The organism is Streptomyces sp. MUM 203J (genome assembly GCF_022414595.1).
Taxonomy (GTDB): Bacteria; Actinomycetota; Actinomycetes; order Streptomycetales; family Streptomycetaceae; genus Streptomyces.
In genome coordinates this window covers 56,175-113,065 of sequence record NZ_JADWYO010000006.1, presented here as the reverse complement: position 1 = coordinate 113,065, position 56,891 = coordinate 56,175, and the positions used below count along the sequence as shown (strand labels likewise).

The 56,891-nt window shown below is 71.3% G+C and carries 48 protein-coding genes (2 of these 48 cut by a window edge); 27 read left to right on the top strand and 21 right to left on the bottom strand.

What is annotated here, in order from left to right:
- The 4 genes from I3F58_RS05970 to I3F58_RS05955 all read right to left on the bottom strand — a co-directional run.
- On the bottom strand, positions 1 to 378 hold the beginning of the coding sequence (locus I3F58_RS05970; RefSeq protein WP_240107161.1) for a glycoside hydrolase family 13 protein. The gene continues 1,278 nt to the left of window position 1, outside the view; the window shows 378 of its 1,656 coding nt (coding positions 1–378); it begins with the start codon at positions 376 to 378; its stop codon lies off the left edge, out of view.
- Between the two features lie 124 nt (positions 379 to 502).
- Positions 503 to 1,432, bottom strand: a complete 930-nt coding sequence (locus I3F58_RS05965; RefSeq protein ID WP_240107160.1) for a sugar ABC transporter permease — start codon at positions 1,430 to 1,432, stop codon at positions 503 to 505.
- The gene (locus I3F58_RS05960) at positions 1,429 to 2,415 is read right to left on the bottom strand and encodes a carbohydrate ABC transporter permease (RefSeq protein WP_240107159.1); all 987 of its coding nucleotides are present in this window, start codon (positions 2,413 to 2,415) and stop codon (positions 1,429 to 1,431) included. The genes I3F58_RS05965 and I3F58_RS05960 overlap by 4 nt, the downstream gene beginning before the upstream one ends.
- A 205-nt stretch (positions 2,416 to 2,620) precedes the next feature.
- The gene (locus I3F58_RS05955) at positions 2,621 to 3,907 is read right to left on the bottom strand and encodes an extracellular solute-binding protein (protein WP_240107158.1); all 1,287 of its coding nucleotides are present in this window, start codon (positions 3,905 to 3,907) and stop codon (positions 2,621 to 2,623) included.
- Positions 3,908 to 4,319: 412 nt separating this feature from the next.
- Here I3F58_RS05955 and I3F58_RS05950 point away from each other — a divergent pair, with 412 nt between their 5' ends.
- The gene (locus I3F58_RS05950) at positions 4,320 to 5,390 is read left to right on the top strand and encodes a LacI family DNA-binding transcriptional regulator (RefSeq protein ID WP_240107157.1); all 1,071 of its coding nucleotides are present in this window, start codon (positions 4,320 to 4,322) and stop codon (positions 5,388 to 5,390) included.
- A 36-nt stretch (positions 5,391 to 5,426) separates the two neighbouring features.
- The gene (locus tag I3F58_RS05945; protein ID WP_240107156.1) at positions 5,427 to 6,323 is read left to right on the top strand and encodes a phosphatase PAP2 family protein; all 897 of its coding nucleotides are present in this window, start codon (positions 5,427 to 5,429) and stop codon (positions 6,321 to 6,323) included.
- A 69-nt stretch (positions 6,324 to 6,392) separates the two neighbouring features.
- Here I3F58_RS05945 and I3F58_RS05940 read toward each other — a convergent pair whose 3' ends face one another.
- Entirely contained in the window at positions 6,393 to 9,386 is a 2,994-nt protein-coding gene (locus tag I3F58_RS05940) for a bifunctional [glutamine synthetase] adenylyltransferase/[glutamine synthetase]-adenylyl-L-tyrosine phosphorylase (RefSeq protein ID WP_240107212.1), read from the bottom strand.
- Between the two features lie 84 nt (positions 9,387 to 9,470).
- Positions 9,471 to 9,839 carry a transcriptional regulator gene (locus tag I3F58_RS05935; RefSeq protein ID WP_240107155.1) on the bottom strand — a complete coding sequence of 123 codons (369 nt, stop codon included), beginning with the start codon at positions 9,837 to 9,839 and terminating at the stop codon, positions 9,471 to 9,473.
- A gap of 458 nt (positions 9,840 to 10,297) precedes the next feature.
- On the opposite strand from I3F58_RS05935, the gene I3F58_RS05930 reads away from it, so the two are divergent.
- The 3 genes from I3F58_RS05930 to I3F58_RS05920 all read left to right on the top strand — a co-directional run bounded on the left by I3F58_RS05930 (position 10,298) and on the right by I3F58_RS05920 (position 22,295).
- Complete coding sequence (locus I3F58_RS05930; RefSeq protein WP_240107154.1) at positions 10,298 to 10,915, top strand: BMP family ABC transporter substrate-binding protein; 618 nt, start codon at positions 10,298 to 10,300, stop codon at positions 10,913 to 10,915.
- A gap of 257 nt (positions 10,916 to 11,172) precedes the next feature.
- Positions 11,173 to 21,792, top strand: a complete 10,620-nt coding sequence (locus tag I3F58_RS05925; RefSeq protein ID WP_240107153.1) for a LamG-like jellyroll fold domain-containing protein — start codon at positions 11,173 to 11,175, stop codon at positions 21,790 to 21,792.
- Positions 21,789 to 22,295, top strand: coding sequence for a hypothetical protein (locus tag I3F58_RS05920; RefSeq protein WP_240107152.1), 507 nt, complete (start codon positions 21,789 to 21,791; stop codon positions 22,293 to 22,295). Before I3F58_RS05925 ends, I3F58_RS05920 begins: the two co-directional genes overlap by 4 nt.
- A 255-nt stretch (positions 22,296 to 22,550) precedes the next feature.
- Here I3F58_RS05920 and I3F58_RS05915 read toward each other — a convergent pair whose 3' ends face one another.
- Positions 22,551 to 23,009: a hypothetical protein gene (locus I3F58_RS05915; RefSeq protein WP_240107151.1), complete on the bottom strand. Its 459-nt coding sequence runs from the start codon at positions 23,007 to 23,009 to the stop codon at positions 22,551 to 22,553.
- Entirely contained in the window at positions 23,006 to 23,428 is a 423-nt protein-coding gene (locus I3F58_RS05910) for an ATP-binding protein (protein ID WP_240107150.1), read from the bottom strand. The genes I3F58_RS05915 and I3F58_RS05910 overlap by 4 nt, the downstream gene beginning before the upstream one ends.
- 362 nt (positions 23,429 to 23,790) lie before the next feature.
- Between I3F58_RS05910 and I3F58_RS05905 the strand changes: the two genes are divergently transcribed.
- The 3 genes from I3F58_RS05905 to I3F58_RS05895 all read left to right on the top strand — a co-directional run bounded on the left by I3F58_RS05905 (position 23,791) and on the right by I3F58_RS05895 (position 25,796).
- Positions 23,791 to 25,176 (top strand): tetratricopeptide repeat protein, encoded by a 1,386-nt coding sequence (locus I3F58_RS05905; RefSeq protein ID WP_240107149.1) that lies wholly within the window; start codon positions 23,791 to 23,793, stop codon positions 25,174 to 25,176.
- Positions 25,177 to 25,196: 20 nt separating this feature from the next.
- Positions 25,197 to 25,565, top strand: coding sequence for an ASCH domain-containing protein (locus I3F58_RS05900; protein WP_240107148.1), 369 nt, complete (start codon positions 25,197 to 25,199; stop codon positions 25,563 to 25,565).
- Positions 25,566 to 25,646: 81 nt separating this feature from the next.
- Positions 25,647 to 25,796, top strand: coding sequence for a hypothetical protein (locus tag I3F58_RS05895; protein WP_240107147.1), 150 nt, complete (start codon positions 25,647 to 25,649; stop codon positions 25,794 to 25,796).
- A gap of 147 nt (positions 25,797 to 25,943) precedes the next feature.
- Here I3F58_RS05895 and I3F58_RS05890 read toward each other — a convergent pair whose 3' ends face one another.
- Positions 25,944 to 26,324: a helix-turn-helix domain-containing protein gene (locus I3F58_RS05890; RefSeq protein ID WP_240107146.1), complete on the bottom strand. Its 381-nt coding sequence runs from the start codon at positions 26,322 to 26,324 to the stop codon at positions 25,944 to 25,946.
- 96 nt (positions 26,325 to 26,420) lie between these two features.
- On the opposite strand from I3F58_RS05890, the gene I3F58_RS05885 reads away from it, so the two are divergent.
- Complete coding sequence (locus I3F58_RS05885) at positions 26,421 to 26,828, top strand: RidA family protein (protein WP_240107145.1); 408 nt, start codon at positions 26,421 to 26,423, stop codon at positions 26,826 to 26,828.
- 293 nt (positions 26,829 to 27,121) lie between these two features.
- Here I3F58_RS05885 and I3F58_RS05880 read toward each other — a convergent pair whose 3' ends face one another.
- A complete protein-coding gene (locus tag I3F58_RS05880) occupies positions 27,122 to 28,483 on the bottom strand; it encodes a glutamine synthetase family protein (protein ID WP_240107144.1) in 1,362 nt (453 codons plus the stop codon).
- A 152-nt stretch (positions 28,484 to 28,635) separates the two neighbouring features.
- Here I3F58_RS05880 and I3F58_RS05875 point away from each other — a divergent pair, with 152 nt between their 5' ends.
- From I3F58_RS05875 to I3F58_RS05855, 5 genes are all read left to right on the top strand, one after another.
- On the top strand, positions 28,636 to 29,706 hold the full coding sequence (locus tag I3F58_RS05875; protein ID WP_240107143.1) for a PP2C family protein-serine/threonine phosphatase: 1,071 nt from the start codon (positions 28,636 to 28,638) through the stop codon (positions 29,704 to 29,706).
- Positions 29,707 to 29,729: 23 nt separating this feature from the next.
- Positions 29,730 to 30,191 (top strand): hypothetical protein, encoded by a 462-nt coding sequence (locus I3F58_RS05870; protein ID WP_240107142.1) that lies wholly within the window; start codon positions 29,730 to 29,732, stop codon positions 30,189 to 30,191.
- Between the two features lie 65 nt (positions 30,192 to 30,256).
- Positions 30,257 to 30,910 (top strand): DUF3105 domain-containing protein, encoded by a 654-nt coding sequence (locus I3F58_RS05865; RefSeq protein WP_240107141.1) that lies wholly within the window; start codon positions 30,257 to 30,259, stop codon positions 30,908 to 30,910.
- An 8-nt stretch (positions 30,911 to 30,918) separates the two neighbouring features.
- Positions 30,919 to 31,599 carry a DUF305 domain-containing protein gene (locus tag I3F58_RS05860; protein ID WP_240107140.1) on the top strand — a complete coding sequence of 227 codons (681 nt, stop codon included), beginning with the start codon at positions 30,919 to 30,921 and terminating at the stop codon, positions 31,597 to 31,599.
- Between the two features lie 178 nt (positions 31,600 to 31,777).
- Positions 31,778 to 32,197, top strand: a complete 420-nt coding sequence (locus tag I3F58_RS05855; protein ID WP_240107139.1) for a CBS domain-containing protein — start codon at positions 31,778 to 31,780, stop codon at positions 32,195 to 32,197.
- A gap of 12 nt (positions 32,198 to 32,209) precedes the next feature.
- Here the strand turns inward: I3F58_RS05855 and I3F58_RS05850 are convergent, their stop codons facing one another.
- Entirely contained in the window at positions 32,210 to 33,070 is an 861-nt protein-coding gene (locus tag I3F58_RS05850; protein WP_240107138.1) for an alpha/beta fold hydrolase, read from the bottom strand.
- Positions 33,067 to 33,825: a DUF998 domain-containing protein gene (locus I3F58_RS05845; protein WP_240107137.1), complete on the bottom strand. Its 759-nt coding sequence runs from the start codon at positions 33,823 to 33,825 to the stop codon at positions 33,067 to 33,069. Before I3F58_RS05845 ends, I3F58_RS05850 begins: the two co-directional genes overlap by 4 nt.
- Before the next feature lie 522 nt (positions 33,826 to 34,347).
- On the opposite strand from I3F58_RS05845, the gene I3F58_RS05840 reads away from it, so the two are divergent.
- The 3 genes from I3F58_RS05840 (at position 34,348) to I3F58_RS05830 (ending at position 38,805) form a co-directional block, all read left to right on the top strand.
- The gene (locus I3F58_RS05840; RefSeq protein ID WP_275678180.1) at positions 34,348 to 35,961 is read left to right on the top strand and encodes a multicopper oxidase family protein; all 1,614 of its coding nucleotides are present in this window, start codon (positions 34,348 to 34,350) and stop codon (positions 35,959 to 35,961) included.
- An 81-nt stretch (positions 35,962 to 36,042) separates the two neighbouring features.
- Positions 36,043 to 36,948: a DUF4190 domain-containing protein gene (locus tag I3F58_RS05835; RefSeq protein ID WP_240107136.1), complete on the top strand. Its 906-nt coding sequence runs from the start codon at positions 36,043 to 36,045 to the stop codon at positions 36,946 to 36,948.
- Positions 36,949 to 37,041: 93 nt separating this feature from the next.
- Positions 37,042 to 38,805, top strand: coding sequence for an NAD+ synthase (locus I3F58_RS05830; protein WP_240107135.1), 1,764 nt, complete (start codon positions 37,042 to 37,044; stop codon positions 38,803 to 38,805).
- Between the two features lie 96 nt (positions 38,806 to 38,901).
- Here I3F58_RS05830 and I3F58_RS05825 read toward each other — a convergent pair whose 3' ends face one another.
- Both I3F58_RS05825 and I3F58_RS05820 read right to left on the bottom strand, forming a co-directional pair.
- Positions 38,902 to 39,948 carry an endonuclease/exonuclease/phosphatase family protein gene (locus I3F58_RS05825; RefSeq protein ID WP_240107134.1) on the bottom strand — a complete coding sequence of 349 codons (1,047 nt, stop codon included), beginning with the start codon at positions 39,946 to 39,948 and terminating at the stop codon, positions 38,902 to 38,904.
- Positions 39,949 to 40,136: 188 nt separating this feature from the next.
- On the bottom strand, positions 40,137 to 41,762 hold the full coding sequence (locus tag I3F58_RS05820; protein ID WP_240107133.1) for an MFS transporter: 1,626 nt from the start codon (positions 41,760 to 41,762) through the stop codon (positions 40,137 to 40,139).
- Positions 41,763 to 41,967: 205 nt separating this feature from the next.
- On the opposite strand from I3F58_RS05820, the gene panB reads away from it, so the two are divergent.
- Together panB and I3F58_RS05810 are read left to right on the top strand one after the other, a co-directional pair.
- Positions 41,968 to 42,852, top strand: a complete 885-nt coding sequence (gene panB, locus I3F58_RS05815) for a 3-methyl-2-oxobutanoate hydroxymethyltransferase (RefSeq protein WP_240107132.1) — start codon at positions 41,968 to 41,970, stop codon at positions 42,850 to 42,852.
- 161 nt (positions 42,853 to 43,013) lie between these two features.
- Positions 43,014 to 43,844 (top strand): site-2 protease family protein, encoded by an 831-nt coding sequence (locus I3F58_RS05810; protein ID WP_240107131.1) that lies wholly within the window; start codon positions 43,014 to 43,016, stop codon positions 43,842 to 43,844.
- On the opposite strand, the gene I3F58_RS05805 is transcribed toward I3F58_RS05810, so the two are convergent.
- Both I3F58_RS05805 and npdG read right to left on the bottom strand, forming a co-directional pair.
- Positions 43,834 to 44,007 (bottom strand): hypothetical protein, encoded by a 174-nt coding sequence (locus I3F58_RS05805; protein ID WP_240107130.1) that lies wholly within the window; start codon positions 44,005 to 44,007, stop codon positions 43,834 to 43,836. The two genes, I3F58_RS05810 and I3F58_RS05805, sit on opposite strands and share 11 nt — an antisense overlap.
- A gap of 83 nt (positions 44,008 to 44,090) precedes the next feature.
- On the bottom strand, positions 44,091 to 44,801 hold the full coding sequence (gene npdG / locus I3F58_RS05800) for an NADPH-dependent F420 reductase (RefSeq protein WP_240107129.1): 711 nt from the start codon (positions 44,799 to 44,801) through the stop codon (positions 44,091 to 44,093).
- Between the two features lie 91 nt (positions 44,802 to 44,892).
- On the opposite strand from npdG, the gene I3F58_RS05795 reads away from it, so the two are divergent.
- Together I3F58_RS05795 and I3F58_RS05790 are read left to right on the top strand one after the other, a co-directional pair.
- Positions 44,893 to 45,501: a hypothetical protein gene (locus tag I3F58_RS05795; protein WP_240107128.1), complete on the top strand. Its 609-nt coding sequence runs from the start codon at positions 44,893 to 44,895 to the stop codon at positions 45,499 to 45,501.
- Between the two features lie 59 nt (positions 45,502 to 45,560).
- The gene (locus tag I3F58_RS05790; RefSeq protein ID WP_240107127.1) at positions 45,561 to 46,826 is read left to right on the top strand and encodes an MFS transporter; all 1,266 of its coding nucleotides are present in this window, start codon (positions 45,561 to 45,563) and stop codon (positions 46,824 to 46,826) included.
- Positions 46,827 to 46,890: 64 nt separating this feature from the next.
- On the opposite strand, the gene I3F58_RS05785 is transcribed toward I3F58_RS05790, so the two are convergent.
- Positions 46,891 to 47,136 carry a hypothetical protein gene (locus tag I3F58_RS05785; protein WP_240107126.1) on the bottom strand — a complete coding sequence of 82 codons (246 nt, stop codon included), beginning with the start codon at positions 47,134 to 47,136 and terminating at the stop codon, positions 46,891 to 46,893.
- Between the two features lie 58 nt (positions 47,137 to 47,194).
- On the opposite strand from I3F58_RS05785, the gene map reads away from it, so the two are divergent.
- Positions 47,195 to 48,058, top strand: coding sequence for a type I methionyl aminopeptidase (gene map / locus I3F58_RS05780; protein WP_240107125.1), 864 nt, complete (start codon positions 47,195 to 47,197; stop codon positions 48,056 to 48,058).
- A gap of 135 nt (positions 48,059 to 48,193) precedes the next feature.
- Positions 48,194 to 48,862 carry a heme oxygenase (biliverdin-producing) gene (locus I3F58_RS05775; RefSeq protein WP_240107124.1) on the top strand — a complete coding sequence of 223 codons (669 nt, stop codon included), beginning with the start codon at positions 48,194 to 48,196 and terminating at the stop codon, positions 48,860 to 48,862.
- Between the two features lie 6 nt (positions 48,863 to 48,868).
- On the opposite strand, the gene I3F58_RS05770 is transcribed toward I3F58_RS05775, so the two are convergent.
- A complete protein-coding gene (locus I3F58_RS05770) occupies positions 48,869 to 49,543 on the bottom strand; it encodes a PhzF family phenazine biosynthesis protein (RefSeq protein ID WP_240107123.1) in 675 nt (224 codons plus the stop codon).
- Positions 49,544 to 49,642: 99 nt separating this feature from the next.
- On the opposite strand from I3F58_RS05770, the gene I3F58_RS05765 reads away from it, so the two are divergent.
- A complete protein-coding gene (locus I3F58_RS05765; protein ID WP_240107121.1) occupies positions 49,643 to 50,638 on the top strand; it encodes a hypothetical protein in 996 nt (331 codons plus the stop codon).
- A gap of 57 nt (positions 50,639 to 50,695) precedes the next feature.
- Here I3F58_RS05765 and I3F58_RS05760 read toward each other — a convergent pair whose 3' ends face one another.
- Entirely contained in the window at positions 50,696 to 51,442 is a 747-nt protein-coding gene (locus tag I3F58_RS05760) for a bifunctional DNA primase/polymerase (RefSeq protein WP_240107119.1), read from the bottom strand.
- A gap of 328 nt (positions 51,443 to 51,770) precedes the next feature.
- Here I3F58_RS05760 and ddaH point away from each other — a divergent pair, with 328 nt between their 5' ends.
- A complete protein-coding gene (gene ddaH / locus I3F58_RS05755) occupies positions 51,771 to 52,586 on the top strand; it encodes a dimethylargininase (RefSeq protein ID WP_240107117.1) in 816 nt (271 codons plus the stop codon).
- A 433-nt stretch (positions 52,587 to 53,019) separates the two neighbouring features.
- Here the strand turns inward: ddaH and I3F58_RS05750 are convergent, their stop codons facing one another.
- Entirely contained in the window at positions 53,020 to 54,000 is a 981-nt protein-coding gene (locus tag I3F58_RS05750) for a small ribosomal subunit Rsm22 family protein (RefSeq protein WP_240107116.1), read from the bottom strand.
- Positions 53,997 to 55,310: a Bcr/CflA family multidrug efflux MFS transporter gene (locus tag I3F58_RS05745; RefSeq protein ID WP_240107114.1), complete on the bottom strand. Its 1,314-nt coding sequence runs from the start codon at positions 55,308 to 55,310 to the stop codon at positions 53,997 to 53,999. The genes I3F58_RS05750 and I3F58_RS05745 overlap by 4 nt, the downstream gene beginning before the upstream one ends.
- A gap of 173 nt (positions 55,311 to 55,483) precedes the next feature.
- Between I3F58_RS05745 and I3F58_RS05740 the strand changes: the two genes are divergently transcribed.
- Together I3F58_RS05740 and I3F58_RS05735 are read left to right on the top strand one after the other, a co-directional pair.
- Positions 55,484 to 56,233: an SDR family oxidoreductase gene (locus tag I3F58_RS05740; protein ID WP_240107112.1), complete on the top strand. Its 750-nt coding sequence runs from the start codon at positions 55,484 to 55,486 to the stop codon at positions 56,231 to 56,233.
- A gap of 90 nt (positions 56,234 to 56,323) precedes the next feature.
- Positions 56,324 to 56,891, top strand: partial view of a PhzF family phenazine biosynthesis protein gene (locus I3F58_RS05735; protein WP_240107110.1) — the 5' portion only. 383 nt of this gene lie beyond the right edge of the window; 568 of the gene's 951 nt are visible here — the first part of the coding sequence; it begins with the start codon at positions 56,324 to 56,326; its stop codon lies beyond the right edge, outside the window.

Below are 56,891 nucleotides of genomic sequence, written 5' to 3'. Positions count from 1 at the left end.
GAACCACTCGTGCCGGTCGGAGGAGTGGTTCGGCACCAGGTCGACGATGATCCGCAGGCCCAGCTCGTGGGCCTCGCGCACGAGCGCGTCGGCGTCGAGCAAGGTGCCGAACATCGGGTCGATGGCCCGGTAGTCGGCCACGTCGTAACCGGCGTCGGCCTGCGGGGAGGCGTAGAAGGGGCTGAGCCAGACGGCGTCGACACCCAGGTCCTTCAGGTAGGGGAGGCGGCCGCGGATGCCCTCCAGGTCGCCCATGCCGTCGCCGTTGCCGTCGGCGAAGCTGCGCGGGTACACCTGGTAGATCACCGCGTCTCTCCACCAGCCGGTGTCCGTGCCGGTGGTCGGGGCGGCGGGGGCGGCGGCAAGGTGCTGGGTCATGTCTTCCCTGGAGTGGATGGAGGGATGGGGGCGGTGCCGGGCCCCTGTGGAGCCCTGGAGACCGGCACCGTCGTCGTGTTCGCGGACGGCCGGGGCTTCGCGCGAAAGCCCGAGGTCCGGGCGGTCAGCCCTTGGTGCCGCCCGCCGTGAGTCCGGCGACGAGGTTCCGCTGGACCAGCAGGAACACCAGGCCGGCCGGAATCGTGATGATCACCGCGCAGGCGGTGAGGTAGCCCCACTCGGCCTTGTGCTGGCCGATGAAGCTCTGGAGGCCGACGGACAGGGTGAGCATCGAGTCGGTGGACAGGAAGGCGCGGGCGAAGGCGACCTCGCTCCACGCGGTGAGGAAGGAGTAGAAGGCGGTCACCGCGAGGCCGGGCTTGGCCAGCGGCAGGATCAGCCGGAAGAAGGTGCCGAACGGGGTGAGCCCGTCCACCCGGCCCGCCTCGTCGATCTCGTGCGGGATGGTGTCGAAGTAGCCCTTCATCATCCACGCGCAGAACGGCACGGACACCGAGCAGTAGGTGAGGATCAGACCGAGGTACGAGTCGAGCAGGCCCAGCCCGCCGAGGATGTTGTAGAGGGCGACGATCAGCACCGCCACCGGGAACATCTGGGTGATGAGCAGCACCCACATCAGCGACCTGTGGCCGGGGAACCGCATGCGGGAGATCGCGTAGCCGGTGGAGGCGGCGACGAACACGCCGAACACGGTCGTACCGCCGGCGACGATCACCGAGTTGGCGAACCAGCGCGGGAACTCCGTCTCCGTCAGGACGTACGCGTAGTTGCTGATCTCCAGTCCGCCCTCGACGCTGGTCGGCGCGGTCCAGCCGTCCCGGCCGCGGAGCGAGATGAAGATCATGTACGCGATCGGGAAGACCGCGACGAGGCTCGCCGCGACCAGCGCGGCGTGCAGGCCGGCGGAGGCGAGCGGGGAGCGCTCCTCGCGGCCGCGGGGGCGGCGGGGGCGGGTGGCGCTGTGCCTGCCGGTGCCGCCGGAGGCGGAGGAGGACGGCGCGGGCTGCTTCAGGGGTTCGGTCACCGTGCTCATCGGGCGGCCTCCTGACGGTTGAGCATCCGGCGGTAGAAGACGGCGAAGACGAGGAGCATGGAGAGGATGATGATCCCGTAGGTGGCGGCGCCCGCGTAGTCGCGGACGGAGCCGAAGGCCAGCCGGTAGGCGTAGGTCACGAGGATCTCGCTGTGCAGGGCGTTGGCCTCACCGAGCATCAGATAGATGATCGGGAACATGTTGAACGTCCAGATGGTGCCGAGCAGGATCACCGTGGCGCTGACCGGGCGCAGCCCCGGGAGGGTGACGTGCCGGAACCGCTGCCAGGGGGTGGCACCGTCCATCTCGGCGGCCTCGTACTGCTCGCTGGAGATGGACTGGAGGCCGCCGAGGATCGCGACCATCATGAAGGGGACGCCGAGCCAGACGTTGACGCCGATGACGGCGACCTTCTGCGTGAAGGTGTCACCGAGCCAGTCGACCGGGCCGAAACCCAGCGTGCCGAGCAGGGCGTTGAAGATGCCCGACTCGGAGTTGTACATCATGCGCCAGATGTACGTGGCGACGAACGCGGGTACCGCCCACGGCAGGATGAGCAGCACGCGGTAGAGGGAGCGGCCCTTCACCTTGCGGTTGAGGAGCAGGGCCAGACCGAGGCCGATCGTGTAGTGGAAGAACACGCAGGACGCGGTCCACATGACGGTCCACAGCAGCTTGGGGTAGAACTCGCCGTCGGCGCCGGACAGGACCCGCCAGTAGTTGTCGAGTCCGACGAACTCGTAGGTGGCGGGGATCTGGATCGCGCCGAGCTGCTTGGCGACGTTGGACTCGTCGGCGTCGGTGAACGACAGGTAGACGCCCTGGCCCAGGGGGTAGGCGATGAGCACCCCGATGACCAGGACCACCGGCAGCACCATGGCCCAGGCGTACCAGTGCTGGTCGTAGGAGCGCTTCACGCGCGTGAGCAGCCCGGCCCGGGCAGGCCGCGGGGCCGTGGCGGGGTCTGCGGTGGCTGTCTTCATGGGCGTTCTTTTTCCTCGGGTCCCTCTGTGGGTACGGGGCCGGTCCCGGCGCCTGCGGGGCCCGGCCTCAGGAGGTGCGGCCCGGCCCCGGCGGGTCCGGTCGCGGTCGCGGGTCCCGCGCCCTGGGGCGCGGGTCCGGTGCGTACGGGTCCGGCCCGGACCGGCTCCCGAGAGGTTCGGGGCGCCGGTCCGGGCCTGGAGCGGATCAGCCGATCGAGTACTCCTTGAGGGAGCCGACGTTGGCCTTCCACTTGTCCGCCGTGGTGTCGAGGCCCTTCTCGACGGACGCGTTGCCCTTGAGGATCTCGACGTGCTGCTTGGTCCACTCGGCGAACATGTCGCTCACACCGGCGACCGCGGGGCGCGGGGTGGAGTCCGTGAGGACGTTCTTGAAGGCGGCGCGGACCGGGTCCGCGACGACCTCGACGGTGTAGGCGTCGTCACGGGTCGGCAGGACGCCGGTCCCCAGGGAGGCGAACTCCTGCGACTCGGCGGAGGTCATGAACGCCACGAACTTCTGCGCCGCCGCCTTGTGGGCCGCGTCGGAGCCGTTGTAGACGGTCAGGTTGTGGCCGCCGGTGGGCGTGCCGGCCTTGCCGGAGGAGCCGGCCGGGACGGACGCGATGCCCAGGTTGTCCTTGTTCTTGAACGCCTTGCCGGACAGGTCGTCGGCCGTGGACCACGGGCCGTTGATGACCATGGCGACCTTGCCGTCCTTGAAGGCGGCCTGCATGTTGTTGTAGCCGTCGGTGTAGTCCGGCTTGACCGCGACGCCGTCCTTGATCATGTCGACGATGGTCTGGGTGGCCTTCTGGCCGGCCGCGTCGTTGACGGTGATCTTCTTGTTCGCGGGGTCGACCATCATGCCGCCCTCGCCGTACAGGAAGGGCAGGGCGAAGTAGCTGTCCGGGTTGAGGTAGATACCGTCGACGCCGGTCTTGTCCTTGATGGTCTTCGCGGCCTTGGACAGCTCGTCCCAGGTGGTCGGCGGGGTCTTGACGCCGGCCTTCTCGAAGATCTCCTTGTTGTAGAGGAGGGCGAGGGCGTCGGTGACCTGCGGCACGCCGTACAGCTTGCCGTCGACCTTGGCGCCCTCGACGAGGCCCTGGTTGAAGGAGCCGATCTCCTTGACGGCGGGGGTGCCGTCGAGCGGGGCGAGGTACTTCAGCTCCGCGAGGCCGGCGGTCCAGCCGACGTCGGCGCGCAGCACGTCCGGGGCCTTGCCGGCCTGGGCGGCGGTCTTGTACTTCTGCTCGGCCTCGGCGAACGGGACGTTCTGGTACGTGACCTTGATGTCCTTGTTGGCCTTCTCGAACTTCTCGATCAGCTTCTTGTACGTCGGCGCCTCGTTCGTGGCGTCCGAGGTGTCCCACCAGGTGATGGTGACCGGGCCGTCGGCAGCCTTGTCCCCGTCGCCACTTCCGCCGCCGCAGGCCGTCGCCGCGAGAGCCAGGCTCGCGACCAGCGCGGTGGCCGCTATGCCACGCCGCATGTGAACTCCTTCGAACGATCCCGGTTTGCTGCAGACCGCTCCTTCGCGGGGCGCCGGGTTGCCAGGAACGTAACAGGGATGAAAACGCGCCGAAAGACCTTGCGGCAATTTTCTGCAAGCCCCGGCGATCGTTACATCCGCGTGTCCCTACAGTTGCCGACGCATCGCTTGACACAGCGGTCCCCGCAGTCACCGCGGACGCTGACCCCGGGGCCTGCGAGGGTCTGCAAGCCCTTTCAGGATCCTTGCAGCAGTGGCGCGATCCGGGGGGTGGAATCCGACGGTTCCGGCCCCTCCGGCGAGCAGGAACGGAGGGACGCACAGGAGCGAAGGGGAGCGCCCGGGGGCGCGGTCCGCGGCCTTCCCCGGGCCTGGTGGGCAATCCGACGCGCGCCCGGTACAGTCGCACCACATGACCGCGCGGCTAGCCGACATCGCAGCCCAGGCGGGGGTCAGTGAGGCCACAGTCAGCCGCGTGCTCAACGGCAAGCCCGGTGTGGCCGCGGCCACCCGCCAGTCCGTGCTTGCCGCGCTGGACGTGCTCGGTTACGAGCGTCCCGTACGGCTCCGCCAGCGCAGCGCCGGCCTCGTCGGACTCATCACACCCGAGCTGGAGAACCCGATCTTCCCGGCCCTGGCCCAGGTCATCGGCCAGGCCCTGACCCGCCAGGGCTACACGCCCGTGCTGGCCACGCAGACCCCCGGCGGCTCCACCGAGGACGAGCTGACCGAGATGCTGGTGGAGCGCGGCGTCGCCGGGATCATCTTCGTCTCCGGACTGCACGCCGACACCACGGCCGACCCGCAGCGGTACGACCAACTGCGCGGCAAGGGCGTCCCGTACGTCCTGATCAACGGCTTCTCGCCGCACATCCAGGCGGCGTTCGTCTCTCCCGACGACCGCGCCGCGATGAAGCTGGCGGTCACCCATCTCGTGTCCCTCGGGCACAGCCGGATCGGACTGGCGGTCGGCCCGAAGCGGTTCGTGCCGGTGCTCCGCAAGATCGAGGGCTTCCACGCCGGGATGCGGGAGCGGCTCGGGCTCTCCCCGGAGGAGACCGAGGAGCTCGTCCAGCACTCCCTGTACACGCTCGAAGGCGGACAGGCAGCGGCCGGCGCCCTCATCGAGCGCGGCTGCACGGCGGTCGTGTGCGCCAGCGACATGATGGCCCTCGGCGCCATCAGGGCGGCCCGCCAGCGGGGGCTGCAGGTGCCCCGGGACGTGTCCGTCGTGGGCTTCGACGACTCCCCGCTCATAGCGTTCACGGACCCGCCGCTCACCACCATCCGCCAGCCCGTGCAGGCCATGGGGCAGGCGGCGGTGCGGGCGCTGCTGGAGGAGATCGGCGGTACGCCCGCCCCGCACGGCGAGTTCGTCTTCATGCCGGAGCTGGTCGTTCGCGGTTCAACGGCCTCGGGCCCGCAAGGGCAGAGGTCCCTCCTGAGGCGTACGGATGGCGGCGGGAATCCGTTTGAAGGATGATCGAACTGATGGAGCTTTCTGGCAGACTCTTTCCCCATGGGTGACGGGACATTGACGACGTTGGACGGCCGCGCGGCGGCCCCGACAGCACCTGTGGAGGAGGCACGGCCGGGCCGCCCGGAGGAGCAGCCGACCGCGTGGCAGCGGCTGCGCTCGCCCCGTCGCCCCCGTATCTGGTTCGAGGTCCTTCTCCTCGCGGTCAGTTACGGCGTGTACTCGCTGATCCGCAACGCCGTGCCGGAGCAGAAGGCACAGGCGCTGAAGAACGCCGACTGGATCTGGTCCCTGGAGCAGAACCTGGGGCTGGCCTTCGAGAAGACCGTCAACCACACGGTGGACTCGGTGACCTGGCTCATCGTGTCGATGAACTACTACTACGCCACCCTGCACTTCATCGTCACGATCGCCGTGCTGGTCTGGATGTACCGCAGGCACCCGGGCCGCTACGCGGCGGTGCGCGCCGTGCTGTTCTGCATGACGGCCGTCGCGCTGCTCGGCTACTACCTCTACCCGTTGGCGCCGCCCCGGCTGATGGAGAGCGAGCACTTCGTCGACACGGTCATCAAGCACGGGACGTGGGGCTCGATGGCGTCCGGTGACCTGAAGAACATGTCGAACCAGTTCGCCGCGATGCCCTCCATGCACATCGGCTGGTCGCTGTGGTGCGGGCTGGCGGTCTTCGCGCTGGCGCGGGCGCCGTGGCTGCGGATCCTGGGCCTGCTGTACCCGGCGCTGACCCTGGTCGTGATCGTGGCGACGGCGAACCACTTCTGGATGGACGCGGTGGGCGGAGTGCTGTGCCTGCTGTTCGGCCTGGTCGTGGCGTACGCCTGGTACGGGGCCCTGCCGCACCGGCTGCCGCGCGAGGTGGAGCAGCGGCGGGCGGGGACGCCCGGCGGAGGCGGGGCCACGGCCGTGCGGCTCACGAGCTGAGGGCCGTACGGCCCGCGCCGAGCGGGGCCGGGGCCCGGGTTCACACCCGGATCACCGCCGCCGCACCCGTCACGCCCCGTAGAACAGGTCGTCCACCACGGCCCGGGCCCGCCGGGTGGTCCGCCGGTAGCCGTCCACCATCTCCCCGACGTGCCCCGGCCCGTACCCGAGGTATCGCCCCACGGCGCCCAGTTCCCGCCCGTCGGACGGGAAGGTGTCCCCGGCCCGGCCGCGCACCAGCATCACCCCGTTGCGGACCCGGGTGGCCAGCACCCACGCCTCGTCCAGCGTCCGCGCGTACCGCTCGCTGATCAGTCCGGCCTCGCAGGCCGCCGCCAGCGCCCTGCGGGTGCTGGTGGTGCGCAGCCCGGGTACCTCGTGGCCGTGCCTCAGCTGGAACAGCTGCACGGTCCACTCGACGTCCGACAGCCCGCCGCGCCCCAGTTTGGTGTGCAGGGTCGGGTCGGCGCCGCGCGGAAGCCGCTCGGTCTCCATGCGGGCCTTGAGCCGCCGGATCTCCCGTACGGCGGCCTCGTCGAGCCCCCTGGCGGGGTACCGCAGCGGGTCGATCAGCTCGATGAACCGCCGCCCCAGGTCCTCGTCGCCCGCCATGGGCTCGGCCCGCAGCAGGGCCTGGCTCTCCCAGACACGCGACCAGCGCCGGTAGTACGCGGCGTACGAGGTGAGGGTCCGCACCAGGGGCCCGTTGCGGCCCTCGGGACGCAGGTCGGCGTCGATGAGCAGCGGCGGGTCGGCGGTGGGGAGCTGGAGCAGCCGCCGCATCTGTGCGACGACGCGGTTGGCGGCGCGGGCGGCCTCCTGCTCGTCGACGCCCTCTCGGGGCTCGTGCACGAACAGGACGTCCGCGTCGGAGCCGTATCCCAGCTCGCGGCCGCCGAAGCGGCCCATGCCGATGACGGCGAACCGGGTGGGGAGGGTGTCGCCCCACTCCTCGCGGACGGCGGCCCGGAGGGCTCCGGCGAGGGTGGCGGCGTTGAGGTCGGTGACGGCCTGCCCGACCCGGTCGACGAGGGGTCCGGCGTCCGCGTGCTCGTGGATGCCCTCGGCCCCGTACGAGCTGATGATGTCGGCCGCGGTCGTGCGGAACAGCTCCCGGCGCCGTACCCCGCGGGCCGCCGCGACGGCCTGTTCGGCTCCGCCGGCGCGGCCCACCGCGGCGAGGATCTCCGGCTCCAGGTGGGCACGGGTGCGGGGCTCCAGTCCCTCGGGGGCGCCGAGGATGGCGACCGCCTCGGGGGCGCGCAGCAGCAGGTCGGGGGCGAGGCGCCCGGCGGACAGGACGCGGGCGAGGTTCTGCGCGGCGGCGCCCTCGTCGCGCAGGAGCCGCAGGTACCAGGGGGTCTTGCCGAGCGCGTCGGACACCTTGCGGAAGCCGAGCAGCCCGGCGTCCGGGTCGGCGGAGTCCGCGAACCAGCCGAGCAGCACGGGCAGCAGGGTGCGCTGGATGGCGGCCTTGCGGGTGACGCCGGACGCGAGGGCCTCCAGGTGGCGCAGGGCGGCGGCGGGGTCGGCGTAGCCGAGGGCCTCCAGCCGCTGCCCGGCCGCCGCGGGGCTCAGCCGGGTCTCGACGGGGGCGAGGCGGGCGACGGCGTCGAGGAGCGGCCGGTAGAACAGCTTCTCGTGCAGCCGCCGGACGACGGACGAGTGCCGCCGCCACTCGCGCCCCAGCTCCGCGATGGGGTCGGTGCGCAGCCCGAGGGACCGCCCGATCCGCCGCAGGTCGGCGTCGTCCTCCGGGACGAGGTGGGTGCGGCGCAGCCGGTAGAGCTGGATGCGGTGTTCCATGGTCCGCAGGAACCGGTACGCGTCGTCGAGCTGGGCGGCGTCGGCCCGGCCCACGTACCCGCCAGCGGCCAGCGCGGCGAGGGCGTCGAGGGTCTTGCCGCTGCGGATGGAGGGGTCGCCACGCCCGTGGACGAGCTGGAGCAGCTGCACGGCGAACTCGACGTCCCGCAGCCCGCCGGGCCCGAGCTTCAGCTCCCGTTCGACGTGGGCGGCGGGGATGTTGTCGACGACGCGGCGCCGCATCTTCTGCACGTCGGGGACGAAGTTCTCCCGCTCGGCGGCCTGCCACACGAGCGGGGCGAGGGTGTCGACGTAGGCGGCGCCCAGCGCGGTGTCCCCGGCGACGGGCCGGGCCTTGAGCAGGGCCTGGAACTCCCAGGTCTTGGCCCAGCGCTGGTAGTAGGCGAGGTGGGAGGAGAGGGTCCGTACGAGCGGCCCGTTGCGGCCTTCGGGGCGGAGGTTGGCGTCGACGGGCCAGATGGTGCCCTCGACGGTGGTCTCGGAGCAGATCCGCATCAGGTGCGAGGCGAGCCGGGTGGCGGCCTGCACGGCCCGCCCCTCATCGACCCCGTCGACCCCCTCCCCCACGAAGATGACATCCACGTCGGACACGTAGTTCAGCTCGTGTCCCCCGCACTTCCCCATGCCGATGACGGCGAGCCTGCACAGGGCGGCGTCCTCGGGCGCGGCGGCACAGGCGATGGCGAGGGCGGCACGGAGGGTGGCGGTGGCGAGATCGGCCAGCTCGGCGGCGGCCTGGGCGACGTCGGTGGTCCCGCAGACGTCCCGTGCGGCGATGGCGAGCAGGCACCGCCGGTAGGCGACGCGCAGTGCGACGGGGTCCTTGGCCCCGGCCAGCTCCCGCTCAAACTCCTCCACCCCCGGGTGGAGGTCGGCGGACTCGTACGTCACGAGCACCTGCCAGTCGAGCGGATGCCGCGCCAGGTGGTCGCCGAGGGCCTCCGAGGCCCCGAGGACGCCGAGCAGCCGGTCCCGCAGGGGCTTGGAGCCGAGCAGCGTGGACAGCAGGGCCTGCCGCCGCGCCTCGTCGGGCTGGGCCTCGACGACCCGTACGAGCCCCTGGAGGGCGAGGTCCGGGTCGGCGGTGCCGCCGAGCGCGTCCAGGAGTACGGGGTCGGAGCGGACACCGGCCATGGCTGGGTCGTCCAGCAGCCGCTCGGCGGCGGACGGGTCGGTGAACCCGTGCCGCAGCAGCCGTGTGAAGGTACTGCTCCGCCGCCCCGGCGCCGGCACCACCATGCCCGCCTCCCGTTCCACGTGCGTGTCTGGTCCTGAGCCTATAGCCAGGGCTGTGGACGGGCCCTGGCCGAGCTGCCGCTGTCAGGCCGCGGAGAAGTGTCCGCCCGGCGGAGCCTCGTCCGTCTCATGGCCGTCGTGCCCGGTGAAGAGGAACATCGACGTGTCGCCGTCGAGGCCGGCGGCGAGGGAGCCGTCCGGCGCCTTGGCGAGCCGGGTGACCGGAGGCAGCGTGGGAACGGTGTCGCCGCCCTCGACACGGGAGCTCTCCCCCTCGGCCGTCCCCGGGCGCCGCGCCGGATCACTCTGCGACAGGCCGAACTCCGACCGGCGTACGCAGACGGCCCGGCCGAGAGCGAAGGCACACCCGGCCTCCACGTGGGCGGGGGACTCCTCGACCCGTTCCCCCGGGAGCCTGCGGGTCCTGCGCGTCTTCCACCGGGAGTGGTTCACGGGTGGTCGGCCTCCGTTCGCTTGCAGCTGTGTTCGGCGGGGCCGCGCTCTTCTTCGCGGACCTTCCGGGCCTGCCGGAACCTCTCGGCCTCGGCGGTCTCGCGCTGCCTGCGTCTTGCGGAACACCGTCAGGAGCACGATCCGGCTCCCCGGGAGTCGTCGGCTGGGCAGCGAGCATGTCAGCGGCACGCTCGGCCTTGTCGTGGCGCTGGTCCGAAGGAAGCTCCGGAGACTGCCGGACCTCAGGTTCGGTCTCTGTCGGCCAGGGACCGCCCACACGTCAGACCGTATGGATCTCCGGGCCCGTGACGCGTCGGCCCGTGCGCTCTGTGCGGACCGGGCGCGGGGCGGAGCCCCCGGCCTTCTCGGCCCCTCCGGCCGAGCCGGACCGCGTGGGGCGATACCGTACGTCGGCCCTGTGCCTGGTCGCACGGGTGGACGAAAGGAGTCGTGGCGGCATGAAGACCCGTCGTACCTGGCGCAACGCGCCCAAGAAGTCGCATGAGGGCGGGTCCGTGGCCGCCGGGGTGGGGCGGGCGCTCGCTTCGCCCGGCGCGTTCCGCGGGCGGTGGGCCTGGGTGGCCGGAAGTGTCGGGGTGCTGGTGGCCGGGCTGGTGGGGACGTGGCTGCTGCTCGGCGGGGAAGGGGAGTCCACGCCGCCGGATCCGCGGGCGCGGCAGTACAAGGACTTCAACGCCTGCCTCCTGACGGACGACCAGGGCATCACGTCCGGCACGACCGCCGCGACCGTGTGGGAGGGCATGCAGGAGGCCTCGGGGGACACCCGGGTGCGTGTCACCTATGTGCCGGTGGCGGGTGAGCAGACAGCCGAGAACGCCCTGCCGTTCGTGAACGGACTGCTCCAGCGCAAGTGCTCGGTCGTCCTCGCGGTGGGCGAGGCCCAGGTGAAGGCGGCGGAGCAGCGGGCGGACGCGCACAAGGACGTACGGTTCGTCATCGTCGACGGGACGAAGAAGGGCGCGAACATCACCATCGCACGTTCCGGGGACGGCGACGGGCTGCAGGACACGGTGGCGGACGCCGTCCGGGATGTCGTCGAGGCGTCCGGCGTCTGACCGCTGAGCTGCGGGTTCCCCACCAGAGTAAAGATCACATAACGCACGGCCACTCAAGTAGAACTGACGTGCGCTCATCAGGCAGGCTCGCGAGGCTCATGTAAGCAACGCGTAAGGTTGAGGCCTGACCCATGCAACGTCGAAGGGTCCCCGGTCCGCGCCTGTTTCCGCCAGGTCGATCTGGCAGACGCAGAGCGCGGGTGACCGCGGTCACCGCACTCATATCCCTCTCACTCCTGGTCAGTACGGAACAGGCGGTGGCTCAGGGAGCCACCCTGCCCTCGCTGTCCATGCCCAAGCTGTCCCTGCCGGGGCTGTGGCAGTGGATGAACACCTCACCACTGGACACACCCGACCAGAAGGGCGGCTCCGCCGAAGGCAAGAGCCACAAGGCGTCGGCGGACGACACCAGCGCCGACGGCGGCGTCGGCAGCAAGCCCGGTAAGGGCAAGGGCGAACTCGACCCGTACGAGCGGCCGGTCGACAAGGTCGAGAAGACGAAGACGGGCAAGGCGCCCGGCGACGCCGACAGCTTCGACCCGAAGACCAGCAAGCGGGACGCGAAGAAGTCCACAGCCACCTCGGACCACTTCGTCAACGCCGACGGATCCACCACCGTCAGGCACTACGCCTCCCCCGCCAACTTCAAGGCGGAGGACGGCACGTGGAAGCCGATCGACACGACCCTGGTGGAGAAGAAGAACGGGCGGCTCGGCCAGCGGGCCAACGAGCTGGACGTGGAGTTCGCGCCGGACGCAGCAGACCAGCGCCTCGCTTCGGTGGACTTCGGTGACGGGATCAGCCTGGCGTACTCCCTGCGCGGGACCGCCAAGGCCGAGCCGGAGGTGGACGACAAGAAGATCGTCACCTACCGCGGAGTGCTCCCGGAGACCGACCTGCGGCTGGTGCCGCTGGCCGAGGGTTTCAAGGAACACCTGGTCCTCCACTCCCCGGACGCCCCGAACTCCTGGCTGTTCCCGCTGGAGCTGAAGGGGCTCACCCCGCGCCTCACGGACGACGGGGACGTGGAGTTCACCGCCCGCAAGGGCGAGAAGGACGAGGTCGTCGCGACGATCCCGCATGCCTTCATGGAGGACTCGAAGATCGACCCGCGTTCCGGTGACGCCACCCGCTCCCAGGCGGTGACGTACGAGCTGGTGCAGGAGGACGGCGAGCCCGCGCTGCGGATGACGGCGGACGAGGAGTGGCTGAAGGACCCCGAGCGGGTCTACCCGGTCACCGTCGACCCGACCATCGCGGCCAGCAACAGCACGTACGTCCAGTCCAACTACAGCGCCGACCGCTCCACCGAGAGCGTGATCAAGGTCGGTTCGTACGACAGCGGCACCAACGCGGCCATCTCGTTCCTGCAGTTCTCGTCGCTGGGCAACACCCTGAAGGGTCAGCGCGTCACGTCCGCCAAGCTGAACGTGTACGCCTCCTGGTCCTCCACCTGCACCCCCCAGGTGTTCTACGCCCAGCCGATCACCGAGTCCTGGTCGCCTTCCACGACGAAGACGTTCCCGGGCCCGAAGTTCGGCCCCGCGATCGGCTCGACGACGCCCAACCCGGGCGCGTCCTGCACCAACACCAGCGCATCCACGAGCGTGGGTGTGAAAATGCCGGTCACGCTGGACACCGGATGGTTCGACTGGGTGGCCACCGGCGGCGCCAACTACGGCCTCGCCCTGACCGCACCGGTCAACGACAACCTGCACTGGAAGAAGTTCCACTCGGACAACTCCACGACCTCCGGTTTCCGTCCGGCGCTGGAGCTGACCTACTCGGCGAACACCAAGCCGCAGATCACCGCGCAGTACCCGCCGGTGAACTTCCAGGCCAACACCCTGCAGCCGGAGCTGCTGGTGTACGCGTACGACTCCGACAAGTGGCCGGCGGCCCTGTCGTACACCTTCGAGATCTACGAGGCGGACGGCAGCACCACGCCGGTCGCCACCTCCGGCTCGCTGAGCCGCGGTGCCTGGCGGGTACCGGCGGGCAAGCTGGAGTGGAGCAAGAACTACGTGTGGTACGTCGGGGTCTCCGACGGCTACGCGGAAACCGTCCAGTCCGGCCGCTTCACCACGGCGGTCCCGCAGCCTCCGGTGACGTCGGGTCTGGCGCAGAACACCGGCGGGCACGAGTTCGATCCGTCGGACGGCAACTACACCACCGAGGACACCGACGCACAGGTGTCGGTCGTGGGCCCGTCGCTGGAGATCGACCGGTCGTACAACAGTCTCGACCCGCGCCCGGGCAACGCGTTCGGTGCCGGCTGGTCCACGGTCGTGGACATGAAGGCGGCCGAGCACAAGGACCCGTCGGGCACGGTCACCCACGTCGAGATCACCTATCCCGGCGGTGAGCAGGTCGCCTTCGGCCGCAACGCCGACGGCACGTTCGTGCCGCCGCTGGGCCGTTACGCGCGCCTCCAGGCGGTCTCGGGCGGGTACACGCTGACGGACAAGGACTTCACCGAGTACCGCTTCACGCAGGCGGTCGCGGGGAAGGCCGGCACCTACGCGATCAGCTCGATCAAGGACTTCGCGGGCCGCACGGAAACGTTCACCTACGCCTCCGGGAATCTCACGAAGATCACGAACGAGACGTCGCAGCGGTCCCTGCACCTGACCTGGACCACCCCGGCGGGCGCCAAGGCCGCGCATGTGGCGACGGTCGCAACCGACCCGGCCACGGCGGGAGACGCGGCCACGGCACAGACGTGGACGTACGGCTACGCGGCCGACCAGCTCACCAAGGTGTGTGCCCCGGCCGATCCGCTGAAGTGCACCACCTACGGCTACACCACCGGCAACCACTACCGGACCACCGTCCTGGACGCGGACCCGTTCGCGTACTGGCGGCTCGGTGAGGCCGCGGGCGCGTCGGTGGCCACCGACGGCATCGTCACCAACCAGGGCAAGTACAACGGCCTGTTCCACGACGTGACGCTGGGTGCGACGGGTCCGCTGGCGGGCTCGACGCAGACGGCCGCGTCGTTCAACGGCACCACCTCCTACGTGGAGATGCCGTCGGCGCCGGGTGCGACCCCGTCGTACATGTCGGTGTCGCTGTGGTTCAGGACCACCACCGCCGGGGGTGTGCTGTTCTACTACGGCAGCAAGCCGCTGAGCGACTCCGACCCGGTGAACAACACCAAGTACAACACCCCGGCGGTGTACGTCGGCACGGACGGCAAGCTGCGCGGCTGCCTGGCCATGTCGCCCGGCTGCAGCCCGAACATCGTCTCCGGTCCCACCGTCACCGACGGCCAGTGGCACCAGGCGGTTCTGACCGGTCAGGCCAACAGCCAGACGCTGTACCTGGACGGTGCGAAGGTCGGGTCCCTCACGGGCACGATCAACGACTGGGACCAGCCTTACATCAGCCTGGGTGCGGGGGTGAACAACCAGGGCTGGCCCGCGATGAACCCCGACGACAAGCTCGGGCACTACACCGGTGACCTCGCCGAGGTCGCCATCTACTCGGAGCCGCTCACCCCGGCCGTGATCACCGCGCAGTACCAGGCCGCGAAGAACGCGGCGGGGCTGCTCAACAGGATCACCACTCCGGAGGGCAAGGTCCGCTCCGAGGTCGACTACGGCACCACCGACGACCTGGTCCTCCAGGCCACGGACGCCAACGGCGGCACCTGGAAGCTCAACCCGCCCACCATCACCGGCTCGTCGCAGGTCTACCGGTCCGCCGTCATGGGCTCCGCCCCGGCCGGCTACTGGCGCCTCGACGACACGGCGGCCGCCCCCCAGGCCGCGAACCAGGTCAACACCGGTTTCGGCACGTACAGCACCGTCACCCAGGGCGTGACCGGTCCGTTCGGCACCGGCGACGCCACGGCTGCGTCGTTCGACGGGGTCTCGTCGTACGCGGAGATCCCGTTCGCCCCGTGGCACGGCTCCGGCGAGCGGGCGGTCGAGCTGTGGTTCAAGACCGGCTCGCCGGGTGTGATCCTGTCCGACCAGTCGAAGGACCCGACGCTCGCGAGCCCGTCCGGCTCCTGGAACCCGGTGCTGTACGCGGGCTCCGACGGCAAGCTGCACGGTCACTGGTGGAGCGTGTCGGGCTCGGGCAGCACGGCCTTCGGCTCGACGAAGACGGTCACCGACAACAAGTGGCACCACGCGGTCCTGTCCGCCTCGGGTACGAAGCAGACGCTTTACCTGGACGGTGTGAAGCAGGGCGAGTACAGCGGCGCGGCGAAGGACCAGTCCAACACCAGGACCTTCCTCGGCGCGGGCTTCGCCAAGTACTGGTACCAGTCCCCCGGTGACGTGAGCTTCTTCGACGGCTCCATCGCCGAGGTCGCCGCCTACGGTCACCCGTTGAGCGCGGCGGACGTCGAGGCGCACTGGAAGGCGTACAAGGCGTCCTCCGGTATCGCCCCCGTCAAGACGGTCAAGCTGACCGACCCGACGGACAAGACGCTGACGTACGTGTACGACGTGGAGATGGGCAACCGTCTGCTGGCCGCGATCGACACCAAGGGCAAGCGGACCACGTACGGCTACGACACGGGCGGCTTCCTGCACACCGTGACGGACGCCAACGGCAACCGGAGCATCAACGGCCACGACGTGCGCGGCAACACGGTCTCCACGACCACCTGCCAGGACACGGCCGCCGACAAGTGCTCGACGGAGTACTACACGTACTTCCCGGACGCCACCACCGCGTTCCCGCCGATGGACCTGCGCAACGACCTGCTGCTCACCGAGCGGGACGGACGCTCCTCGGGCCCCACGGACGACCGGTATCTCACCACGTACACCTACGACACGGCCGGCAAGCTCACCTCGGTGACCACCCCGCCGGTGGCGGGCCACCCCGACGGGCGTACCGCGACCACGACGTACACCACCTCGTCGACCCCGGCGGCCGGGGGCGGCACGGCGACGGTCCCGGCGGGGCTGCTGGACACGGTGACCACGCCGGGCGGCAAGCAGACCCGGCAGGTCTACCACGCCAACGGTGACCTCGCGGAGGTCACGGACGCCAACGGCGCCCGGGTGACGTACACGTACGACGACCTGGGCAGGCAGCTGTCGAGGACCGAGTACTCCGACGGCACCCCCGCCGGTCTGACCACCACGTTCACGTACGACAAGAACGACCAGGTGGTCACCGAGACCGGCCCGAAGATCACCAACCGGGTGACCGGCGCCGTCCACCAGGCCAGGACCACGACCGGCTACGACGCGGACGGCAACGTCCTGTCGCAGACGGTCTCCGACCTGACCGGCGGGGACGCGGCGCGGACCGTGTCGATGACGTACGACGCGTGGGGCCGCATGGACTCCCGCACGGACGCGGGCGGCGACACCACGTCGTTCGCGTACGACGAGTACGGCAACAAGGTGAAGGAGACCGACCCGGACGGGACGGTCATGACCTTCACCTACGACGCCGAGGGCCGGGCCCTCACCACGAGCCTGCTGGACTTCGTGGGCGATCCGGACAACCCGTCGGCGCCGGCCGACCTGGTGACGGAGTCCCGGGCGTACGACCCGGCCGGCCGGCTCGCGTCCCTCACCGACGCGATGGGCTGGGTGACCGAGTACACCTACACGGATGACGGACTGTCGGCCTCGGTGGTCCGCAAGGACCCGCAGACCGGCGAGTCGTTCACCGAGCAGGCGAACACGTACGACGCGGCCGGGAACCTGATCAAGCAGGTCACCAACGACGGCCAGACGACGAACACCTTCACGGTGGACGCGTCCGACCGCGTGATCTCCTCGGTCCTGGACCCGGCCGGCCTCGGCCGCACCACCACCGTGTCGTACGACCCGGACGACAACGTCGTGACGGAGTCCGAGTACGACCCGGCGACGGGCGAGAAGAGCACGCTCGACCGGCTCTACGACAACCTCGGCAACGTCACCGGCACGACCGTGCACGACGGCACGGTGGCCCCGGTCGCCCGCTACCGGCTGGACGAGACGACCGGATACGACGTCGGTGACTCCTCCGGGGCGAACCACACCGCCACGCACGGCACCGGTATGCACTGGAACACCGACCGGGGCGGCAGCGCCGTCTTCGACGGCGACGCCGAGTCGTACGCGCAGACGGACGGGCCGGTGGTCAACACCAGCGGCAGCTTCACCGTCTCCGCATGGGCCAGGCTGACCGACACATCGGTCAACCACACCCTGGTCTCACAGGACGGCGAGCAGGTCTACCGCCACGTGCTCTACTACTCCACGGGGGGCGGCTGGACCTTCGGCGGCCGGGCCGCGGACAGCAAGGGCTCCCCCTTGATCAGGGCCTACTCCGGTACCGACGCGGTGTCCGCGAACACCTGGACGCACCTGACGGGTGTCTACGACGCCGAGGCGGCGAAGATCCGTCTGTACGTCGACGGGTCCCTCGAGATGGAGACCGCGTGGACTTCCCCGTGGGAGGCGAAGGGTCCGCTGCAGTTCGGCCGGCACAAGTACGGCACCAACTACAGCAACAACCACAAGGGCGGTCTGGACGACGTCCAGGTCTACAGTGAGGCGCTGACCGGCTCTCAGGTGTCGTCGCTGTACGGCGGCACACTGCCGGCCGAGGGCAGCTCGGTCCAGTCCACGACGTGGAAGCTGGACCAGCGTGGTCTGCCGGTGTCGATGACCGATCCGAACGGCAACACCACCGACTACGGCTACGACGAGGGCGGCCAGCAGACCACGGTCACGGAGCCCGCCGTCAACGCCGAGCAGGAGGGCGGTACGCCGGTCACGGTCCGGCCGGTCACCATGGTCGGCTACAACACGTTCGGTGAGCGCACCGAGGTGTCGGACCCGCTCGGCAACGTGACGGTGACGGCCTACGACGCCGAGGGCCAGGAGACCTCGGTGAAGCTGCCGAACTACACCCCGCCGGGTTCCACGACCCCGATCGAGGCCATCGCCTGGACGGAGTACAACAGCCTGGGCCAGGTCACGGCCGAGGTGGACCCGCTGGGCAACCGCACCACGTACACGTACACCCAGCTCGGTGCGGTGGCCTCGGTCACGGAACCGGGCGGCGGTACGACGAAGTACACGTACGCCGACAGCGGTGAGCTGCTGTCGGTGACCCGGCCGAACGGCGCGCGTGAGGAGATGACCTGGGACTACCTGGGCCGCCCCCTCACCAGCACCACCATCGTCCGGCAGCCGACACAGCGCGCGTACACGGCGATCAACGAGTACGACGCGCCGGGCGGCGAGCTGTCCCGCTCGGTGAGCCCGACAGGCGTCGCCGAGTCCTACACGTACAACGCGGTGGGCGAGGTCACCGAGGTGACCGACGCCGCCGGTCAGACGACCAAGGTCACCTACAACATCGACGGAGGGATCCTCACCACCACCGATCCGGACGGCACCAGCACGAAGGTCGACTACGACGGCTTCGGCCGGCCGGTCGCCACGCACGACCTGGCGGCGGACGGCACGGTCATCCGCACGGCGCGGACCACGTACGACCGCGCGGGCAACCCGGTCGAGGCGACCGACTACCGCGGCCACACCACCAAGCTCACCCTGGACCCGACGGGTCTGGTGACGAAGGCGGTGCAGCCGGTCTCCGAGACGGAGTCGATCACCACGACCTTCGGCTACGACGTGGGCGGCAACCGCACACGTTTCACCGACGGCCGCGGCAACAAGTTCCTGACCACCTACAACAACTGGGGCCTGCCCGAGTCGCTCGTCGAGCCCTCGACACCCAGCCACCCGGACCTCGCTGACCGCACGTTCACCACGGTGTACGACAGCAACGGCCGCGTGGCGGAGCAGCGGTCCCCGGGCGACGTCGTGATCAGCAACGTCTACGACGCGAAGAGCCGACTGGTGCGCCAGACCGGCACGGGCGCCGAGGCGGAGACGGTCGACCACACCTACGCGTACGACTCCGACGACCGGCTGGTCGCGGTGGCGGGCGTCGGTGAGGAGACCAACACCTTCACCTACGACGACCGCGGTCTGCTGCTGTCCACGACCGGCCCGTCGGGCGCCTCGTCCTTCGCCTACAACGGTGACGGCGCGATGACCTCCCGCACGGACGCCTCCGGCACGTCAGCCTTCGGGTACGACACCGCCGGACGTCTGAAGACGGTCGACGACGGGGCCACCGGCTCCACGGCGACCTACGGGTACGACGTCAACAGCAACGTCACATCCATCGACTACGGCACCGGCAAGGCGAAGCGTTCCTTCGGGTACGACGCCCTGCAGCGTCTGACGAGCGACAAGCTGACCGCGCCGTCCGGCACGGTCACGTCGCAGATCACGTACGGCTACGACAAGAACAGCAACGAGACGTCGAAGACCACGGTCGGCGTCGCCGGAGCGTCCACGAACACGTACACGTACGACCGGGCGAACCGCATCACGTCCTGGAACAACGGCACCAGCACGGAGGTCTACGGCTACGACCCGTCCGGCAACCGCACACGCGTCGGCGGCGACACCTACACCTACGACGAGCGGAACCGTCTGACCTCGGACGGTCACAACACCTACAGCTACACACCACGCGGCACGATGAGATCCGTCGTGGACGAGGGCGGCATATCGACGCCGATGAAGGCCGACGCCTTCAACCGCGTGATCAATGAAGGCGACCGCACCTACCAGTACGACGGCCTGGACCGGCTCCTGTCCGCCACGTCCAGTGACGGCGGCTCGCTGTACGGCTTCCAGTACAGCGGCATGGGCAACGACGTGGCCTCCGACGGCACGGCCGCCTACAGCCGCAGCATCGACGGCACGCTGCTGGGCGTCAAGACGCCGGTCTCGTCGGCGCTCTACCTGACGGACCTGCACACCGACGTGGTGGCGCAGTTCACCGACACGGGCGAGACACTGACGGGTTCGGCGACGTACACGCCGTTCGGCAAGGTCGTCCAGTCCACCGGCATGGTGGGCAGCCTGGGCTACCAGTCCGGCTGGACCGACCCGGCCACCGCCAAGGTCAACATGGCCGCCCGCTGGTACTCCCCGGAGACCGGCCAGTTCAACAGCCGCGACACGGTCACGCTGAGCCCCCTGCCGGGCTCGGTGACGGCCAACCGCTACGCGTACGCCGACCAGAACCCGATGACGATGACCGACCCGACCGGCCACTGGTCGATCGGCGGCTTCATCAAGAAGGCGGCAAAGAAGGTCAAGAAGGTCGTCAAGAAGGTCAAGAAGACCGTCAAGTCGGCCTACAAGAAGACCAAGAGGGCCGTCAAGAAGGTCGCGAAGCGGGTCAGGAAGGCCGCCAAGAAGATCAAGAGGGCGGTCAAGAAGGTCGTTAAGCGGGCCAAGCGAGCCGTCCGCAAGACGGTGCGCTACGTCAAGGACAGCGTCAAGAAGGTCAAGAGATACGTCAAACGCACCTATAAGAAGGTCAAGCGGTACGCCCACAAGGTCGTCAAGAAGGTCAAGAAGACCGTAAGAAAGGTCGCCAAGGCGGCGAAGAGCGTCGCGAGGAAGGTGGTCAAGGCAGCCAAGAAGGTCGGCAGAGCCGTCAAGAAGGCCGCCAAGGCGACCGTCAACTACGTCAAGAAGCACGCCGCCACCATCGCGGCGATCGGCGTCGGCATCGCGGTCTTCGCGGGCTGCACGGCCCTGACCGCCGGAGTCGGAGCCATCGGCTGCGCCGCCCTCGCGGGCGCGGCGGCCAACGGCGTCGGCTACATGATGAGCGACGGCCCCAAGTCCGTCGGCGGCTTCCTCGGAGCCGTGGTCGTCGGCGCGGCGACCGGCGCGATCGGCGGCGCCATCGGCGGCGCGGTCAGCGGCGCCGCCTCCCAGGCGGTCGGCCGACTGCTCAGCAACGTCGGCAGCCAGGTCGCGCAGGGCGCGATCAGGGGCGCGGCCGGCGGCGCGGCCGAGGGCGCGGTCATGTACGGCGTGACCTGCGCGGCCAGCGAGGAGGGCTGCAGCGCCCGTGGCGCGGCCGAGGCCACAGCGGTGGGCGCGGCAGCGGGCGGCATCTTCGGCGCGGCGGCCAGCCGCTTCGGCCGCAAGGGCTGCACCCCCCACAGCTTCACGGGGCTGACCGGCGTACTGATGGCCAACGGCACCGTCAAGCCCATCTCCGAGGTGAAGGCCGGGGACTACGTCCTCACAGCCGAGCCCGGCAAGAAGAAGAAGGAGAAACACAAGGTCAAGAAGGTGATCGTCACCAAGACCGACCGTGACTACGTCGATGTCGTCGTAGAAACGAAGTCCGGCCCCAAGACGATCCAGACCACCAAGCACCACCAGTTCTACGAAGCCACGCGCAACTCCTGGACCCAGGCCACCGACCTCAAGGCCGGCCAGAAACTCCAGGATGCCTCGGGCTCCACGGCGACGATCGCCGCCGTCAAGTCGTACAAGGCGCAGCGCGTCACCTACGACCTGAGCGTCGAGGGCCTGCACACCTACCATGTGCTGGCTGGTGCCGTTCCGGTGCTCGTGCATAATGACAGCGGCTCCGGCTCGGCATGCCCGACGAACATCACCGTCAGCTACGAGCCGGGGATGCCCAAGTCCCAATTCAATATCAAGGCAGACGCACTCAAGAAGCTGAGTGACCAGGGGGTCCTCGTCAAAGCTCCGAACCCCCTTCCACCGCGAGCCGGTATCGAGAAGGGGTACAAGCAGGACTTCTTCAAGAGGGTCTACAGGCAGTTCAACGACGTGAACCCGGAGTTCGTCAAGCGAGCTCGCCAGCGAATCTTCGGTAACATGAATCCTGACCACGTATGGGAACTCCAGCTGGGCGGACCTGACGTCGTGGGAAATCTTCATATGCTTGACGCCTTCACCAATCAAGCAATCGGCCGACAGATAAGGCAACAGATCAGGAATCTGCCGGACCATACACCCATATCCGTCACCATCCAGGGGCCCAAATGATCACCGATGAATTCAGGCTGACGCTCTCGAGGGTGCGCGAAGCCATCGAATCCAACGCGGAGTGGAGCATCTGCAACTCCATAGACGAGGGCGCCCCCCGGCGACCGGAGCTTGACGCTCCGGAGGAGTACATCGACTTCCTGACGATTGCTGACGGGGCCATCATGGGCTCGGTAGTGATCCTCGGGAGAAGGTTCGTCGAGAGGTCCCAGGCACTGATCTCGCCGGGCATGGTCGAAGTCCCTGAAGAACCGAACGGATGGTTCGTCGTCGGGAAGATCAACGAGAATCCCGTACTCATCAACCGTCAGGATGGTTCGGTCTGGACCTACCCCGACATGCAGAGCTCCTGGTGGGCCAGTCGCGACTTCGAGAAGGTCTCGGACAGCCTTGCCGAGTTCGTTATGGAATGCGGATTCGGGCCAGGGTACCTGCGGGTAACCGGTTCTCCGGAGTCGGACGAGTGGTGGCAGATCCTGTGCCACCTCGGATACGCTGATTAGCTGTCGGAGCCGGTCGGGCTCCCTGCCGGGGAGGCGACCCGGACATGCGGGTTCATCGCCATCTTGGCGGCCTGTACGTCGGTCACATCCTCGACGAGCGAACCCGATAGCTCCCTGATCAGCAGCCTGTGGAACAGTGGGCCCCGCCGACCCGGCGGGGCCCACTCGGCTATTGATCAGGAGACCCAGCACGCATCCTGAGCTGAGCGCTCGCCTACGCCCCCAGGACAGCCTCGAACGTCCCCCACGCTTCGGCTACCCGCCTGGCGCAGCGACGCAGACACCAGAGAAGGCATGCCCTTTTTCCCTGGCGCGGCGGAGGTAGGCGCCGACGGCTTCCCGGTCCGCACCCGGAGTCAGCGGGTCTAGGCCGACGGTCACACGGACCGCTCCCAGGGTGGACGCGCGGGCCAGCCACAGAGGGTCCGAGGTAGGCACCTGGAGGAGGCAGGAGTCATGGCCGTAGTCGAGGTCGGCCATCTTGCCCCGCATGAGTACGCGCCCATGTGCTGCCACAGGGACGGGGCGGACGACGATGCCGGCCAGCCCGAGGCCGAGCGCCATGCCACGCAGGGCACTCTCGCTGGTGGAGTTCTCGCTTGTCAGCAACAGACAGGCCAAGCCCCCTGCGCGGTGATCGATCCAGGAGGTCGCGCCGATGCCGTCCAGGGCCTCGGGTCCTGGCGGTAGCGCCAAGGTGTAGGGGCTGTTCACGCGATCACCGCCTGGGCATGCAGTTCGGCCCAGACGGCCTTGCCGGGGCCTCGGCGGTCCGAGACGCCCCACCGGCCGGACAGGGCATCGACGATCAGGAGGCCCCGGCCACTGAACAGGTCCTCGCTGGGCGCGACGCGAACCGGACAGACGCTGGACGCGTCGTGCACCTCAATGCGCACGCCTTGCGCCAGTCGCACGAACCGCGTCTCGATCTCCCGGCCCCGAACCCGGGCGTGCCGGACCGCGTTGGTCAGCAACTCGGACAGCACCAGCAGCGCCGAATCACTGATGGTCACCAGGTTCCAGTCGGCCAGTGTGCTGGACAGTTCCGCCCGTGCACGCCCCACGCACCGGGGGCCTCGGCTCCAGCGCCGCACCACCTGGTCCACCTGCGGAGTCGCAGTGAGCTGGCTCATCAGCGCACCGCCATCCCGTGCACGGCGGACCGGAGCTCACGCCGCCGGGCCGCGTGAGCGGCGACGACCTCGTGCCGCCTGCACCCCGTCGGGGGACACAGTCGGGCGATAGTGTTTGCCATGTTGACGCTCCCTGAAGTCGCTTCGTGTCGGACGCGTTGGCCACGCCCCCGGACCGGTCGGACGGTCGCGGGGGTCTTCTGCGTCCACGTTTGGGCACGGAAGGTGCCTGTCGATGAGCTTCAGGCAGATGAGGCTCCTGCGGGAACGGCAAGCGGGGAGCCCCAACCGACGCTTTGGGGAACCCCGTTCAGAGATCGGGCTACGCTGGTCCGACCACTGCCGTCCCTGCCAGGTGCCCCATGGACGAACCCGAGACCCAGCAACGCAACGGCTGCCCCCTGCCAATCCCAGACGTACTCCTCCAGAGCGAAGCAATGAGGAGGGCCTGCGAAGTCCACGACTTCCAGGAGATTTTTCGGCTCGTCAATCGGCGTACTGGATCGAGTCATGCGGCTATGGCGGCTGCGATCGGCAAGATGACCAGCTCGCGCGTCAGCGACATCATCCGAGGTGTCCGCGGCATTCGCGGGCATGAGGTCATCGAACGCGTGGCTGACGGTTTCGGCATCCCTGGAGCCATGCTCGGTTTACCGCCGCGGCCATGGGAGGCCATCGACGAGGGTGGTCCGTCGACGGAGGTGAGTGCCACGAAGCGACGCGATGCCGCGAAACTGGCTGGGTTCACCTTCGTCACACCGGCCGCCACTGCGGATCTCCTGAAGCAGGCAGTTGCTGAGGCAGCGGAGTTCACTCGGCAGGCTCAGGAGAGCATGCTCGCCTCCGACACCCTGGACCATCTTGACGTAGCAGTCACCGACTTCAACCGCGCGTACTCGATCAAGCCCCCGCACGTGCTCTTCGAGGCCGTGCTGGACTATCGCCGCAAAGTGAGCGCGCTACTGAAGGGCACGTACACTCATCACCAGGGCAGAGAACTACTCGCCATCGCCGGGTGGTTGTCGGAATTGCTGGCCTGGCTGGCCCACGACCTCGGCAATGCCCGCACGGGCCTCGCGTTCGCCGCTGATGCCTTCGTGCAAGGCCAACAAGCCGGGCATGGCCAGCTCTGTGCGTGGGCGATGGACGCCGCAACGTCCATCAACCTGTATGAGCAACGCCCGACCGAAGCTCTCACCGCTGCCCGCCGGGGGCTGGCCGAAGCCCCTGCCGACCACCCGTTGACCGTACGACTGCACGCCCAGGCCGCACGCGCCTGCGCGGCCGATGGTGACTCGGAGGGTTTCACGGCCGCGCTCCGCAGCGCCGAAGACGCCTATCAGGTCCTACCGCCGCGATCGCCACGCCGCTTCGGCCTGGATGTCCTGCCACTGGCGGAGTACGCCCTGACCTCCTATCCCGCGACGTCGTGCATCTGGCTCGGCCGAGCTGACGAAGCACGGCGGTACGCCGAACGTGCCATCGCGACATACGAAGCCGCCCCGTCGACGTCCCACTCGCCCAGTCGAGAGGCCATCGCCCGCATCGACCTGGCCATTGCCCTCGCCCAGCTCGGTGCCCCAGATGACGCCGTTACCCTCGGTCATCAGGCCCTGGAGTCAGCCCGTGTTGTCGACTCCGTACGAAGCAGAGCGCGAGACCTGACCAGCTATCTAACCCGCCGGTATCCCCGCCACACAGTGGTGGAGGGACTGCGTCACGCCATGGCCCACGCCAACGCCACTTGAGCTCGAAGGAGACCAAACCCATGGCCGCCCCCCTGCCAGCCGAGCACGTTCTGAACATCCGCAAGCCCTACTTCGACCTCATCCGGCAGGGCATCAAGTCGGTCGAAGTCCGTGTCGGCTACGCCAAGATCCGGAAGATCGCCGCCGGGGATTTCCTGCGCTTCACCTCCGGCGACGACACGTTGCGTACCCGTGTCACCGAAGTTGTCGAATACCCGTCCTTTGAAGCCATGCTCGCCGCCGAGGACGGCTCGGCCATCGGCGCCCAGTCCATGACCCATGACGAACTCATGGCGTTGATCCGCAGCATCTACCCGCCCGAGAAGGAAGCCTTGGGGGTCTTCGCCATCCATATCGAGCTCGTGGCGGAACACCGCGCACTACCATAACGGCTTGGCGACCGAGCGCTTTTCTGTCAGCATGCCGGGCGACGTGCGGCCGGGCTCAAGCAGCATGCTTCCCGGCTGGTGATGAACGTTTCCACCTTCATCACCATCGCGATCCAGGCGCAGATGGACGAGCAGGTCCGCGTCAGGAAGGACTTCGAGCCTCTTGAAGCCCTGCAGGCGGAGACGGAAGCCAGGCGGAGCCCGGCACCTGGACCGATGACATCGAGCTGACCCCCGAGGAACAGACCGAAGCGGACGCCATTCTGGGGCTCCCGTCCCAGCACCGGGACACCGTATGAGTGTTGTCGCCCACGACATCCACCCGTCCGCGGCGGAGGCTCAGGGGCGGTAGGCGCCGCATCATCGGCAGGCCACGCGTCAGGCGTCGAAGCGGCGGCGGGAGGCGTCGATGTGGGCGAGGTAGGTGTGCGTCCAGTCGCACATGCCGGCGATCGTGGCGCGCAGGGCCTGGCCCGGTTCGGTGAGGGTGTAGTCGACCCGTGGTGGCACCGTGGGGTGCACGGTGCGTTCGACCAGGCCGTTGCGTTCCAGCATGCGCAGGTTCTGGGTGAGCATCTTGTGGCTGACGCCGTCGACCTCGGTGCGCAGCTCACTGAAGCGGCGGGTCCGCTCCCCCAGGGCCTCGACGATCAGGAGTGCCCACTTGTTGGCGAGGTCGGAGAAGATCTCCCGCGCCAGAGAGTCCGCGCGCCTCAGGTCCGCCTCGTCGGGCGAGCCCGTGTACTGCTTGGTCACCATCAGGTTCCCCAGTCACTGAAAAGTGCGTTCTTCCATGTCAGCGGCCACTCTCCTACGGTTTCCGAGTAACCACAAGAGAGCACAGGAGGCAGCAGCATGGCCATCACACTGGCGAACCCCGACGGATTGCCCGCCATCGACGTCTACCGGCAGGTGTCGGTCGCGACGGGGACGAGGCTGGTCTTCATCGCCGGGCAGGTCGCCTGGGACGGGGACGGGGTCACGGTCGGGAAGGGCGACCTCGCCGCCCAGGTCGAGCAGTGCTACCTCAACATCGCCACCGCCCTGGCCGGGGTCGGCGGTTCCTTCGGCGACGTGGCGAAGCTGACCGTCCACGTCGTCGACTGGACCCCCGACAAGATGCCCCAGCTCCTGGAGGGGATCGAGCGGGCCTCCGCGAAACTCGGGGTCACCCCGGTCCCGCCCGCCACGCTGCTGGGCGTCGCGGCGCTGGACGTTCCCGAGCATCTCGTGGAGATCGAGGCCACCGCGGTCCTCGACTGACGCCGACAGGCCGTCAGCCACCGCGTCCGCGCGAAGGGCGACGGGCAGGGGCCAGGGACGGCACGACGGCGCAGGGAGCCGGAGCGGTGAACGGCGGGCCGAGTGGGCTGGAAGCAACATGGCTCGCGTGCCGTCGGGTTGGGAGTTCCCGCACCTTCCTCGACGGCACAGGAGCACGCGCGTCCGGCGTCACATGACGGCACGACGGGTGGATACGGGACCGGGGCGGCGCGGTCGTCGACCGCGCCGCCCCGGGACGCAACGCTGCGGGTGGAACCCGCCCTGATGTGGATCTACAGCACCGGCAGGTTCTTCTTCAGTTCGAAGGCGGTGACCTCGGAGCGGTACTCCTCCCACTCCTGCTTCTTGTTGCGGAGGAAGAAGTCGAAGACGTGCTCCCCCAGCGTCTCCGCCACCAGTTCGCTGCGCTCCATCAGGGCGATCGCCTCACCCAGGTTCTGCGGCAGCGGCTCGATGCCCATGGCGCGGCGTTCCGCGTCGGACAGGGCCCACACGTCGTCGTCCGCGCCGGGGCCCAGCTCGTAGTTCTGCTCGATGCCCTTGAGGCCGGCCGCCAGGAGGACGGCGTAGGCCAGGTACGGGTTGCAGCCCGAGTCCAGGGAGCGGACCTCGATGCGGGACGATCCGGTCTTGCCCGGCTTGTACATGGGGACGCGGATCAGGGCCGAGCGGTTGTTGTGGCCCCAGCAGATGTAGGACGGGGCTTCGCCGCCCGCGCCCGCGCTGCGGCTGGAGCCGCCCCAGATGCGCTTGTACGAGTTGACCCACTGGTTCGTGACCGCCGAGATCTCCGCCGCGTGGCGCTGGAGGCCCGCGATGAAGGAGCGGCCGACCTTGGAGAGCTGGTACTCCGCGCCCGACTCGTAGAAGGCGTTCCGGTCGCCCTCGAAGAGGGACAGGTGGGTGTGCATACCCGAGCCGGGGTATTCGGAGAAGGGCTTCGGCATGAACGTGGCCTGGACGCCCTGTTCGAGCGCCACCTGCTTCATGACCAGGCGGAACGTCATGATGTTGTCGGCCGTGGAGAGCGCGTCGGCGTAGCGGAGGTCGATCTCCTGCTGGCCGGGCGCGCCCTCGTGGTGGGAGAACTCCACCGAGATGCCCATGGACTCCAGCATCGTGATCGCCTGACGGCGGAAGTCCATGCCGACGTTGTGCGGAGTGTGGTCGAAGTAGCCGGAGCTGTCGGCGGGAGTGGGGCGGCTGCCGTCCACCGGCTTGTCCTTCAGCAGGAAGAACTCGATCTCCGGATGGGTGTAGCAGGTGAAACCCAGGTCGGAGGTCTTGGTCAGGGTGCGCTTCAGGACGTAGCGGGGGTCGGCGAAGGACGGGGAGCCGTCCGGCATGAGGATGTCGCAGAACATCCGGGCCGTGCCCGGTGCCTCCGCGCGCCACGGGAGGATCTGGAACGTCGCCGGGTCCGGCTTGGCGATCATGTCGGACTCGTACACGCGGGCGAAGCCCTCGATGGCGGAGCCGTCGAAGCCGATGCCCTCGTCGAAGGCCTGCTCCAGTTCGGCCGGGGCCACGGCCACCGACTTGAGGAAGCCGAGCACGTCGGTGAACCACAGGCGCACGAACCGGATGTCGCGCTCCTCCAGAGTCCGGAGCACAAACTCCTGCTGCTTGTCCATTTCCACACCCATCCTCGCTGATCAGGGCCAGCATGCCACCACACGGTTTCGTGCGCGTTGCAGATCCATAGTGCCTGGGTGGGTGTGGTGTACGTAACGCGGGGGAATCGCGGGAAAGGCGGCTCGGGCCGGGTGCGCGCAGACTGGGGCACATGGAGGGTGCCGAGCGGGCGCTGCCCGGAGCGCGGCCGCAGCTCTGGGTACGGCTCATGCCCTGGCTGCTGGTCGCGGCCGTACTGCTCGCGCAGCTGCTCACCCCCGAGACCGTCCAGCTGGAGTTCGCCTTCGCGGTGATCGCGCCGCTGACCTCGCTCGTGTACGGGGTGCTCGGCACGTCCCTCGTCTCGGCCACCGCCATCGGAGTGCTGATCGTGCCCGAGGTGCGGTCCGAGCACTTCTCGGACGGTGACCTGGTCTCGTTCGGCCTGATCGCGGCGGCCAGCGCCTTCCTCGCCTGGGTGCGGGCCCGGCGCGACGCCCAGCTCGTGTCGGTGCGCAGCGTCGCGGAGGCGGCCCAGCTGGCCGTGCTGCCGCCGCTGCCCGCACGGGTGGGGGCGGTGCGGTGCGGGGCGCTGTACCGGGCGGCCGAGCGGTCGGCGCTGGTGGGCGGAGATCTGTACGACGTGCAGCCGGGGCCGTACGGGGTGCGGGCGATCGTGGCGGATGTGCAGGGGCACGGGCTCTCGGCCGTCGGGACGGTGGCGGCGCTGCTCGGCACGTTCCGGGAGGCGGTGCTCGACGAGCCCGAGCTGGCCGGGGTCGCGGCCAGGCTGGACCGGCGGCTGGTCGTGGACGGGGAGCGGCTGGACGAAGGGGGCGAGCTGTTCGCCACGGCGGTGCTGATGGAGTTCCCCGACGGGGCCGCGCGCGAGGTGCGGGTGGTCAGCTGCGGGCATCCGCCGCCGCTCGTCGTGGACGGGCACGGTGTCCGGGAGGTCGCCCTGGAGTACGGGCCGCCCCTCGGGCTGGGGCTCGCGGACTTCCGGGCGCCCGACCCCGCGGCCGTACCGCTCGCGCCGACCGATGTGCTGCTGGCCCACACCGACGGAGTGACGGAGGCGCGGGACGCGGAGGGGGTGTTCTACCCGCTGATCACGCGGATCCCGCTGGAACGGGACCCGGCGGCACTGGTACGGGCTGTATGGCGTGATCTGTCCTCGTACGCCGGAGAGGTCGTCGACGATGTGGCGCTGCTGGCGCTGAGTGTCTCCCGGGGGGAGTGAGCCCTGGTCTACCATCAGCGACCATGGAGGGCCTGCCGCTCATACGCGGCGCGCGCCCCGCGCGCCTTTCGCGTCCCATGGCCCTGGTGAGTGCCGTGGCGACGCTGCTCGCCACGCTCTTCCTCTGTCTCGCCCCCGCCCAGCACACCGACGGCGGGGGCCGTTCCGCCGCACGGGCCGGGGCGCCCGGCGAGGTCCCGGCCGGGGTCACGCTCGTGGCGGGCGCCGAAGCGGCGGCCGGTGCCGGTGCGCGGCCCTTCGCCGGCCTCGGCAGCGAGCGCTTCGGCTGCCCGCTCGACGACCGCGGCTGCGGGCTCTTCCCCTCGCTCACGCCCGCGGTGCTCACCGCCCCGCCGCTCGACTCGCCCCTCCCCGCGGACACAGTCGCCGCGCGCGGGCAGGTCGCCGGACCGGTCGCCCTCCCCTGCGCCCGCGCCCTGCCGCGCGCGCCGGACCTGCATGTGCTGCAAGTGCTGAGGACGTAGACCGCACGTCCGCGTTCCGTCTTCCCCCACCACTTCCCACTTCGTCGTAAGGGCAGCAGATCACCATGTCTTCCAACCGAGGCACCTCCGCGGAACGCCGCGCACGCATAGAGCAGATGCGGAAGGCCGAGCAGGCCCGCGAGCGCCGCAACCGGATCATCACGCTCACCGTGAGCGCCGCCGTCGTCGCCGGGCTCGTCGGGTTCGGCGGCTACGTGCTGAACAAGGAGCAGAACAAGAAGGAGCAGCAGGAGGCAGCCGCCAAGGCGCCCGTCGAGGACGAGAAGACCTGGGAGAAGCTCACCCAGAACCACGTGGACCCGAAGTCCGTCTCGTACCCGATGAACCCGCCGGTGGGCGGCGACCACCACCGGATGTGGGCCGACTGCGACGGCACGGTCTACAAGGAGGAGCTGCGGAAGGAGAACGCCGTGCACTCGCTGGAGCACGGCGCGGTCTGGGTCACCTACAACGACAAGGCGCCGGCCGAGGACGTGAAGAAGCTGGAGGAGAAGGTCGGCAGGACGCCCTACTCCCTGATGAGCCCGGTCAAGGACCAGGACGGGGCGATCATGCTCTCCGCCTGGGGCAAGCAGGTCACCGTCGACGGCGCCGACGACCCGCGGGTGAACCAGTTCTTCACCAAGTACGTGCAGGGCCCGCAGACGCCTGAGCCGGGCGCGGCGTGCACCGGCGGCACGGGCGGGATGGACAAGTGAGCCGCGCGATGACCCGCACGGTCTGGGTGGCGGCGGGAGCCGTCCTCCTGGCCCTGGTCTTCGCCGGGTGGGCGACCGTCACCGCGCTGGGGCGCGACGCGGGGGCTCCGGAGAGGGCCGCGACGGTGGCGGACGACTCGGCGGACGCCGGATTCGCCCGGGACATGTCGGTGCACCACCAGCAGGCGGTCGAGATGTCGTTCCTCGTGCGGGACCGCTCGGACGACGAGGACGTGCGCCGTCTCGCGTACGACATCGCCAACACCCAGGCGAACCAGCGGGGCATGATGCTGGGCTGGCTGGACCTGTGGGAGCTGCCCAAGACGGTGGCGGACCGGGAGCCGATGGCCTGGATGCAGCACGGAAAGGGGCACGGGGAGAAGCACGGGGAGGACGCCGCCGCGCAGGGAGACGCGAAGGGCGACGACCAGCGGCTGATGCCCGGGATGGCCACCAGGGCCGAGATGGAGCGGCTGCGCTCGCTCGACGGCAAGGCGGCCGAGGTGCTGTTCCTCCAGCTGATGATCGACCACCACGTGGGCGGGGTGCACATGGCCCAGGGCTGTGCGACCTCGTGTGAGGTGCCGCAGCAGAAGCGGCTCGCGCAGGGCATGGTCGACGCCCAGGAGTCGGAGATCGCCCTGATGACGGACATGCTCGCGGAGCGGGGCGCCAAGCCGCGCGGCTGACCGCCCGCATCGCCCTCGCTGTGGCCGCCGCCCACCCGGGTGGCGGCCACAGATGGTGCGGGGCCCGGTCGGGGCGGCCAGAATGGAGGGGCTCGGGGACGGTGCCGTACGGCGTTGTGGCGTGCGGCCTGACGTACGGCGTTCGACGTTCACGCAGTCCTACGGAGGTATGCACCTCATGACCACCGCCCGAGACATCATGCACCCGGGAGCCCACTGGATCCCCCAACACGAGACCCTGGACCGCGCCGCGCAGCTGATGCGCGAGCACAACGTGGGCGCGCTGCCCATCGCGGACCAGGACGAGCGACTCTGCGGCATCGTCACCGACCGTGACATCGTGGTGAAGTGCGTGGCCGCCGGGCGGGACCCGGCACGGGTCACCTGCGCTGACGTCGCGGAGGGCACCCCGCGCTGGATCAACGCGGACTCGGATGTCCGCGAGGTGCTGCGCGAGATGGAGAACCACCGGATCAAGCGGCTGCCGGTGATCGACAACAAGCGGCTCGTCGGCATCATCAGCGAGGCCGACCTCGCCAGGAACCTGCCCGACGAGAAGGTCGGGGAGTTCGCACAGGCGGTGTACGGCCGGGCCTGACCTCTCCTTCGGTCATGTCGCCAGGACCGCCTCGGCCACCGCGTCGGGGCGGTCCAGCATCATGAGATGCCCCGACTCCCGTACGGCTCCGAAGCGTGCGCCCAGACGGTCCGCCAGCGCCCGCTGGCGGACCGTCCACGCGTCCGTGCCGTCCGGCCGGCCGGGCGCGGCCAGCACGGTCACCGGAAGCCCGGGCGGCAGCGGGCACGCGGTCCGCAGCGCGAGCAGCCCGGCGGCGACCGCCCGGTAGTGCGTGTTCTCCGACAGCGCGCCGCCCAGCACCCGACGGGTCCGGTAGCAGCGCCGCACCAGCGCCCGGGGCGCCGGGTCGGGGGCGTGCCGCGCCCGGCCCAGCCGCACCATCACACGGCGGGCGGACGGGCCGAGCACCACGGGCGCGCCCACCCCTCCCAGCGCCGCCTCCAGGGCCCGGGCGGCAGCGGTGCGGGCGCCTCGCGCGCCCGGCACACGCGCGTGCTCCTCGACGGACGCGTCCACCAGCACGAGCCCCGCCGCGCGCCCCGGGTACAGGCGGGCGAACGCCTCGGCGTGGAACCCGGCGAGGGAGTGCCCGACGACGGTGACCGGCCGGGCGGCCGTCCCTGGCAGCGCGTCGAGGACGGCGGCGATCCGGCGGGCCTCGCCCTCGGCGGTGGGCGCGGTACGGGCCCGGGCGCTCAGTCCGTGGCCCGGGCGGTCGAAACGGACGACCGTGCGGTGCGGGGTGAGCAGCGGCATCACCGGGTCCCAGTCGAACCAGGCCAGCGCGAGCCCGGCGCTCAGGACGCAGACGGGGCCCGTGCCCTCGACGGTGACGTGGTGCGGGACGCCGTCGACGCGAACGAAGCCGCTCCAGTCCAGCCGGTTCTTCACGGCGCCTCCGGTGCCTCGGCCCGGGCGGACGGAGCCTCCCGCCTCCCCGGCGCGTCCCGTCCCTCCCGTAGCAGCGCCCAGGCCAGTGTCAGCAGCCACAGCGCGATCAGCAGGACCTGGAGGCGCTGGGCCGCGCCCAGGCCCCAGTGGCCGCGGTCTGCCTCGAAGGCGGCCACCGCGGCCAGTGTCCAGACGGTGGCGGTGCCCGCCAGGACGAGGAGGACGGCCCCGGTCCGGGCGACGGGCGGCCACCAGCCGTAGCGGCGGGCCGCGAGGGTCAGCGCGGCCATGGCGGTCAGCGCGCCCGCGACCGCGACGCTGGAGCTGACGGCGTGCGCCGCATGGGTGAGCGGGACGAGCCCGGCGTCCTCGCGGGCCGCGCAGGCGGCGTCGGCGGTGGGCGCGCAGCTGAGCGGCAGCCGCGAGTCGGCGGCCGTCGCCGCCCCGAACAGCGCGAGCCCCACCCAGCCGGTCACCGCCCAGCGGCGCCGCGCGGACACGGCCAGGGCCCACAGCGCGGCGACCACGAGCAGCGTGCCGGAGACCAGGTCGGCGGTGCGGAAGACACCGCCCAGGCGCCGGTCGGTGGCGGCCAGCTCGCTCACGTACGACTGGACCGGGTCGAGCCCGGTGCCGAGTGCGGCTTCCGGCAGCCACGAGCTGTAGGCGACCGCGCCGAGCGCGAGGAGGACGGCGACGAGCCGTGGCGGGGGATGCCCGGGACGAGTACCCCGAGGGGGTAGGCTGCGACGCATGCGTGCCAGGGCGGACGGAGTACGAGCGGGGTTCGGAAGGCTCCTGCTGCTCGCCGCTCTGCTGCTCGGCATCGTCACGATGCACACGTGGGGCCATCCTTCGGGGCATTCGGAGTACGGGGCTGCGCCGCACTCGGCGGCGGCGCCCGCCTCGCACGGCGGCTCGGCGCATGGCGTCTCTGCGACCTCTGTCCCTGAAGACGTACCGCCGGGCGGAATAGATCCCACGATGATCTGCCTTTTTCTGCTCGGCTCGGCCGGTGTGGGCCTCGGCGGGCTCGCCGCACTCCGGCCGGCACGGCGGCGTGCGGACGGCACCGGCCGGTCGCTCCTCCGGCGTGCCGGGCCGACGTCCCGGGGCACGCGGCGGACTCGGCTCCCACGACCGCGCATAGCCCTGGCCGAACTGTCGGTGCTGCGGATCTAGGAAGACGGGCGCGCCCCGCCCGTACCACGCGCACGGCGCACCGCCGTGCCCTCCTTCCCCCACTCCCTTCACACCTGCACGAGGTGCGTTCCGTCATGTCCTCCTTCCGTACGTCTCCGTCCCGCCGTGCCGTCCTCGGCGCGGGTCTCGCCGTCGCCGGTTCCGCCGCCCTGTCCGCCTGCGCGGGGCCGGGCGGCGGCCCGGGACGCTCCGGGCACAACGCCCCCAGCGCACCCGGCGCACCCGCGCCCGAGGGCTTCGTCGCACCCGACGGACCCGAGGTGCTGGCCGCCGAGAAGGCGCGCGGCTCGGGGCCCGTCCGCACCGTGCGGCTCACCGCCACCGCCGGAAGTCTGGACCTGGGTGCCGGGCGGACCGTCAGGACCTGGTCGTACGGCGGTGAACTGCCCGGCAAGGAAGTGCGGGTCACAGCCGGTGACACCCTGGACCTGACGCTCGCCAACCACCTGCCGCAGGGCACGTCGCTGCACTGGCACGGGCTGGCCCTGCGCAACGACATGGACGGCGTGCCCGGTCTGACGCAGCAGGACGTCGGGCCGGGGCAGGACTTCACCTACCGCTTCACGGTGCCGCACCCCGGCACGTACTGGTTCCACCCGCACTCCGGCACACAGCTCGACCGGGGGCTGTACGCGCCGCTCGTCGTCGAGGACCCGAAGGAGCCGCTGGCGTACGACAGGGAGTGGGTCGTCCTGCTGGACGACTGGCTGGACGGCGTGGACGGGTCGACACCGGACGCGGTGCTGGCGGAGCTGAGCGGGGGCATGGGCGGCATGGACCACGGCGGAGGCGCCGGCGGCGGTGGTCACGAGGGGCACGGGGCGGCGGCTCCGGGCCCGGCCGGTTCCCGCGGCCCGTCGCGCATGATGACGGGTGCGAGCAGCGATCTGCTGGGCGGCGACGCGGGCGATGTGGCCTACCCGCACTACCTGGTCAACGGCCGGACGGCGGAGGCGCCTTCGGAGTTCCGGGCCAGGCCCGGGGACCGCGTGCGGCTGCGGATCGTCAACGCGGGCGGCGACACCGCGTTCCGGGTCGCGCTGGGCGGTCACCGGATGACCGTGACGCACACCGACGGCTTCCCCGTGCGGCACACCGGGACGGATGCGCTGCTCGTCGGCATGGGCGAGCGGTACGACGTGCTGGTCACGGCGGGCGACGGGGTGTTCCCGCTGGTCGCGGAGGCGGAGGGCAAGCAGGCGACGGCGCTGGCGGTGCTGCGTACCGGCGCGGGGGCCACACCTGAGGCGTCCGCACGGCCGAAGGAGCTGACCGGCGCCGTTCTGACGGCCGGCAGGCTGAAGGCAGACCCGTCCGTCGCGCTCGCGCCGCGCGAGCCGGACCGGACGGTGAGGATCCGGCTCACCGGTGGGATGGCGAGGTACGACTGGGCGTTCGACGGGCGGCCGTACACTCCGGACCCGCGGCACGCGGTGAAGGCGGGCGAGCGGATCCGGCTGGTGTTCGCCAACTCGACGCAGATGTGGCACCCGCTGCATCTGCACGGCCACACCTTCCAGCTGGCCGATGCCGCCGGCGGGCCGCGCAAGGACACGGCGGTGATCCTGCCGGGACGGAACCTCTCCGTCGACTTCGACGCGGACAACCCGGGCCTGTGGATGCTGCACTGCCACAACGTCTACCACGCGGAGGCCGGGATGATGACGGTGCTGGGCTACCGCCGCTGAGCACGCCTCCGGGCAGGGCCGACGGTCCCCCCGGGCGGGGTCACCGCTAGGGTGATCCTTTCGCTCGGGGGGAGACTTCGCATGACCATGCCCACGCAGAACGGCCCGCACCAGCCGGGCGGCTGGCCCCCGCCGCCGCAGACTCCGCAGTCGCCGTACGGCTCTCCGGGAATGCCGGGATTCCCGGGGATGCCGTATCCGCCCCCGCCCCCGCCGCGCAACGGGCTCGGCGTCACCGGGATGGTGCTGGGCATCGTGGGCATCGTCTTCGCGACGGTCCCCATCACCTTCTGGTTCGGCGGCGTCCTGGGTCTCCTGGCCCTGGTCTTCGGCATTGTGGGCCAGGTCCGGGCGAAGCGCGGCGAGGCCACGAACCGGGGCATGGCGATCACCGGCATCATCCTCGGCGCGCTGTCGATGGTGGCGGCCCTCGTGTGGCTGACGCTCGTCGTGCTGGTCATCGTGGAGGCCCGGGACAAGGGTCCGATCGACCACCACGGACCGTCGGACTCGGCCCCGGCGGTGCCGGGCGAGGACGAGGGCGGCGCGGACGGCAACGAGAACACCCTGCCCGGCAGCCCGGAGCCGCTGCCCTTCGGGACGTCCTTCGCGTACGAGGACGGGCTCAAGGTCACCATCGGCGAGCCGGAGAGGTACCCGGCGGACTCCCCCGACGTCGACGTCGCCGCCGGGGAGACGGCGTTCCGGGTGAAGCTGACGTATGTCAACGAGGGCCCGCAGGGCGTGGACATCGGCTCGTCGCTGCCGATGGTCACGGACGCGGACGGGGATCCGGCCGAGATGGTCTTCAACCTCAAGGACACGCATCTCACGCTGTGGAGCCAGGAGGGACTGGGAGCGGGCGAGACGATCAGCGGGACGTTCTCCTTCTCGGCGCCGTCCGACGCGCTGAGCGAGGTGGAGCTGACGCTCTCGCCGTCGATCGGGTCCTACGAGGACACCGTGTGGCGGGGCCCGGTGTCCTGAGCGACCGCGCCGGGAGGCGCGGGCGGAGGCGGGGCGGGTGGTGCGTGCCACAGTGCGGGACATCGCGTCGGACTGACGATTACACTGGGGCGCGTGCCTCAACTTCGCCTCGCTCTGAATCAGGTCGACTCGACCGTCGGTGATCTCACCGGGAACGCCGAGTCCGTCGTCCACTGGACCCGGCACGCCGTCGGGCAGGGGGCGCATCTCGTCGCGTTCCCGGAGATGGTGCTGACCGGCTATCCCGTCGAGGACCTGGCCCTGCGGCCGTCGTTCGTGGAGGCCTCGCGGACCGCGCTGCGCGCGCTGGCCGCCCGGCTGGCCGCCGAGGGGTTCGGGGAGGTGCCGGTGGTCGTCGGCTACCTGGACCGTGCCGAGCAGGCCCAGCCGAGGGTCGGGCAGCCCGCCGGGGCGCCGCAGAACGCGGCGGCGGTGCTGCACCGGGGCGAGGTGGTCCTGTCGTTCGCCAAGCACCACCTGCCGAACTACGGCGTCTTCGACGAGTACCGGTACTTCGTGCCGGGCGACACCCTGCCGGTGATCCGGGTGCACGGGGTGGACGTGGCGCTGGCGATCTGCGAGGACCTGTGGCAGGAGGGCGGCCGGGTCCCGGCGGCCCGCACCGCGGGAGCCGGGCTGCTGCTGTCCGTCAACGCCTCCCCGTACGAGCGCGAGAAGGACGACACGCGGCTGGAGCTGGTGCGCAAGCGCGCCCAGGAGGCCGGATGCACGACCGCCTATCTGGCGATGACCGGCGGGCAGGACGAGCTGGTCTTCGACGGCGACTCGATCGTCGTGGACGCGAACGGCGAGGTCGTCGCGCGGGCCCCGCAGTTCGCGGAGGGCAGCGTGATCCTGGACCTCGACCTTCCCGGGGCCGCCGCCGAGCCGGTCACGGGGGTCGTCGACGACGGGCTGCGGATCGAGCGTGTCGTCCTGTCCGGGGCGCCGCTGCCCGCGTACGAGCCGGAGCTGACCGGCGGCTACGCGGACCGGCTGGACGACGACGAGGAGGTGTACACCGCCCTGGTCGTCGGGCTGCGCGCGTATGCCGCGAAGAACGGCTTCCGGTCGGTGCTGGTCGGGCTGTCCGGCGGCATCGACTCGGCGCTGGTGGCCGCCATCGCCTGTGACGCGCTGGGCGCGGAGCACGTGTACGGCGTGTCGATGCCGTCGAAGTACTCCTCGCAGCACTCCAGGGACGATGCCGCCGAGCTGGCCCGCCGCACGGGGCTGAACTTCCGCACCGTACCGATCGAGCCGATGTTCGACGCGTACATGGGCGCGCTCGGGCTGACCGGGCTCGCGGAGGAGAACCTGCAGTCACGGCTGCGCGGCACGCTGCTGATGGCGGTCTCCAACCAGGAGGGGCACATCGTGCTCGCGCCGGGCAACAAGTCCGAGCTGGCGGTGGGCTACTCGACGCTGTACGGCGACTCGGTGGGCGCGTACGGGCCGATCAAGGACGTGTACAAGACCGGAGTCTTCCGGCTGGCACGGTGGCGCAACCGGGCCGCCGAGGAGCGCGGTCAGACCCCGCCCATCCCGGAGAACTCCCTCACCAAACCCCCGAGCGCCGAGCTGCGCCCGGACCAGGTGGACACGGACTCGCTGCCCGACTACGACGTGCTGGACCGGATCCTGGAGCTGTACGTCGACCAGGACCAGGGCATGGACGCGATCGTCGCGGCGGGCTTCGACGCCGAGCTGGTAGCGCGCACGCTGCGGATGGTGGACATGGCGGAGTACAAGCGGCGGCAGTACCCGCCGGGCACCAAGATCTCCGCGAAGGTCTTCGGCAAGGACCGGCGCCTGCCCATCACCAACCGCTGGCGTCAGGACCCCCTGCGCGGCTGAACCGCACCCGGCTCGCGCGGGCCCGGCGGCCCGCCGTGGGACCGCGCTCGGAGGTCGCTGTGCTCGTGGGCTCCGGGAACACGAGCACAGCTGTCCTCAGAGCTTCACGCGTGCGGCGAGCGGCAGGTGGTCGCTGTCCGTCCTGGGCAGGGTCCACGACGCCACCGGTTCCACGTTCTTCACCAGGATCTGGTCGATCCGGGCCATCGGGAACGCGGCGGGCCAGCTGAAGCCCATGCCGTCGCCCGCCGCGCCCTGGGTGGAGCGCATCTGGGAGGTGACGGCCCGCAGGGCGCGGTCGTTCATGGTGCCGTTCAGGTCGCCCAGAAGGATCACGCGGCGCTTGGACTCCCCGGCGATGGCCTCGCCCAGCTGGTCGGCGCTGGCGTCCCGCTGGCTGGCGGTGAACCCGGCCTTCAGCTTGACCCGGACGGACGGCAGATGGGCCACGTACACGGCGACGTCGCCGCCGGGCGCGGCGACGGTGGCGCGCATCGCGCGGGTCCAGCCCAGGCGGATGCTCACGGGGTGGCTGTCGCTCAGCGGGTGCTTGCTCCACACGCCGACCGTGCCCTGCACCGAGTGGTACGGGTACGCCTCGGTCAGCGCCTTCTCGTAGACCGGCACCATGGACTGCTTCAGCTCCACCAGGGCCAGGACGTCGGCACCGGACGCGGCCACCGAGGTGGCGGTGCCCTCGGGATCCGGGTTGTCGGCGTTGACGTTGTGCGTGACGACCGTGAGGTCGCCGCCGCGGCCCGACCGGTCGGTGACGACGCCGCCGAACAGGTTCGTCCAGACCAGGGCCGGGACGAGGACCGCGATCAGGCCGGTGGCCGAGCGGCGCAGCAGGGCGAGCACGAGCAGGACCGGTACCAGCAGGCCGAACCACGGGAGGAACGTCTCGACGAGGCTGCCCAGGTTCCCGATGTCGTTGGGGATGTACGCGTGCAGCGCCAGCACCATCGCCAGCAGGACGGCGCATGCGGTGAGGACGAGGCCGCGGCGCCAGATCCCGGGGTCGCCGCGCCAGCGGGTGAGCCATTGCCGGAGGGAGGCCGACGCGCGGAGCCCGGATCCCGGGCGCCGCTGCTGTGCGTCGGCCCCGTCCCCGGTCCCGGTCATGTCGTCCACCCGCGCCATTCCGCCGTCCTCACGTCCTGTGTCCAGTGGTCCGTCCGGCCGTCCCGGATCACGACAGTAGGCGATCACGGAACGTCCGTACGGCCTCGATGACGACCGGGCGCGATGAGGGGTTCCTGGGGGTGCGGTCAAGACGCGGGTTGTAACGAAACGCGAACATTCACGGCCAACGGTCCTGTGGCCACCCCTCAGCGGCGCGCCTTCGCGTGCCGCGGCCCCCGCCGCTCCCCCTCCGCGGGCGGGCTGCCGCCCGTCGCCGGGCGCCGCCCCGGCAGGAACGAGCCGACCAGCACCGCCCCGGCCGCCGCGACGACCGCCGCGCACAGGGCGGTCAGGTGCATGGCGTCCAGGAACGCCGTGTGCGCGGGCCCGACCAGGGCCTCACCGGCGGGGCCCAGGCGCTCGGCGGCGGCGAGGGTCGCCTCGACGGACTCGCCCGCGGACTCCCGTACCCCCGGAGGCAGCGCACCGAGGTGCCCCTCGACCCCGTCCCGGTAGGCGGCCGACAGCACCGAGCCGAGCACCGCCACCCCCAGCGCCCCGCCGACCTGCCGGAACGTGTTGTTGACCGCCGAGCCCGCGCCGGCCCGCTCCCGCGGCAGCGACTGCATCACTGTGACCGTCACCAGCGGCGACACATGTGCCATGCCCGTGCCCTGGGCGAACAGCACCAGTTCTACGGCCCACAGGGGCGTCGTGTCGTCGAAGACCGCGAACGCGGCCATGCACGCCGCGACCAGCAGCAGCCCCGCCGCGCTCACCGCCCGTGCCCCGTAGCGCCGCACCGCCAGCCGGGAGCGCGGCGCGAACAGGACCTGGGTGAGCGCCAGCGGCAACAGCAGCAGGCCCGTCTCCAGCGGGGTGAAGCCGCGCACGCTCTGCAGGTAGAAGGCGGTGAAGAAGGTCACGCCCATGAGCGCGAAGAAGACGAGCGCGATTCCCCCGACGGCCGCCGAGAACGCCGGGACCCGGAACCAGCCCATGTCCAGCGCCGGATGCGCGGCCCGCCGTTCGTGGACGACGAAGCCGGTGAGCACCAGCAGCCCGCCGGCCACCGGCAGCAGCACCCCCCAGTGGGTGAAGTCGGCCAGTTCGCCGCCCCGGATGATCCCGTACACGAGCAGCACGAGCCCGACGACCGACAGCAGCACACCGCCGGGGTCGACCCGGCCGGGCGCCGGGTCCCGGGACTCCGGCACCAGCAGCCGGGTGGCCAGTAGTGACACCGCGACGACCGGGACGTTCACCAGGAAGATCGAGCCCCACCAGAAGTGCTCCAGCAGCAGACCGCCGGTCACCGGGCCGATCGCGGTGGCCACCCCGACCGCGCCCACCCAGATCCCGATGGCGCGCGGCTGCTCGTCCCGCTCGAACACGTTCATCAGCACGCCCAGCGTCGCGGGCAGCACGAACGCGGCACCGAACCCCATCAGCGCCCGGTACGCGATCAGCTCGACCGGCGAGTCCGCCAGCGCGGCCAGCGCGGAGGCCGCGCCGAACACGGCGGTGCCGAACAGCAGCGTCCCGCGGCGGCCGAGCCGGTCCCCGACGAGCCCGGCGGTGAACAGCAGCCCGGCGAAGACGAGCGCGTAGGCGCTGATCGCCCACTCCAACTGGCTCTGTGTGGCACCGAGTCCGACGGGTGGAGGGCTCGCGATGGTCTTGACCGCCACGTTCAGGATCGAGCTGTCCAGCACCACGATCAGCAGGCTGAGCATCAGCACGCCCAGCACGGCCCAGCGACGGGGGTGCCGGGCCGGTGGGGGCGGGCCGGGGGAGGCGGCGGGCCGGGGCGAACCGGTGGACGAGGCCATACACCTCACCGTACGTGCGCCTCCGGTGCCGCGGCGTGTCGGATTGCTCCGCCGGAGCCGCCTCCCGCCACATCCGTCTCGATCTCCGCTGTGACTTGCGCCGCTGCGCCCTCCGCGACTTCCCCCATGCGGCACGTAGTGCCACCATGGACATGGTCCGGGGACGCCGTGAGGGCGCCTCGAGATGACGAAGGAGCCGTTTCAGATGACGCTTCAGTCTGCCCGGAAACAGGCCGACGACAGCAGCACGGGGAGCGAGAGGCACCCCAAGGCGCTGTACGGGGGCAAGGGCACCCGCCGTATCACCGTGCACGACATCGCCGCCGCCAAGGAGCGCGGCGAGAAGTGGCCCATGCTCACCGCGTACGACGCGATGACCGCGTCCGTGTTCGACGACGCCGGGATCCCGGTGCTGCTCGTCGGTGACTCGATGGGCAACTGCCACCTCGGCTACGACACCACCGTGCCCGTCACGCTGGACGAGATGGCCGTCCTGTCCGCCGCCGTCGTCCGGGGCACCAAGCGGGCGCTGGTCGTCGCGGACCTGCCGTTCGGCACGTACCAGGAGGGCCCGGTGCAGGCCCTGCGGACCGCGACGCGCCTGGTCAAGGAAGCCGGAGTGGGCGCGGTCAAGCTGGAGGGCGGCGAGCGTTCGCTGGCCCAGACGGAGACGCTGGTCCAGGCCGGCATCCCGGTGATGTCCCATCTGGGACTGACCCCGCAGTCCGTGAACACCATGGGCTACCGGGTGCAGGGCCGGGCCGACGAGGACGCGCACCAGCTGCTCCGCGACGCCAAGGCCGCGCAGGAGGCGGGCGCGTTCGCGCTGGTCCTTGAGCTGGTCCCGGCCGGGCTTGCCGCCGAGGTGACGCGGTCGCTGCACATCCCGACCATCGGCATCGGCGCGGGCGCGGGCACGGACGCCCAGGTCCTGGTGTGGACCGACATGGCCGGGCTGACCGGCGGGAAGGTGCCGCGCTTCACCAAGCAGTACGCGAACCTGCGGCAGACCCTCGGGGACGCGGCGCAGGCGTTCGCGCAGGACGTGGAGGGCGGGGCGTTCCCGGCGGAGGAGCACACCTTCCACTGACGCGCATCTCAGAGCCACTGCGGCACAGACGACAGCCCGCCGACTTCCCCCATCGGCGGGCTGTCGGTGCGTCCGGGGGGCGTACGGTCGTACGGACCGGATTCCGGGGCCGGGGTCCGGGGTCGGCATGCGGGTCGGAGTGCGGGGCGAGGGGACGGCGTATGACCACGGCGGTGGAGCGAAGGATCAGTCCGGTGTTCCTGGGGATCGCCGCGGTCGCGGCCGTCGCCGGGTGGGCGGTGTGGGCGGGTCCCGGCACCCCGTCGGACGGCTCGCTCTGGCCATCGGTCGGGCGCGGGCTGCTGGTGTTCGTCTTCGTGACCGCCGGGTGGATCGTCTCCCTCTGCCTCCACGAGTACGCGCACGCCCGGACCGCGCTGCACAGCGGCGACCTGTCGGTCGGCGCCAAGGGCTATCTGACCCTCAATCCCCTGAAGTACACGCACGCGGTGCTGAGCATCCTGCTGCCGGTGCTGTTCCTGGTCATGGGCGGGATCGGGCTGCCGGGCGGCGCGGTCTTCATCGAGCGGCACCGCATCAGCGGACGCTGGCGGCACAGTCTGATCTCGGCGGCGGGGCCGCTGACGAACGCGCTGTTCGCGCTGGTGTGCACGGCGCCGTTCTGGCTCGGGACGCTGGACGGGGTGCCGACGGGCTTCCGCTCCGCCCTGGCGTTCCTCGCGATGCTCCAGGTGACGGCGGCGATCCTGAACGCCCTGCCGGTACCGGGACTGGACGGGTACGGCGTGCTGGAGCCGTGGCTCTCGGAGCGGGTGCGGCGCCAGATCGCGCCGTTCGCCCCGTACGGCATCATCGCCCTGTTCGTCCTGCTGTTCGAACCGTCGGTGAACCAGGCGTTCTTCGGTCTGGTCGACGGGGTGCTGGACGTGCTCGGGGTGAGCGGGGCGGAGTCGTCCTGCGGGCGCGACCTCTACCGTTTCTGGCAGGAGCCGCACCCGGTCTGCGAGCGCCTGCCGGGGCTCAGCCGCTGACAGGGCGGCGGTCGCGGCGCCAGTAGTACCAGCACATGTTGGACGAGACCCCGGCCAGCAGCACCCACACGATGCCGAGCCACATGCCCTGCGCGAAGGAGACGACGGCCGCGGCGGCGGCGAGCACGCAGACGACGAGGGCGTAGAGCGCGAGGCGGGGCATGGGGTCGGCTCCTGTCAGGGGCTGGCGGGTGTGCTGCCCGTCCAGTGTCCCCCATGGGCCCCCGTGCCCCGCACAGGGCACCGTCAGCGCTCGACGTCGGTGACCCGCAGTCCCGCGTGCGCCTTGTAGCGGCGGTTCACCGAGATCAGGTTCGCGACGAGCGCCTCGACCTGGTGGGCGTTGCGCAGCCGCCCCGCGAAGACCCCGCGCATGCCGGGAACGAGGGCGGTGAGGGCCTGCACGACGTCGGTGTCGGCGCGCTTCTCCCCGAGCACCATCACGTCCGTGTCGATCCGCTCGACCTCCGGGTCCTGGAGCAGCACGGCCGACAGGTGGTGGAACGCGGCGGTCACCCGGGACTCGGGCAGCAGCTCGGCCGCCTGCTGGGCGGCGCTGCCCTCCTCCGGCTTCAGCGCGTAGGCCCCCTGCTTGTCGAAGCCGAGCGGGTTCACGCAGTCGATGACGAGCTTGCCGCGCAGCTCCTCTCGGAGCGCCTGGAGGGTGGCGGCGTGCCCCTCCCACGGCACGGCGACGATGACGATGTCGCTGCGGCGGGCGCACTCCGTGTTGTCGGCGCCCTCGACGCCGAAGCCCAGCTCGTCGGCCGCCGTGCGGGCGCGTTCGGCGGCACGGGAGCCGATGATCACCTTCTGTCCGGCGCGGGCGAACCGGTAGGCGAGACCGCGGCCCTGGTCGCCGGTGCCGCCGAGGACGCCGACGACGAGACCGGAGACGTCGGGCAGGTCCCAGGGGTCGCGGGGGGCGGGGGCGGGCTTCTTCTCCGTGTCAGTCATGGAACTGACACTACGTGCCAAGCCCCCCGTACGGGTGACCCGGCGCTGAACGGCCGCGTGGCGGGCGGCCGTCCGGGCAGGATGCGGCGCCATGGACGCCGTGCGTGTCGCGCTGCTGCGCGAGGTTCTGGACGGGACCGGATGGCCCGCCGCCGCCCGCGGGTTCGCCGGGGCGCTGCGCTCGTCCGTGGTGCCGCAGGGGGGCGGACTGCTGCTGGTGGGCACGGAGGCGTACGAGCCCTGGCATCTGGCCGCGCACCTGGCGGACGAGGCGATGTGGTCGGGCCGGCCGGAGCTGTCGCCGACGCTGGTACGGCACCGGGTCCTGCCGCGGGATCCGGCACACCTGTCGGTGGGGCTCGGCCGCCTGGAGGCGGCGGGCCGGGGCGCGACGCTGCTGCTGGTGGTCCCGGACCGGCCGGGCGGCGGCCTGCTGGAGCGGGTGCACGACGCGCGGCGCGCGGGGGCGACGGTGCTGTCGCTGGACGGCGGCGACGCGGAGGTGCGGGGCCTCGCCCATGAGGCGCTGACGGTGGCCGGGGGGCGGGAGGAGGGCGTCGACCTGGACATGGTCCAGCACCTGGTGAGCGCGGCGGCCGGCGAGAACGGCCTGCCCGCGCCCCGGGGCCGGCGCCGCTTCCGGGACCGCCTGTCGTGGCTGGCCGACCAGTTGACGGCGCCTCCGCCGCCGCGCTGGTAGGGGCGGCGCGGCGAAAACCGGTTGCCGGTACGGCGGTCGGCTCCCGACCATGGCCCGCTGTGACGTCCAAGCTCGCCGCCCTTCTGCCCGACCTGTCTCCCTGGCGCTCCTCGCGGGAGTTCCGGCTGCTGTGGGTGCAGGGCCTGATCACGTACTTCGGCAGCTTCACGGCCATGGTCGCGCTTCCGCTCCAGATCAAGGACCTCACCGGGTCGCCCCTGGCCGTGGGCGCGATGGGGGCGGTGGAGCTGGTGCCGCTGGTGGTGTTCGGGCTGTACGGCGGGGCGCTGGCGGACGCGGTGGACAGGCGGAAGGTGATCCTCGGCTCGGAGCTGGGCCTGGGGGCGCTGGCCGCGGTCCTGCTGGTGAACGCGCTGCTGCCGGTGCCGCTGCTGTGGCCGGTCTACCTGGTCGCGGCCGGGGTGTCGGCCGCCGCGGGGCTGCAGCGGCCCGCGCTGGACGCGCTGCTGGCCCGGATCGTGCCGCACGACCAGCTGGGGGCGGCGGCGGCACTGAACGCGCTGCGGTGGCAGACGGGAGCGATCCTGGGGCCGGCGGTGGCGGGGCTGGTGGTGGCGTACGCGGGGCACGCCGTCGCGTACGCCCTGACGGTCGCCTGCTTCGCCGTGTCCGTGCTGCTGTGCCTGCGCCTCTCCCCCGCGCCGCCCGCGGGCGGCGGTGAGAAGCCGTCCCTGCGGGGGATCGCGGAGGGCGCGCGCTACGCGTGGTCGCGGCCGGTGCTGCTGGGCACGTACGCGATCGACCTCGTCGCGATGGTCCTGGCGTTCCCGCACACGCTCTTCCCGTTCCTGGCGGACGAGCTGGACGCGCCGTGGTCGCTGGGCCTGATGTACACGGCGGGGGCGGTGGGCTCCGTACTGCTGAGCCTGACCAGCGGCTGGACCTCGCGGGTGCGACGGCACGGGCTGATGGTGGTGTGCGGGGCGGCCGGCTGGGGGCTGGCGGTGGCGGTGGCGGGCCGGTTGTCGAACGTCTGGCTGGTGCTGCTGTGCCTGGTGCTGGCGGGCGCGGGCGACATGCTGAGCGGGCTGGGACGGTCCACGATCTGGAACCAGACGATCCCGGACGGACTGCGGGGGCGGCTGGCGGGCATCGAGGTCCTGTCGTACAGCGTGGGCCCGCAGCTGGGGCAGGTGCGGGCGGGCGCGATGGCGGGCTGGACGGGGACGCGGACGGCGGTCTGGGCGGGGGGTGCGGCGTGCGTGGGGGCGGTGGGCCTGCTGGCGGCGGCGCTGCCGGGGCTGGTCGCGTATGACGCGACGACCGACGAGGACGCGCAACGGCACCGCGCGTCCTCGGGGTGAACGCCGGCCCGTCGGACGGTCCAGCGCGGAAGAGGCAGGCGCCCCCGAGCGGGGTGCGCCCGGGCTACCGGGCGGGAGGTCCGGGCTCCGGGGGCTCGCCGCCGGGGGTGTCGGTCCAGTGGGGGTCGGACTCCCACTGGACGGTGCGCTCACGCGCGAGTTCCAGGGCGTGGGACGCCTCCCCGGCCGTCCCGTACGGGCCGAGGCGGTTCTTGGCCGGGCATTCCGGGCCTTCCTCGACCTTCTCGTGCTCCAGGCAGTAGTACCACTCGCCCGGCTTCCCCGCCGCGCGTCTTCTGAACAGGGCCATGTCCGGCTCCTTCCTCTGTCGCCATGGTGCCCCGCACCGGCTGGTTAGACTCGCTGACATGTCTGGCCAGTCGCAGTCGCTGCTCGTTCCCGGGGTCCTCTCCCCCGCCCGTTCCGTCCCCGGCTCCATCCGCCGCCCCGAGTACGTCGGGAGGCCCGCCCCGAAGCCGTACGACGGCCCGGAGGTGCAGGACTCCGACACGATCGAGCGTATGCGGCGTGCCGGCCGCATCGCCGCGCAGGCGATGGAGGAGGCCGCCAGGCACATCTCCCCGGGCGTCACGACCGACGAGCTGGACCGGATCGCCCACGAGTACATGTGCGACCACGGGGCGTACCCGTCCACGCTCGGCTACCGGGGCTTCCCCAAGTCGCTGTGCGCGTCGGTCAACGAGGTCATCTGCCACGGCATCCCGGACTCGACCGTCCTGCGCGACGGCGACATCGTGAACCTGGACGTCACCGCGTACATCGACGGCGTCCACGGCGACAACAACGCCACGTACCTGTGCGGGGACGTGGACGAGGAGTCGCGGCTGCTGGTCGAGCGGACCCGGGAGGCGCTGAACCGGGCCATCAAGGCCGTCAAGCCCGGCCGTCAGATCAACATCGTCGGGCGCGTCATCGAGTCGTACGCCAAGCGCTTCGGCTACGGGGTCGTGCGGGACTTCACGGGGCACGGGATCAACTCGTCGTTCCACTCCGGGCTGATCGTCCCGCACTACGACTCGCCCCACCACACCACCGTCATGCAGCCCGGCATGACCTTCACGATCGAGCCGATGCTGACGCTGGGCACCCACGAGTACGACATGTGGGAGGACGGCTGGACAGTCGTCACGAAGGACCGGAAGCGGACTGCGCAGTTCGAGCACACGCTCGTGGTGACGGACACCGGGGCCGAGATCCTCACGTTGCCCTGACGCGTCCGAGGGGTACCGTCTTTACCGACAGTCCGTCGGAAACGCATTGACTTAGGTAAGCCTAAGCAGCAGGATCGGCTCAGCATCGCGCTTCGCCGTACCCCTCGGTCCCCCTCGGCCCACCGGAGGCCCGCCTTGACCGCACGCGCCACCGTCACCCCGTTCTCGACACTCATCCGCACCGCGTCCCACGAGGCGCACACGGAGGCGGAGACGTCGACCTTCATGAGCGACCTGCTCGGCGGCCGACTGGGCGTGGACGCCTACGCCCGGTACACCGAGCAGCTCTGGTTCGTGTACCGGGCCCTGGAGGGCGAGTCCGCCGGGCGGCTGGAGGGCGACCCGGTCGCCGGGCCCTTCATACGCCCGGAGCTGCTCCGCACGGCCGAGCTGGAGCGTGACCTGACCCATCTGCGCGGTCCGGGCTGGCAGGCCGCCGCGGTCCCGCTCCCCGCCACCGCCGCGTACGCCGCCCGCGTCGAGGAGTGCGCCCGCATCTGGCCCGCCGGATATGTCGCGCACCACTACACCCGCTACCTGGGCGACCTGTCCGGCGGCCAGATCATCCGCGACAAGGCCGAGCGCACCTGGGGCTTCGCGCGCAAGGGCGACGGCGTGCGGTTCTACGTGTTCACGGGGATCACCAACCCCGCCGCTTTCAAGCGCGACTACCGCGAACTGCTCGACGCAGTGGACGCCGACGACCTGGAGAAGCAGCGGATCGTCGACGAGTGCAAGCGGGCCTTCGCCTTGAACACGGCCGTGTTCCAGGAGCTGGGCGAAGAGTTCCCGCTGAGCGCCTGACCCCCCTCAGGCTCCCAGGCGGCGCACCCTGCCGCCCAGTTCGATCACGCCGTCCGGGCCGGGGGCCGTCATGATCTGCGACCCCCGGCCCTGCGTGATGTTCAGCGCCCTGCCCAGCCGCGCGGTCAGCAGCAGCGCCGCACCGCCCGTCGCCTCGTCCTCTTCGATGCCGTCCCCGCGCCCGGGGAACGCGCGGGCCCGCACACGGCCGGCCGCCTCTTCCTCCCACGCCCACGCGTAGATCCACTCCCCCGGCGGCGGCACGTCGAGCGCGTCGACGTCGGCGGCGGAGCCGTACTGGCGCAGCGTGCGCTGCGGAGCCCACTCGGCTCGGGCCTCGATCCAGGTGAACTCCCCGTCGGCGCGGGCCCACACCTCCCCGACCTCCAGGTCCAGCACCTCCAGGTCGAGCAGCCAGGCGGCGCCCACGACGGGGTGTCCGGCGAACGGGAGGCGCACGCTGGGCGTGTAGATGTCGAGGACGCCGCGCTCCGGATCGTCGACGAACACCGTCTCGCTGTGGCCGAGTCGCCGGGCGAGCCGCTGCCGGTCGGCCGGGTCCGGGCAGAGGCGCCCCTCCCGTACGACTCCGAGCCGGTTGCCGTTCCGCCCCTCGCCGTCGCAGAAGACGGACAGGACGTCGACGACGAAAGGGGCGGACAGGACGTCAGGCGCGCTCATCACGTCGGGCATTCAAGCACGGCCCGACCGAACGGGCCGTTTCCGGGCCCGGGTAGGGTTCGGTCGGTCAGTCAGTAGGGGTCGAGCAGAAGGCAACCGATGACAAGGCTGGGCCGGGCGCTGGGCGTCCTCGCGGCGGTGGCGTTGCTGGCGGGAACGGCGAGCGGATGCGTGACCGTCCACGGTGAGCTGGAGGTCGTACCGGCGGTCGGGCAGGACGAGGCCGAGCGGACGCTGGCGGAGTTCGTCGAGGCGTACAACGCGGCCGACAAGGCGTACGATCCGGCGCTCGACGCGCACCGGGTGACCGGGTCGCTGGGCGCGATACGACAGGCGGGACTGAAGGCGCGTTCGGTGACCCACCCGCAGGGCAATCCGAAGTACAGGCCGCTGGAGCTGACGGACGCGCGGTTCCTGATCCCGAAGAAGGCCGGCTGGCCTCGCTGGTTCGTCGCGGACACCGACTCCAACCGGGACGCCGACGACGGCGGCGCGGGCGACAACCGCTGGCTGCTGGTCTTCATCCGGAACGGCTCCGACCAGCTGTGGGAGGCGTCCCACCTGACGATCCTCGGGGAGAAGGACGTGCCCGCGTTCCGTACGGGCGCGGACGGATTCGCGGAACCGGTCACGGAGAGCAGGATCGAGGGCATCAGCGAGGCCTACGCGTCGTTCCTGAAGACCGGGAAGCCCGGGACGTTCCTGCCCGGCCCGCACACCACGGCACTGCGCGAGGAGCGCGCGAAGATCGCCAACCGGCCCGGGCTGGCCATCCAGTACGTGGACCAGCCCCTGGACACCGGAACGTTCCGGCCCCTGGGGCTGGTCACCGAGGACGGCGGGGCACTGGTCTTCTTCGCGACGCGCTACCACGAGCGGCGCACGGCCGCGCAGGGGTACCGGCCCAAGGTGAGCGACAACGAGAAGCCGCTGCTGACGGGCGAGGTGCGCAACACGGTGACGAAGGAGTGGGTGCTGAGCGCGGCGGCTGTGGCGGGCCCGGCCGAGGACGGCACGGACGGCAAGGCGGGCGACGCGGGCCGGATGGCGGTGGTGAACCGCTTCCAGGGCGTGACGGCGCTGACGGGCTCCTGAGCCGGCCGGGGCCCTTCCGCCAGTCCGGTCGGACAGCCCGTTCCGTCAGTCCGGCTTTCAGCGGCTGAGGGGCCAGGCCGCCGCGTGGCGGTCGCCGTGCTCGTCGGCGTGCCGGGCGCAGGCGTCGGTCAGTGTCTCCAGCAGGGTCAGGGGGTCCGGCAGCGGGTGCTCCGGGCCCCGCAGCCACGCCACCTCGTGCTCCCCGGGCAGCCGCGCGGGCGGTACGAGGACATAGCTGCCCCGGCAGTGCCAGCGCATCCCCGGGTGCTCGTCCATGGTCTCGGGGTGGCAGTCCAGCTCGCAGGGCCACCACTCGTCCTCGTCCTCCGGGGTGCCCCGGGTGGCGGTGAAGAACAGCATCCGGCCCTCGCCCAGCGTGTCACCCGCCTCGGCGACCGGCCCGACCTCGATCCCCTGCTCAAGCAGCCGCTCCAACGCGGAGCGACCGGCCTCCACGGGAACGTCCAGGACGTCGTGGACCATGCCGGTCGCGGTGATGAAGTTGGCCTGGGGCTGCGCGCGCGCCCAGCGTTCGATCTGCGCGCGGTCCGTGCTGCACTGCGTCTGCCAGGCGAAGGACACGGGATGGCGGGCCGGTGTGGGACAGCCGATGCGCTCGCAGGAGCAGCGGTATCCGGAGGGGTAGGCGGCGGGCGCGAGCGGCAGTCCGGCCGCGGCGGTGGCCAGGAGGATCTCCTCACGGCCCGGGTCGGCGGTGACGGACGGTTTCTTCGGGCGCCGGCGCAGCCAGTGCGCGAGTCTGCTCTCCGTGCCGCCGCGGTAGCGGCCGATGCCGTCGCCCATCTATCCCCTCACACCTGGTGCGGTTCCCCTGTGGTCCCTGCCATGGTCGCACCTTCCCGCGCCGCGGGTGACCGGACCGCCGAAGAGGGGTACGGTGCCCGATTCGGACCGGTCTCCAGGGTGGCCGAGTTGCTGAGGAATGTCGGGATATGCCCCCTGTTCGGGGAGTGTTCACCGTGAGGAGGCCCACGCGCCGCCCCCGGGGTGGAAAGTGATGCCACCCGTACGGTGTGATGCGCGAAGGCCCGTCTCGGGCGCACCATGACAGCGACGCACTACCCGCGTCGCACGCGACCCGCGTGCACCGGCCGTCTGTGAGGAGCCTTCTTTGCCTCGTGACGCAACACCGCGCCGCTACCTGATGTGTCCGCCCACGCACTTCAGGGTGACCTACTCCATCAACCCCTGGATGGATCCGGCGAAGCCGGTCGACCTGCCGCTGGCGCTCGCGCAGTGGGAGGACCTGCGCGACCGCTACCGGGCGCTCGGCCACACCGTGGACCTGCTGGAACCCCGTCCGGACCTGCCGGACATGGTGTTCGCCGCGAACGGCGCGACCGTGGTCGGGGGCCGGGTGCTGGGCGCCAGGTTCCTGCACCCGGAGCGCACCGCCGAGGCGGAGGCGCACCGCGCCTGGTTCCGGGAGAACGGCTTCCCGGACGTCCATGAGCCCGAGCACGTCAACGAGGGCGAGGGTGACTTCGCGGTCACCGCGTCGTACATCCTGGCCGGGCGGGGCTTCCGCTCCACGTCCCTCGCGGGGGACGAGGCGCAGGAGGTCTTCGGGCGTCCGGTGATCGGCCTGGACCTGGTGGACCCGCGGTACTACCACCTCGACACGGCGCTGTGCGTGCTGGACGAGGCGGCGGACGAGGTCATGTACTACCCGGGCGCGTTCTCGGCCGGGAGCAGGGCGGTGCTGGCCCGGCTGTTTCCCGGCGCGCTGCTCGCGGAGGAGCCGGACGCGGCGGCGCTGGGCCTGAACGCGGTGAGCGACGGCCGCCATGTCCTGCTGCCGCAGGCCGCGGTGGGGCTGTTCCGGCCCCTGCGCGACCGGGGCTTCGAGCCCGTCGGCATGGACCTGGGCGAGCTGCTGAAGGGCGGCGGCAGCGTCAAGTGCTGCACGCAGGAGCTCCGCCTCTAGTCTCCGCTCCTTCCCGGGACCGGTGGCTCCGCTCCCGGTCCCCCGTTCCGCTCCCCCGGAGCGGGCACCCCCGGAACGGCGCTCGTCCTCATGCTCCGGGCGGGCCGCGTTCCGGCCCCTCCGGCGCATGAGGAGCAGGGCGTTCACGGACCGGCCTCCGGTCCATGAGCGGCATCGCCGCGGCGGCGCCCCGCCTGATGTCCGGTGGACGGGCCGGGGGCCCTCCACCGCGGGGCGGCGCCGTCCGCGGCCCTCCCCGCCTCGGTCGGCGCACCACCGGTGGAGGCCGGAGCGGGTGCGCCCGCCCGCCCTCGGAACGGCGGCGGTGCCGCTGCCCCGGCGGAGTCGGGACCGCGGAGGAAGGCGGGCTCGGCGGAACCGGCCCCGCGGCCCCGCGACCTGCCGCACCGGCCCACCCCGTGCGCGGCGCGCGTCACTGCCAGGGCGCGCCCCAGCCTGCGTCGCGGGCCTCCTTGTAGCGCGCGCCGTGCCGCTTCGTGACCGTGTCGCGGCGCAGGCCCGGCGGCTGGACGCACAGGTCCAGGAGGACCTGTCCCTTGCGGAGTTGGGGCTTGCGGGTGATCCGGGCGGGGGCCGGGTCCACCGGGAACCTCGTCGCCACCACGTACGCGAACTTCTCGTCCTCGTACGCGAGCGACCCGCCCTTCACCTGCCGGTGCAGTGAGGACCGCGCCACCCGCGCCGAGAAGTGGCACCAGTCGGCGCCCGGCACGATGGGGCAGCTCTCGCTGTGCGGGCAGGGCGCGGCCACCCGCAGCCCCGCCGCCACGAGCCGGTCGCGTGCCGCGATGATCCGCTCGTATCCGTCGGGCGTGCCCGGCTCGACGACGACCACTGCCTGCCCGGCCCGCGCCGCCTCCGACACGAGGGCCCCGCGGTCCTCGGGAGCCAGCTCCTTGAGCACGTACGAGATGGTGACGAGGTCCGTCGCGTCGAGGCCGAGTGACGAGCCGATGCGCGCCCGCCGCCAGTCGGCCCCGCGCAGGGCCGGGTGCCCGGCGGCCAGTTCGCGGCCGAGCGCCAGGGCCGGTTCGGCCCAGTCGAGGACGGCGGCACGGGGCGGGGCGTCCTCCCAGGCGTCCGCCACGGCCCAGGTGGCCGCGCCGGTCCCGCCGCCCACGTCCGTGTGGGTGCCCGGCGCCCACCCCGGCGCCGCCTCCCGCAGCGCGGCCAGCGCGGCCCGTACCGCCTCGAACGTCGCGGGCATCCGGTAGGCCGCGTACGCGGCGACGTCCGCGCGGTCCCGCAGGATGGGCGCGTCGGTCGGGGTGGCACCCCGGTAGCTGGCGATCAGCCGGTCGACCGCCTGCGCGGCCTTCGTCGGGGGCAGCCCGTCGAGCAGCCCGGCGAGGGCCGCGCGCAGGGCGTCCGGGGTGGCGAGGGTGGCGTTCACCGATCCATCGTAGGCGCGGACGCGGGTTCGCCCCGCCACGGGCGGCCCAGCCCCAGGAAGCAGCCGAGCGCCGCGACCGCGCAGCTCAGCTGTACGACGGCCATCGGCACGGCTGTCGTCTCCCCCGCGATCCCGACGAGCGGGGAGGCGACCGCTCCGACCATGAACGACGCCGTGCCGAGCAGCGCCGAGGCGGACCCGGCGGCATGCGGGGTCCGCATCAGGGCGAGGGCGTTGGTGTTGGGCAGGGTCAGGCCCATCGCGGACATGAGGACGAAGAGCCCGGCGGCGATCGGGACGAGCCCGACCGGGCCGAAGACGCCGCAGGTCATCAGCAGCAGCGCCAGGGCCGAGACCGTGATCACGGCCAGGCCGGCCGTCAGCACCTTGTCGAGGCTGACCCGGCCGACGAGCAGCTTGCCGTTGATCTGTCCGGCGATCACCAGCCCGACCGAGTTGAGCCCGAACAGCAGGCTGAAGGTCTGCGGGGAGGCACCGTAGATCTCCTGGACGACGAACGGCGAGGCGGAGATGTACGCGAAGAGCGCCGCGAAGGCGAGCCCGCCCGCCAGGGTGTAGCCGAGGAAGACGCGGTCGGCGAGCAGCCCGCGCATGGTGCGCAGGGCCGCGCCCACCCCGCCGGCGTGCCGCCGCTCCGGCGGCAGGGTCTCGGCCAGCCACTTCCAGACCACGAAGGTGAGCACGGCACCGACGACGGTCAGGACGTGGAAGACGCCGCGCCAGTCGGTGACCCGGAGCACCTGGCCCCCGATGAGCGGAGCGACGACGGGTGCGACGCCGGATATCAGCATGAGGGTGGAGAAGAACCGGGCCATCTCGACGCCGTCGTAGAGGTCGCGGACGACGGCCCTGGCGATCACGATGCCCGCCGCGCCCGCGAGCCCCTGGAGCAGCCGGAAGCCGATGAGCAGCCCCGCGCTGGAGGCGAGCGCGCACACGGCGGTGGCCGCCACGTACACGATCATGCCGATCAGGAGCGGGCGGCGGCGGCCCCACTTGTCGCTCATCGGCCCGACGACGAGCTGGCCCGCGGCCATGCCCGCGAGGCAGGCGGTGAGGGTGAGCTGGACGGTGGCGGCAGGCGCGTGCAGGGACCGGGTGACCTCGGGCAGGGCCGGGAGGTACATGTCCATGGAGAGCGGCGGCAGGGCGGTGAGGCCACCGAGGACGAGGGTCACGAGGAGCCCGACGCGGCGCGCGGCGGGCAGGCGGGGTGGGCCTGCGGGCCGGTCGGCCGGTACGGGGTTCCGCGTGCTCGGGTCCTGCGTGCTCGGGCCGGTCTCCGGCATGGGGGTTCGTCTCCTGTCCTGGGGTGGGCCCGGCCATGCTCTCAGCTCGCCCCGTTTGTTGAAAGCTCAATGGCCAGGACGGGCGGCGGATGCACGCGATAGCCCGGAGGGTGACGTTCACATAGTGGACATATCCTGTCCGACTGACGGACGCTCCCGTACGCTGCGGCTCCATGGACGCTGCAAGGATCGCGGTGGTGACCGGAGCCGGCTCGGGCATCGGCCGGAGCGTGGCACTGGCGCTGGCGGAGGCGGGCTGGTCGCTGGCCCTGGCGGGGCGCCGGGCGGAGCCACTGGAGGAGACGGCCGCGCTCGCGGGCGGCGAGGCCCTCTGCGTGCCCACGGACGTGACGGCGCCGGACGAGGTGGCGGCGCTGTTCACGGCGGTGCGGGACCGGTACGCGCGCGTGGACCTGCTCTTCAACAACGCCGGATCCTTCGCGGGCGGCGGCACCCCGCTGGAGAACGTCGCGTACGACACCTGGCGGCAGGTCGTCGACGTGAACCTGACGGGGGCGTTCCTGTGCGCCCAGGCAGCGTTCCGGCAGATGAAGGCGCAGGAGCCGCAGGGCGGCCGGATCATCAACAACGGCTCGGTCTCGGCGCATGTGCCGCGCCCGCACTCGGTGGCGTACACGGCGACCAAGCACGCGGTGACGGGTCTGACGAAGTCCCTGTCGCTGGAGGGGCGCCCGCACCGGATCGCCTGCGGCCAGATCGACATCGGCAACGCGGCGACGGAGATGACCGCGCGCATGCAGGCCGGCACCCTCCAGGCGAACGGCACGCTGGCGCCCGAGCCGGTGATGGACGCGGCGGACGTGGCACGCACGGTGGCCCACATGGCCTCGCTGCCGCTGGAGGCGAACGTGCAGTTCGCGACGGTGATGGCGACGGCGATGCCGTACATCGGGCGGGGCTGAGGACCAGACCGGAACCTCTCCGCACACTCGTTCGGGTACATGGGGAGGGTGACGGGAACAACCTGCGGGCGCCATGCCGTTGGGACGGGCATGACGATCAGCGAGAGCCCGTCCGGCACTGCGAGCGCTCCCGGCGCTTCCAGCACATCCGGTACGTCCGGTACGTCTGGTACGTCTGGTACGTCCGGTCCTGAGGTCCTGCACTACACCGCGTTCTCCGCCGACCCCGGAGGCGGGAACCCCGCCGGGGTCGTGCCGGACGCCTCGGGCCTGGACGAGGCCGGCATGCTGGCGATCGCGGCCCGGCTCGGCTACAGCGAGACGGCGTTCCTGACCCCGCCCCCGGAGACCCTGGACGGCGAGCCCGGCCGGGCGTTCACGATCCGGTACTTCAGCCCCGAGGCCGAGGTGCCGTTCTGCGGGCACGCCACGGTCGCGACGGCGATCGCGCTGGGCGAGCGGATGGGCGCGGGCGACCTGCTGTTCGCGACGTCGGTCGGGACGGTCCCGGTCACCGTGTCCGAGCGGGACGGGACGGTGCGGGCGACGCTGACCAGCGTGGAGCCCCGGGTGACGGAGGCCGCCGCCGGGGATGTGGCGGAGGCGCTGACCGCACTGGGCTGGACGGCCGGGGAGCTGGACGCGGCGCTGCCGCCCC

What these genes read in the sequence shown, in the direction of transcription:
- I3F58_RS05965 (WP_240107160.1), bottom strand. Translation starts at nt 1,432, where the DNA reads ATGAGCACGGTGACCGAACCCCTGAAGCAGCCCGCGCCGTCCTCCTCC.
- I3F58_RS05960 (WP_240107159.1), bottom strand. Translation starts at nt 2,415, where the DNA reads ATGAAGACAGCCACCGCAGACCCCGCCACGGCCCCGCGGCCTGCCCGG.
- I3F58_RS05955 (WP_240107158.1), bottom strand. Translation starts at nt 3,907, where the DNA reads ATGCGGCGTGGCATAGCGGCCACCGCGCTGGTCGCGAGCCTGGCTCTC.
- I3F58_RS05950 (WP_240107157.1), top strand. Translation starts at nt 4,320, where the DNA reads ATGACCGCGCGGCTAGCCGACATCGCAGCCCAGGCGGGGGTCAGTGAG.
- I3F58_RS05945 (WP_240107156.1), top strand. Translation starts at nt 5,427, where the DNA reads ATGGGTGACGGGACATTGACGACGTTGGACGGCCGCGCGGCGGCCCCG.
- I3F58_RS05930 (WP_240107154.1), top strand. Translation starts at nt 10,298, where the DNA reads ATGAAGACCCGTCGTACCTGGCGCAACGCGCCCAAGAAGTCGCATGAG.
- I3F58_RS05920 (WP_240107152.1), top strand. Translation starts at nt 21,789, where the DNA reads ATGATCACCGATGAATTCAGGCTGACGCTCTCGAGGGTGCGCGAAGCC.
- I3F58_RS05910 (WP_240107150.1), bottom strand. Translation starts at nt 23,428, where the DNA reads ATGAGCCAGCTCACTGCGACTCCGCAGGTGGACCAGGTGGTGCGGCGC.
- I3F58_RS05905 (WP_240107149.1), top strand. Translation starts at nt 23,791, where the DNA reads ATGGACGAACCCGAGACCCAGCAACGCAACGGCTGCCCCCTGCCAATC.
- I3F58_RS05900 (WP_240107148.1), top strand. Translation starts at nt 25,197, where the DNA reads ATGGCCGCCCCCCTGCCAGCCGAGCACGTTCTGAACATCCGCAAGCCC.
- I3F58_RS05895 (WP_240107147.1), top strand. Translation starts at nt 25,647, where the DNA reads ATGAACGTTTCCACCTTCATCACCATCGCGATCCAGGCGCAGATGGAC.
- I3F58_RS05890 (WP_240107146.1), bottom strand. Translation starts at nt 26,324, where the DNA reads ATGGTGACCAAGCAGTACACGGGCTCGCCCGACGAGGCGGACCTGAGG.
- I3F58_RS05885 (WP_240107145.1), top strand. Translation starts at nt 26,421, where the DNA reads ATGGCCATCACACTGGCGAACCCCGACGGATTGCCCGCCATCGACGTC.
- I3F58_RS05880 (WP_240107144.1), bottom strand. Translation starts at nt 28,483, where the DNA reads ATGGACAAGCAGCAGGAGTTTGTGCTCCGGACTCTGGAGGAGCGCGAC.
- I3F58_RS05875 (WP_240107143.1), top strand. Translation starts at nt 28,636, where the DNA reads ATGGAGGGTGCCGAGCGGGCGCTGCCCGGAGCGCGGCCGCAGCTCTGG.
- I3F58_RS05870 (WP_240107142.1), top strand. Translation starts at nt 29,730, where the DNA reads ATGGAGGGCCTGCCGCTCATACGCGGCGCGCGCCCCGCGCGCCTTTCG.
- I3F58_RS05865 (WP_240107141.1), top strand. Translation starts at nt 30,257, where the DNA reads ATGTCTTCCAACCGAGGCACCTCCGCGGAACGCCGCGCACGCATAGAG.
- I3F58_RS05860 (WP_240107140.1), top strand. Translation starts at nt 30,919, where the DNA reads ATGACCCGCACGGTCTGGGTGGCGGCGGGAGCCGTCCTCCTGGCCCTG.
- I3F58_RS05855 (WP_240107139.1), top strand. Translation starts at nt 31,778, where the DNA reads ATGACCACCGCCCGAGACATCATGCACCCGGGAGCCCACTGGATCCCC.
- I3F58_RS05845 (WP_240107137.1), bottom strand. Translation starts at nt 33,825, where the DNA reads ATGCGTCGCAGCCTACCCCCTCGGGGTACTCGTCCCGGGCATCCCCCG.
- I3F58_RS05840 (WP_275678180.1), top strand. Translation starts at nt 34,348, where the DNA reads ATGTCCTCCTTCCGTACGTCTCCGTCCCGCCGTGCCGTCCTCGGCGCG.
- I3F58_RS05835 (WP_240107136.1), top strand. Translation starts at nt 36,043, where the DNA reads ATGACCATGCCCACGCAGAACGGCCCGCACCAGCCGGGCGGCTGGCCC.
- I3F58_RS05825 (WP_240107134.1), bottom strand. Translation starts at nt 39,948, where the DNA reads ATGGCGCGGGTGGACGACATGACCGGGACCGGGGACGGGGCCGACGCA.
- I3F58_RS05820 (WP_240107133.1), bottom strand. Translation starts at nt 41,762, where the DNA reads ATGGCCTCGTCCACCGGTTCGCCCCGGCCCGCCGCCTCCCCCGGCCCG.
- panB (WP_240107132.1), top strand. Translation starts at nt 41,968, where the DNA reads ATGACGCTTCAGTCTGCCCGGAAACAGGCCGACGACAGCAGCACGGGG.
- I3F58_RS05810 (WP_240107131.1), top strand. Translation starts at nt 43,014, where the DNA reads ATGACCACGGCGGTGGAGCGAAGGATCAGTCCGGTGTTCCTGGGGATC.
- I3F58_RS05805 (WP_240107130.1), bottom strand. Translation starts at nt 44,007, where the DNA reads ATGCCCCGCCTCGCGCTCTACGCCCTCGTCGTCTGCGTGCTCGCCGCC.
- npdG (WP_240107129.1), bottom strand. Translation starts at nt 44,801, where the DNA reads ATGACTGACACGGAGAAGAAGCCCGCCCCCGCCCCCCGCGACCCCTGG.
- I3F58_RS05795 (WP_240107128.1), top strand. Translation starts at nt 44,893, where the DNA reads ATGGACGCCGTGCGTGTCGCGCTGCTGCGCGAGGTTCTGGACGGGACC.
- I3F58_RS05785 (WP_240107126.1), bottom strand. Translation starts at nt 47,136, where the DNA reads ATGGCCCTGTTCAGAAGACGCGCGGCGGGGAAGCCGGGCGAGTGGTAC.
- map (WP_240107125.1), top strand. Translation starts at nt 47,195, where the DNA reads ATGTCTGGCCAGTCGCAGTCGCTGCTCGTTCCCGGGGTCCTCTCCCCC.
- I3F58_RS05770 (WP_240107123.1), bottom strand. Translation starts at nt 49,543, where the DNA reads ATGAGCGCGCCTGACGTCCTGTCCGCCCCTTTCGTCGTCGACGTCCTG.
- I3F58_RS05765 (WP_240107121.1), top strand. Translation starts at nt 49,643, where the DNA reads ATGACAAGGCTGGGCCGGGCGCTGGGCGTCCTCGCGGCGGTGGCGTTG.
- I3F58_RS05760 (WP_240107119.1), bottom strand. Translation starts at nt 51,442, where the DNA reads ATGGGCGACGGCATCGGCCGCTACCGCGGCGGCACGGAGAGCAGACTC.
- I3F58_RS05745 (WP_240107114.1), bottom strand. Translation starts at nt 55,310, where the DNA reads ATGCCGGAGACCGGCCCGAGCACGCAGGACCCGAGCACGCGGAACCCC.
- I3F58_RS05740 (WP_240107112.1), top strand. Translation starts at nt 55,484, where the DNA reads ATGGACGCTGCAAGGATCGCGGTGGTGACCGGAGCCGGCTCGGGCATC.